The 57,671-nt window shown below is 63.2% G+C and carries 45 protein-coding genes and 3 pseudogenes (2 of these 48 only partly in view); 26 read left to right on the plus strand and 22 right to left on the minus strand.

The features are described from left to right. Positions 1–6 carry the 5' end (the start) of a type II secretion system major pseudopilin GspG gene (gspG, locus tag ACZ5M5_RS17435; protein WP_060742020.1) on the minus strand. Its footprint begins 444 nt before the window's first position, so only the first 6 of its 450 coding nucleotides appear in the window; its start codon is at positions 4–6; its stop codon lies off the left edge, out of view. 148 nt (positions 7–154) lie between these two features. On the opposite strand from gspG, the gene gspI reads away from it, so the two are divergent. After that, positions 155–532 carry a type II secretion system minor pseudopilin GspI gene (gspI, locus tag ACZ5M5_RS17440; RefSeq protein WP_060742019.1) on the plus strand — a complete coding sequence of 126 codons (378 nt, stop codon included), beginning with the start codon at positions 155–157 and terminating at the stop codon, positions 530–532. Between the two features lie 75 nt (positions 533–607). Here gspI and ACZ5M5_RS17445 read toward each other — a convergent pair whose 3' ends face one another. After that, the gene (locus tag ACZ5M5_RS17445; RefSeq protein WP_192261336.1) at positions 608–1,078 is read right to left on the minus strand and encodes a type II secretion system protein N; all 471 of its coding nucleotides are present in this window, start codon (positions 1,076–1,078) and stop codon (positions 608–610) included. A 117-nt stretch (positions 1,079–1,195) separates the two neighbouring features. Between ACZ5M5_RS17445 and gspH the strand changes: the two genes are divergently transcribed. Next, positions 1,196–1,648 (plus strand): type II secretion system minor pseudopilin GspH, encoded by a 453-nt coding sequence (gene gspH / locus ACZ5M5_RS17450; protein WP_092198312.1) that lies wholly within the window; start codon positions 1,196–1,198, stop codon positions 1,646–1,648. Next, the gene (locus ACZ5M5_RS17455) at positions 1,645–2,256 is read left to right on the plus strand and encodes a PulJ/GspJ family protein (RefSeq protein ID WP_092198309.1); all 612 of its coding nucleotides are present in this window, start codon (positions 1,645–1,647) and stop codon (positions 2,254–2,256) included. The genes gspH and ACZ5M5_RS17455 overlap by 4 nt, the downstream gene beginning before the upstream one ends. A gap of 227 nt (positions 2,257–2,483) precedes the next feature. On the opposite strand, the gene ACZ5M5_RS17460 is transcribed toward ACZ5M5_RS17455, so the two are convergent. Genes ACZ5M5_RS17460 through ACZ5M5_RS17470 form a run of 3 tightly spaced genes read right to left on the minus strand, consistent with a single transcriptional unit; the run spans position 2,484 to position 4,637 of the window. Then, a complete protein-coding gene (locus ACZ5M5_RS17460) occupies positions 2,484–3,425 on the minus strand; it encodes a FecR family protein (protein ID WP_464739412.1) in 942 nt (313 codons plus the stop codon). 37 nt (positions 3,426–3,462) lie between these two features. Beyond that, a complete protein-coding gene (locus ACZ5M5_RS17465; RefSeq protein ID WP_464737689.1) occupies positions 3,463–4,008 on the minus strand; it encodes a sigma-70 family RNA polymerase sigma factor in 546 nt (181 codons plus the stop codon). Then, a complete protein-coding gene (locus ACZ5M5_RS17470) occupies positions 4,005–4,637 on the minus strand; it encodes a secretin and TonB N-terminal domain-containing protein (RefSeq protein ID WP_464737690.1) in 633 nt (210 codons plus the stop codon). Before ACZ5M5_RS17470 ends, ACZ5M5_RS17465 begins: the two co-directional genes overlap by 4 nt. A gap of 205 nt (positions 4,638–4,842) precedes the next feature. Here ACZ5M5_RS17470 and ACZ5M5_RS17475 point away from each other — a divergent pair, with 205 nt between their 5' ends. Continuing rightward, positions 4,843–5,169, plus strand: coding sequence for a hypothetical protein (locus ACZ5M5_RS17475; protein WP_060742013.1), 327 nt, complete (start codon positions 4,843–4,845; stop codon positions 5,167–5,169). 155 nt (positions 5,170–5,324) lie between these two features. On the opposite strand, the gene ACZ5M5_RS17480 is transcribed toward ACZ5M5_RS17475, so the two are convergent. Beyond that, the gene (locus ACZ5M5_RS17480; RefSeq protein WP_060742012.1) at positions 5,325–5,765 is read right to left on the minus strand and encodes a carboxymuconolactone decarboxylase family protein; all 441 of its coding nucleotides are present in this window, start codon (positions 5,763–5,765) and stop codon (positions 5,325–5,327) included. A 195-nt stretch (positions 5,766–5,960) separates the two neighbouring features. Here ACZ5M5_RS17480 and pdxR point away from each other — a divergent pair, with 195 nt between their 5' ends. The 3 genes from pdxR to ACZ5M5_RS17495 all read left to right on the plus strand — a co-directional run bounded on the left by pdxR (position 5,961) and on the right by ACZ5M5_RS17495 (position 8,511). Continuing rightward, positions 5,961–7,394, plus strand: a complete 1,434-nt coding sequence (pdxR, locus tag ACZ5M5_RS17485; RefSeq protein ID WP_092473724.1) for a MocR-like pyridoxine biosynthesis transcription factor PdxR — start codon at positions 5,961–5,963, stop codon at positions 7,392–7,394. Positions 7,395–7,514: 120 nt separating this feature from the next. Next, entirely contained in the window at positions 7,515–7,808 is a 294-nt protein-coding gene (locus ACZ5M5_RS17490) for a putative quinol monooxygenase (protein WP_060742010.1), read from the plus strand. Positions 7,809–8,106: 298 nt separating this feature from the next. Continuing rightward, the gene (locus tag ACZ5M5_RS17495) at positions 8,107–8,511 is read left to right on the plus strand and encodes a cupin domain-containing protein (protein WP_060742009.1); all 405 of its coding nucleotides are present in this window, start codon (positions 8,107–8,109) and stop codon (positions 8,509–8,511) included. 187 nt (positions 8,512–8,698) lie between these two features. Here ACZ5M5_RS17495 and ACZ5M5_RS17500 read toward each other — a convergent pair whose 3' ends face one another. Then, positions 8,699–13,567 (minus strand): NAD-glutamate dehydrogenase, encoded by a 4,869-nt coding sequence (locus ACZ5M5_RS17500; protein WP_464737691.1) that lies wholly within the window; start codon positions 13,565–13,567, stop codon positions 8,699–8,701. 429 nt (positions 13,568–13,996) lie between these two features. On the opposite strand from ACZ5M5_RS17500, the gene ACZ5M5_RS17505 reads away from it, so the two are divergent. From ACZ5M5_RS17505 to ACZ5M5_RS17530, 6 genes and pseudogenes are all read left to right on the plus strand, one after another. After that, positions 13,997–14,350, plus strand: coding sequence for a hypothetical protein (locus ACZ5M5_RS17505; protein ID WP_060742007.1), 354 nt, complete (start codon positions 13,997–13,999; stop codon positions 14,348–14,350). A 277-nt stretch (positions 14,351–14,627) separates the two neighbouring features. Next, complete coding sequence (locus ACZ5M5_RS17510) at positions 14,628–15,653, plus strand: LacI family DNA-binding transcriptional regulator (protein ID WP_103309757.1); 1,026 nt, start codon at positions 14,628–14,630, stop codon at positions 15,651–15,653. A 153-nt stretch (positions 15,654–15,806) separates the two neighbouring features. Continuing rightward, positions 15,807–16,589, plus strand: coding sequence for an AP endonuclease (locus ACZ5M5_RS17515; protein ID WP_464737692.1), 783 nt, complete (start codon positions 15,807–15,809; stop codon positions 16,587–16,589). Further along, a pseudogene (locus ACZ5M5_RS17520) lies at positions 16,582–17,561 on the plus strand (sugar kinase). The gene ACZ5M5_RS17515 and the pseudogene ACZ5M5_RS17520 overlap by 8 nt, the downstream one beginning before the upstream one ends. 88 nt (positions 17,562–17,649) lie before the next feature. Beyond that, positions 17,650–18,948: an MFS transporter gene (locus ACZ5M5_RS17525; RefSeq protein WP_464737693.1), complete on the plus strand. Its 1,299-nt coding sequence runs from the start codon at positions 17,650–17,652 to the stop codon at positions 18,946–18,948. A 15-nt stretch (positions 18,949–18,963) separates the two neighbouring features. After that, positions 18,964–19,940 (plus strand): annotated as a pseudogene (locus tag ACZ5M5_RS17530) (2-hydroxyacid dehydrogenase). Positions 19,941–20,502: 562 nt separating this feature from the next. Here the strand turns inward: ACZ5M5_RS17530 and ACZ5M5_RS17535 are convergent. Beyond that, positions 20,503–20,871 (minus strand): DUF6124 family protein, encoded by a 369-nt coding sequence (locus ACZ5M5_RS17535; RefSeq protein ID WP_207283171.1) that lies wholly within the window; start codon positions 20,869–20,871, stop codon positions 20,503–20,505. 602 nt (positions 20,872–21,473) lie between these two features. Here ACZ5M5_RS17535 and ACZ5M5_RS17540 point away from each other — a divergent pair. The 9 genes and pseudogenes from ACZ5M5_RS17540 (at position 21,474) to ACZ5M5_RS17580 (ending at position 34,089) form a co-directional block, all read left to right on the plus strand. Further along, a complete protein-coding gene (locus tag ACZ5M5_RS17540) occupies positions 21,474–22,433 on the plus strand; it encodes an AAA family ATPase (RefSeq protein WP_039589986.1) in 960 nt (319 codons plus the stop codon). Between the two features lie 9 nt (positions 22,434–22,442). After that, positions 22,443–23,387, plus strand: a complete 945-nt coding sequence (locus ACZ5M5_RS17545; protein ID WP_060742001.1) for a DUF58 domain-containing protein — start codon at positions 22,443–22,445, stop codon at positions 23,385–23,387. Further along, positions 23,384–23,878 carry a DUF4381 domain-containing protein gene (locus ACZ5M5_RS17550; protein ID WP_060742000.1) on the plus strand — a complete coding sequence of 165 codons (495 nt, stop codon included), beginning with the start codon at positions 23,384–23,386 and terminating at the stop codon, positions 23,876–23,878. The genes ACZ5M5_RS17545 and ACZ5M5_RS17550 overlap by 4 nt, the downstream gene beginning before the upstream one ends. Then, positions 23,871–24,950, plus strand: coding sequence for a vWA domain-containing protein (locus ACZ5M5_RS17555; RefSeq protein WP_103309765.1), 1,080 nt, complete (start codon positions 23,871–23,873; stop codon positions 24,948–24,950). The genes ACZ5M5_RS17550 and ACZ5M5_RS17555 overlap by 8 nt, the downstream gene beginning before the upstream one ends. Beyond that, positions 24,947–26,683: a tetratricopeptide repeat protein gene (locus ACZ5M5_RS17560; RefSeq protein ID WP_103309767.1), complete on the plus strand. Its 1,737-nt coding sequence runs from the start codon at positions 24,947–24,949 to the stop codon at positions 26,681–26,683. The genes ACZ5M5_RS17555 and ACZ5M5_RS17560 overlap by 4 nt, the downstream gene beginning before the upstream one ends. Continuing rightward, a complete protein-coding gene (locus ACZ5M5_RS17565; RefSeq protein ID WP_060741997.1) occupies positions 26,680–28,317 on the plus strand; it encodes a BatD family protein in 1,638 nt (545 codons plus the stop codon). Before ACZ5M5_RS17560 ends, ACZ5M5_RS17565 begins: the two co-directional genes overlap by 4 nt. Before the next feature lie 291 nt (positions 28,318–28,608). After that, positions 28,609–29,852, plus strand: a pseudogene (locus ACZ5M5_RS17570) (exonuclease SbcCD subunit D C-terminal domain-containing protein). Beyond that, a complete protein-coding gene (locus ACZ5M5_RS17575) occupies positions 29,849–33,490 on the plus strand; it encodes an AAA family ATPase (RefSeq protein ID WP_464737694.1) in 3,642 nt (1,213 codons plus the stop codon). Before ACZ5M5_RS17570 ends, ACZ5M5_RS17575 begins: the two are co-directional and overlap by 4 nt. Beyond that, positions 33,487–34,089, plus strand: a complete 603-nt coding sequence (locus ACZ5M5_RS17580; protein ID WP_464737695.1) for a glutathione S-transferase — start codon at positions 33,487–33,489, stop codon at positions 34,087–34,089. The genes ACZ5M5_RS17575 and ACZ5M5_RS17580 overlap by 4 nt, the downstream gene beginning before the upstream one ends. A 148-nt stretch (positions 34,090–34,237) precedes the next feature. Here ACZ5M5_RS17580 and ACZ5M5_RS17585 read toward each other — a convergent pair whose 3' ends face one another. From ACZ5M5_RS17585 to ACZ5M5_RS17615, 7 genes are all read right to left on the minus strand, one after another. Next, the gene (locus ACZ5M5_RS17585; RefSeq protein ID WP_256587218.1) at positions 34,238–34,363 is read right to left on the minus strand and encodes a hypothetical protein; all 126 of its coding nucleotides are present in this window, start codon (positions 34,361–34,363) and stop codon (positions 34,238–34,240) included. A 175-nt stretch (positions 34,364–34,538) separates the two neighbouring features. Continuing rightward, positions 34,539–34,718: a hypothetical protein gene (locus tag ACZ5M5_RS17590; RefSeq protein ID WP_003202673.1), complete on the minus strand. Its 180-nt coding sequence runs from the start codon at positions 34,716–34,718 to the stop codon at positions 34,539–34,541. A gap of 156 nt (positions 34,719–34,874) precedes the next feature. After that, positions 34,875–36,050 (minus strand): lactonase family protein, encoded by a 1,176-nt coding sequence (locus tag ACZ5M5_RS17595; RefSeq protein ID WP_464737696.1) that lies wholly within the window; start codon positions 36,048–36,050, stop codon positions 34,875–34,877. Further along, positions 36,037–36,333, minus strand: coding sequence for a DUF5629 family protein (locus tag ACZ5M5_RS17600; RefSeq protein ID WP_060743193.1), 297 nt, complete (start codon positions 36,331–36,333; stop codon positions 36,037–36,039). The genes ACZ5M5_RS17595 and ACZ5M5_RS17600 overlap by 14 nt, the downstream gene beginning before the upstream one ends. A gap of 237 nt (positions 36,334–36,570) precedes the next feature. Further along, the gene (locus tag ACZ5M5_RS17605; RefSeq protein WP_464737697.1) at positions 36,571–38,151 is read right to left on the minus strand and encodes an aldehyde dehydrogenase (NADP(+)); all 1,581 of its coding nucleotides are present in this window, start codon (positions 38,149–38,151) and stop codon (positions 36,571–36,573) included. A 12-nt stretch (positions 38,152–38,163) separates the two neighbouring features. Continuing rightward, positions 38,164–39,156, minus strand: coding sequence for an AraD1 family protein (gene araD1, locus ACZ5M5_RS17610; RefSeq protein ID WP_464737698.1), 993 nt, complete (start codon positions 39,154–39,156; stop codon positions 38,164–38,166). Between the two features lie 150 nt (positions 39,157–39,306). Beyond that, positions 39,307–40,629 carry an MFS transporter gene (locus ACZ5M5_RS17615; protein WP_464737699.1) on the minus strand — a complete coding sequence of 441 codons (1,323 nt, stop codon included), beginning with the start codon at positions 40,627–40,629 and terminating at the stop codon, positions 39,307–39,309. 193 nt (positions 40,630–40,822) lie between these two features. On the opposite strand from ACZ5M5_RS17615, the gene ACZ5M5_RS17620 reads away from it, so the two are divergent. From ACZ5M5_RS17620 to ACZ5M5_RS17635, 4 genes are all read left to right on the plus strand, one after another. Further along, positions 40,823–42,559: an IlvD/Edd family dehydratase gene (locus tag ACZ5M5_RS17620; protein WP_060741989.1), complete on the plus strand. Its 1,737-nt coding sequence runs from the start codon at positions 40,823–40,825 to the stop codon at positions 42,557–42,559. A 255-nt stretch (positions 42,560–42,814) separates the two neighbouring features. Continuing rightward, positions 42,815–43,534 carry a FadR/GntR family transcriptional regulator gene (locus ACZ5M5_RS17625; RefSeq protein WP_464737700.1) on the plus strand — a complete coding sequence of 240 codons (720 nt, stop codon included), beginning with the start codon at positions 42,815–42,817 and terminating at the stop codon, positions 43,532–43,534. A 248-nt stretch (positions 43,535–43,782) separates the two neighbouring features. Continuing rightward, positions 43,783–46,200, plus strand: a complete 2,418-nt coding sequence (locus ACZ5M5_RS17630) for a dermonecrotic toxin domain-containing protein (protein ID WP_464737701.1) — start codon at positions 43,783–43,785, stop codon at positions 46,198–46,200. A gap of 11 nt (positions 46,201–46,211) precedes the next feature. Next, on the plus strand, positions 46,212–48,470 hold the full coding sequence (locus ACZ5M5_RS17635; protein ID WP_464737702.1) for a hypothetical protein: 2,259 nt from the start codon (positions 46,212–46,214) through the stop codon (positions 48,468–48,470). A 169-nt stretch (positions 48,471–48,639) separates the two neighbouring features. Here ACZ5M5_RS17635 and ACZ5M5_RS17640 read toward each other — a convergent pair whose 3' ends face one another. The 7 genes from ACZ5M5_RS17640 to ACZ5M5_RS17670 all read right to left on the minus strand — a co-directional run. Next, positions 48,640–51,015, minus strand: coding sequence for an efflux RND transporter permease subunit (locus ACZ5M5_RS17640; protein ID WP_464737703.1), 2,376 nt, complete (start codon positions 51,013–51,015; stop codon positions 48,640–48,642). 43 nt (positions 51,016–51,058) lie between these two features. Next, positions 51,059–52,111, minus strand: a complete 1,053-nt coding sequence (locus tag ACZ5M5_RS17645; RefSeq protein WP_464737704.1) for a WD40/YVTN/BNR-like repeat-containing protein — start codon at positions 52,109–52,111, stop codon at positions 51,059–51,061. 370 nt (positions 52,112–52,481) lie between these two features. Next, entirely contained in the window at positions 52,482–55,139 is a 2,658-nt protein-coding gene (pepN, locus tag ACZ5M5_RS17650; RefSeq protein ID WP_464737705.1) for an aminopeptidase N, read from the minus strand. Between the two features lie 13 nt (positions 55,140–55,152). Continuing rightward, on the minus strand, positions 55,153–55,983 hold the full coding sequence (locus tag ACZ5M5_RS17655; RefSeq protein ID WP_460078121.1) for a DUF2797 domain-containing protein: 831 nt from the start codon (positions 55,981–55,983) through the stop codon (positions 55,153–55,155). Continuing rightward, complete coding sequence (locus tag ACZ5M5_RS17660; RefSeq protein WP_060741982.1) at positions 55,980–56,240, minus strand: YeaC family protein; 261 nt, start codon at positions 56,238–56,240, stop codon at positions 55,980–55,982. Before ACZ5M5_RS17660 ends, ACZ5M5_RS17655 begins: the two co-directional genes overlap by 4 nt. A 45-nt stretch (positions 56,241–56,285) precedes the next feature. Continuing rightward, on the minus strand, positions 56,286–57,158 hold the full coding sequence (locus ACZ5M5_RS17665; protein ID WP_060741981.1) for a rhomboid family intramembrane serine protease: 873 nt from the start codon (positions 57,156–57,158) through the stop codon (positions 56,286–56,288). Then, on the minus strand, positions 57,155–57,671 hold the 3' portion of the coding sequence (locus ACZ5M5_RS17670) for a metallophosphoesterase (RefSeq protein ID WP_177431676.1). It continues 458 nt past the right edge of the window; only the last 517 of its 975 coding nucleotides appear in the window; its start codon lies off the right edge, out of view; the stop codon is at positions 57,155–57,157. The genes ACZ5M5_RS17665 and ACZ5M5_RS17670 overlap by 4 nt, the downstream gene beginning before the upstream one ends.

A 57,671-nucleotide genomic window follows, 5' to 3' on the forward strand; every position in this document is an offset into this window, starting at 1 on the left:
CTGCATCTCGACGGTCCTTCGCTGGATTCGATTCGAGGCGCAGTGTTGCAAGAAAATATGTCAGTGATATTGAAATTGCTCAGGAGCTTGCGTCGTCAATCGGTCACGAACGCCGGCTACCCTTGAAGGCTGCCCTCGCACCCGAGCCCGCGCCATGCCACGCCCTGCTCCGCAAGCCGGCTTCACCCTGATCGAAGTGCTGGTGGCCCTGGCGATCATCGCCGTGGCCATGTCGGCCGCCGTGCGCGTGGCGGCGGTGATGACCCAGAGCAACGGCCTGCTGCGGGACAAATCCATCGCCCTGCTGGCCGCTCGCAGCCAACTGGCGCAGTTGCGCCTGGAAGGCCGTTTTGCCCAGGGTTCCAAAGTGTTCGAATGCGACCAGGGGCGCTTGCTGCTGCGCTGCGAACAGACCCTGCGCCCGGCGGAAAACGGCCGGCTGCTGCGGGTTGAACTGAGCGTGTCGGACCGCAGTCGCGAAGCCCCGCCGCTGGCTCGGCTGGAGACGTTGGTCAGCCGGGACAAACCTTGAATGGTGTGGATTAACACATCCTCTGTGACGAGGGGTTTATCTGTGGGAGCAAGGCTTGCCCGCGATGCAGGCGCCTCATTTCCTCGGAGACTGCACCGTCTTCATCGCGGGCAAGCCTTGCTCCCACAGCGAGGGCAAAACCACCGAATCCGGCAGCCGGGCCAGGGCCAGACGGGTCTGCTCATTGCCACGTTCGATGACCACCGCCTGCGCCTCGATCGCCACCAACCGTACGCCTTGGGCCACCCTTTCACCCACCAGGAAACTGCGCGGCGGCCCGTCGTTGAGGCTGAGGATCGCCACGGCGGCGTGGGTACCGGCCAGCACGCCGCTGACCTTGATGTCCACCGGTGCCGGCTGGTTGGAGAACCATTGCAACGCCGGGTTATCGGAACGCTCGGCCATGCGCTGCGGGGCGACGTCCGGCGTGCGCGACTCGGCCGAGGTGAGCAGCAGCGAAGACCAGGTCGCCACCCCGGCCAACGCCGCCAACAAGCCCACGACCTGGACGATTTGCGCCGGGGACACACGCTCGATGAACGCCATGGCCTGAATCTCCTTTTTTTGATTCCAACTTGCAGCGTACGCGTCAATTCTCTCCGTTTTATTTCACATCCCTATCATCTTCACCGTGCAGGATGACGCTCACGCAAAGGAGCGCACATGAACCTCGGCAAGCAACGCGGTTTTACCCTGATCGAATTGATGGTGGTGCTGGTGATCATCGGCATCGCCAGTGCCGCCGTGAGCCTGAGCATCAAGCCGGACCCGTTGAAGTTGCTGCGCCAGGATGGCGAACGGCTGGTGCAGCTGTTGCAACTGGCCCAGACCGAAGCACGCAGCGACGGACGGCCGATTACCTGGCGCTGGGATGCCAAGGGCTTTGGCTTCAGTCGCCGCGCGGACCGGGGCACCGGGGTCGATCGCTTCGAGGACGACCCGCAACTGCGCCGACGTCGCTGGCAGAGTCCGTCGATGGAAGTGCGCGTAGAACCCAGGCAGCGGGTCGTGTTGAATGCCGAATGGATCGGCGAACCCTTGCAGATCCGCTTGTCGGACGGCCAGAACAGTCTCACTGTGCAACGCAGTGCCGCCGGGCGGGTGCAACTCCAATGAGCGCCCGGGAGAAAGGCTTCACCTTGCTGGAAGTGATGGTGGCGATCCTGCTGATGGCGGTGGTCAGCCTGATCGCCTGGCGCGGGCTGGACAGCGTGACCCGTGCCGACAGCCATTTGCAGGCCAGTACCGAGCAGACCGAAGCGCTGCTGCGGGTGTTGAACCAACTGGAGCGCGACGTGGCCCTGCGCGCCAGCATCGAGCTGAGTGAACCGGTCAAACCCGGCGTCGACGACCAGCCTTCGACCGCCCCGCCTGCTCTCACCGTGCGCAGCACCGAAGGTCGGGGCTTTCGCCTGGATGTGATCCGCGTGGCGGCGGCCCAGGAAGGCGAGCTGCAACGGGTGCGCTGGTGGCTCAAGGGCGACACGCTTTACCGCGCCCAGGGCCAGGCCCGCAACCGCTACCCCCTGCCCGCACCCGGCCCGGGCGTGGCCGTGCTCAGTGACGTCAGCGACGCCGGCCTGCGGTACTGGGACACGGAAAAAGGCTGGCGCAAACTCAGCGGCAACCGCCAGGAAAACCCGACGGGCATCGAGGTCAGCCTGACTCGCCAGACACCTCAGGGGGCCGAAACGTATCGACAGGTGTTGGGGCCGCTGGATTAGGCGGTTACTGGAGGACCTTCAAGGCCAGAGCCCAACACAGGCCCCTTGCAGGAGTAAGCTCGCGATAGCGGTGGGTCAGCTTGCATCTGGATTGAGTGTGCCGCCCTCATCGCGAGCAAGCTCAGCTCCCACAGAGGATTGTGGGCGGATGCTGAATCTGTGGGGCCCCACGAACTCCTGTGGGAGCTGAGCTTGCTCGCGATGAGGCCCGCCAGGCATCGCCGGCCTCAGCTCAGCACCACCACCCCACCCGGCAACTCGGTGCATTTGGCGCCGTAGGCATCGCGGATCAACAGCGCCACGCCCGCCAACTGGTCGAGGCGAAACCGTGCCTGGACCTTACGCTGGCCCAGTTCGCGGTTGAGCAGCAGCAACATGCCGGGACGGTAGCGGTTGATTTCATCGATGACGCTGGCCAGGGTCGCGTCGTTGAACACCAGCACCTGCTCACGCCAGGCAATGGCGGCCGACACATCGGCACGCTTGGGCGCGCCCACCTGGTGAGGCTCGTAAGTCAGTTGCATGCCCGGTTCCAGGCGAAACCGCTGGCCTTGCACCTCGACCTGCACCACGCCCTCCAGGCAGGTCGCGCAGACGCTCTGGCCGGTGTAGCGGATGTTGAAGCGTGCCCGGGCGGCGCTGATCCAACCGGTGCCGGCCTGGACGCTGACCACCTGGGCACTGCGCCCCTGCACTTCAATTTCGCCACTGAGCAATTCCAACCCTTGCCCGCCATCGGCCAGCGCGCGACGGCTGAGACGGGTCTGGGTGTTGAGCTCCAGGCTGACGCCCTCGCCCCATTCCACTCGGCGCTGTTCGCCGACCTCGGTGATGTAGTCGGCCCCCAGCCCGGAAACACCGCCGGGCACCGTGGCGCGGATCAACAGGAAAGCCGCCGATGCCGCGAGGGCGCCACCCAACAACGCCCGACGGCCGAAATGCCGAGGCGCCTGCAACGCTGCAGCGGCGGGTTGCAGCCCATGCCACAGCGCCTTGGCCTGTTCAAAGGCCTGCGCATGTTCGGGACTTTGCCCGCACCACAGGCGCAAGGCCCGGGCATCGGCCACGGTGGCGCGTCCCGAGGTCAGCAGGATCAGCCAATCTCGGGCCTCGCTGGCCAATCGGGCCTGGGGCGTGGCATCAGGGGAAGCGATGCTGAAGATGTTCAAGCGCACACACACTCATGAAAGGGTCGGGTCTCTACTCTCAAGACGGTTTTCCCGCGCCGGGACCGAACCGCTGAATGACTTTTCTTTCCAGGCGCAGGGCGCAATGCCCCAGCGCCGCCTTGATTTCCTTTTCCACCATGCGCGTGGAAATACCGAAGCGCTGGGAGATTTCCAAGTGCGGCGCTTCTTCCAGGCGGGCGGCGATGAAAATCCTGCGACGGCGCGCCGGCAGTTCGTACAAGGCCTTGAGCAAGGTCTGCAACTCCTTCTGCCCGCCGACCACCCGCGCCGGGTCCAGCGCCTCATCCGAGACCTGCAGCAATTCCTCGATTTCATCCCCCGTGAGCAAGCGCGCATCGGCCTGCCGACGGTCGGCGGCGATGTTCAGGGCCATGCGGTACAGATAGGCATTGGGCTGGGCGATGTCCGGCGTGTCGACCATGCGATCGACCCGCAAGTAGGTTTCATGCAGCACGTCGTTGGCCAGCTCCTCGGAGCCCAGACGCCTGCGCAGGCGCACCCTGAAATCCTCATAGGAGGTGAGGAACAACTTCACCAACGGGCTGCGACCGACGTCTTTCATCGCCCGGACACCCCTTCCCCTGTCATGCATTCCATGCTTTTTCCTGATGAGTCGGGTAACAAAAGCAGGGTCACCGGCTGGCGCAACGAACTGGGCGCCGGACGGTCGATCCTGAGGTTCTGCAAACTGTTGACCAAGGCCTTGTCCCGCATCAGGTCGCCCGTGGAACTGACCAGGCGGCTGTGCTGGACCACGCCGTCCCGGCCGATCCAGACTTGCAGCACCGCCCGAAAACTGCCCGGACGGGTCAACGGTGAACGACATAAATTGCGTTGGATGACCGTCTGGATGGCTGCCGCGTAGTTGCTGTCACTCAAGCCCGGGGTGACACCGGCAGGCAGTGGCACCTCGCGGACCCGCACCGGCTGCAACGTGAACGCATCCGCCCGGGCATAATGCGCCGCCAGCCCGGTACCGCTGAGCAACACCCGCAACCCTTCGGAGGGGGTGAACCGCCCCTGCACACCCAGCGTCTGGCGCTGGCTCGACAGCTGGTGATCCACCAGCACCGCCATGCCCGTCGCGCGACTGAACTGCTCCAGCGCCGTGGTCAGTTCCTGGGGCGCGATGTCCAGGTCCACCAGGCCCACCGCCTGGATCGGCCCGACCAGCAGACACAGCAACACCATCAGCCACCCCAAGGGCGCCCTGGTCAATCCACGTCCGCGTCCGCCCCTGGCTCTGCCCTGCTGCACGACTGACGTATCCGTTGAAAATCGTCATCCTGAGGGGTGTTTATGAATGTCGTATGACAACTGATACAAATCCTCCAGGCCACACTAGACTGATGCCCTGACAACGCACCGTCCGCTGCGACGGGCCAGGAGGTCGGAGATGAAACAGTGGATGAACATGATGGCAGGCCTCGGGCTGTTCATGGCCTTGCCCTGGGCCCAGGGCGAAGAAGCCCCGGCCTGTATCGAGGTGACCGTGGGGGGTTACAAGACCCCCGACTACAACTGCCTGAGTCGGCAGATGGGCAACGACCCCCAGGCCGCGAAGGCGGCGCAACGGGCCCAGGACGCCATGAATGTGCCGGTCAACGAACGCGCACCGAACAGCATCGGCCTGGCCACCCCGGCGGCCACGGGGGTGCGCATGGGCAATACATTCGGCACTTCGGTCAAGCCCCAGCGGCCGCCGACGCCCGCCGACAATTAGCCTTTGCTCAACATCAAACCGCGTTATCGTTCATCGCGAGCAAGCTCGCTCCCACATTGATCCGGGAGAAACACAAAACTCCTGTTCAGACCCACCCCATGTGGGAGCGAGCTTGCTCGCGATAGCGGCCTGCCAGGCGCTAAACGACTGAAAACTCAGCCCCCCGGACTCTGGCGAAAACTCACCGCCAGCCGGTTCCAGCTGTTGATGGTGCTGATCGCCAGGGTCAGGTCCACCAGTTCTTCCTCGCTGAAGCAGGCCCGGGCCTGGGCATAGACGTCATCGGGCACCTGGCTTTCAGCCAACAGCGTCACCGCCTCGGTCCAGGCCAGGGCGGCGCGTTCGCGAGCCGTGAAGAAACCGCTGTCGCGCCATACCGCCAGCGCGTAGAGCCGCCGCTCGGTCTCGCCCTGGCGTCGTGCCTCCACCGAATGCATGTCGGTGCAGAAGGCACAGCCATTGAGTTGCGAGGCGCGGATCTTGATCAGGTGCAGCAGCGCCGGTTCGATACTCAGGCGACTGGTCAGGGCTTCCAGGCCGATCATGGCTCGCATCGCCCCGGGGGATGCGGTGTAGTAATCCAGACGCGGGCTCATGGCGGGCTCCGTGGTGTTCGAGACCTTCACGGTAGGCCCTGGTGCCGGGCAATGACAGGTCCAATTCGGCGAAAAAACCGGGGACAAGTCCAATGGACGGGATTTTCCCCACGCAACTTCTATGCAGTCGCACAATGCGGGTAATCTTGCGCCTTTGACGCCGGCCACCGAACAATCGCCCAGGAGCTTGCGGGTATGGAACTTCATGTTGTCATCAACGGCCGCAAGGACCTGTCGGGCCAGTTGTATCAACAATTGCGCAGCGCCATCGAGAGCGGTCGCCTGGCCGCCGGTACCCAACTGCCGCCCAGTCGCCTGCTGGCCGAGCAACTGGGTGTCTCGCGCAAGACCGTCTCCGACACCTACGCCCAATTGACCTACGAGAACTTCCTCACTGGCATCATCGGCAAAGGCACCTACGTCAATGCGCGGCCGGCCAAAGTCGTGCGCAAGCAAAGTCACCGCGAGCTGGCCGGTGCCGACGTCGTCGAGGCCTGGCGCACCATGCCGGACCTGATGCGCCACCCCACCCTCGAAGGTGCGTTGCGCTACGACTTCATCGGCGGCGCCACCGGCAAGGGCCAGTTTCCGCTGGACGACTGGCGGCGCTGCACCGCCCACGCCCTGCGCCAGATCGCCAGTGCCAAGGGTTTCTACAGCCAGCCCGAAGGCCTGCCGTCGCTGCGCAATGCCATTGCCCGGCACATCGCCTTTTCCCGCGGGGTCAATTGCCAGGACGAAGACGTCGTGGTGTGCAACGGCGCGCAACAGGCCCTGGACCTGATCTCGCGGGTGTTGACCCGTCCCGGCAGCCTGGTGGCCATGGAAGATCCGGGTTATCCGCCGGCGCGCTTGCTGTTCGGCTCCCAGGGCGCCACGGTGGCCGGGGTGCCGGTGGACGAGCAAGGCATGCGGGTAGACCTGATTCCCGACGGCACGCGGCTGATTTATGTGACGCCCTCTCACCAATTTCCCCTGGGCATGCCCATGAGCCAGGCCCGCCGCGAGGCCTTGCTGGCGCGGGCCTATGAGCTGGGGGCGATCATCATCGAAGACGACTACGACAGCGAATTCCGCTACGAAGGCCGGCCCGCCGATTCATTGCAGAGCCTGGATGAGCGCGGGATCGTCGCGTACGTCGGCACCTTCTCCAAGACCCTGTTGCCGGAGCTGCGGCTCGGCTACGCGATCCTGCCGCCGGCGATCCTCGAAGCGGTGATCCTGGCCAAGCGCCTCACCGACCAGCACACCTCCACCCTGCCCCAATGGGCCCTGGCCAAGTTCATCGCCGAGGGCTGCCTGCTCAAGCACATCCGCCGCTGCCACACCCTGTACGCTGGGCGTCGCGAGCGGATCCTGGCGCGCATGGCCGGGGACTTGTCGCCCTGGTTCGAGGCCGTGCCCACCACCGCGGGCTTTCATATGGCCGTGTTGTGCAAGGTCCCGGTGGATCTGGCGCTGGTGATCGAGCTGGCGAAAAAAGCCGAGGTCGGGCTCTACAGCCTCGACGGTTTTTTCAATGATGTGCCCGTGCGGCCGGGCCTGTTTTTCGGTTTCGGCGCTATCGAAACCCTGGACATCGACATCGCCCTCGACCGTTTGCGCGACATTCTGCAGCAGGTGGCCTGAGGATTGGACTGGGCATTTATCCGCCCATTGGCTGTTTGAGCCTCGCGCCGCCAGGCCTATCCTGCACGGGTGTCATTACTCGTGAACACCTCCGTCCGACTTGATTCAGGAGTCTGAAAAATGTCTCGCCAAGTGATCAATACCGTACAGGTGCAAGCCGCCGCCGGGCGCTCGGAAGATCTGGGCCGGCAATTGCAGCAGATCGTCGAAACCCTGCGTGCCCTGCCAGGCTGCGACGCCTATATGGTCGACCGTTGCCCGGACGATGGCGACCGCTGGAACGTCAGCGCCCGCTGGCAATCGGAGGCGGCCATGCAAGCCCACTTCAACTGTCCGGAAGTGCAAGGTTTCATCAGCCTGATCGACAACCGCCTGGCCCGAAGCGTGGATTTCAATAGTTTTCCGGTTGTCTGAGCGCTCTTGACCTGTGGCGAGGGAGCTTGCTCCCGCTCGGCTGCGCAGCAGTCGTAAACCGGCTGATGCGGTCTGCCTGGACAGTGGCGGCGTTCCGGTTGGGGCGGCTTCGCCACCCAGCGGGAGCAAGCTCCCTCGCCACGGGGGTACGGGCCAGCCTGATGGAAATTTGCCACCCAACCATTGGTCTACCCACCTTCCGAAAGATTGGACGTTTGCTTGCCCCACCCTGGGGCTTAGGGTGAACCCATCGCCGCGACAGCGCGAAATCACTCGAAATCACCAAGGTCCATGCCCCATGAAAACCCTCTATCTGATCGCCGCCCTCAGCCTGCTGCCCATTACCCAAGCCTACGCCCACGAAGCTGCGCCTTCGGAGAAGGTCACGGTGTTGCAGGAACAACGGCTGAAAAACGTTCCAGGCAAAAAAGCCATGATGCTGACCGTCAACTATGCCCCCGGCCAAGCGTCCATTGCCCACAAACACGAAGGCACGGCCATGGCCTATGTGCTGGAAGGCGCCATCACCTCCCAGGTCAAGGGCGAGCCGGCGAAGACCTACAAGGCCGGGGAGTTCTGGTATGAAGCGGCGGGTTCCGAGCACCTGGTGTCGAAAAACGCCAGCACGAGCCAACCGGCGAAATTGCTGGTGTTCATGGTGATGGGAGAGGATGAAGCGGTGTTGATCCCACTGAAAAACTAACAGTCGCACTACAAGCCATCCTGTGGGAGCGAGCTTGCTCGCGATGGCGGTGTATCAGTCAAGTTCAATGTCGCTGACCCACCGCTATCGCGAGCAAGCTCGCTCCCACAGGGGTCCACAGTGAATCTTTAAAGCCAAAAAAAAGCCCCGCATCTCTCAATGCGGGGCTTTTTCATTCAACGCCGGATCAGTCGGGCAACACGACCGACTGACCACTCAACGCCAGGTCCAGCAATTCGCGGTTGGCGACCGCGTACATGGCGTAGTCGGTACCGCTGGCGGCACGGATGTCCACCAGCATGGCGCGCCAGCGCTCGACCATTTCGTGATGCTGTTCAAGCCACAGCGCCAGGCGGGTTTCCACGTCCTGGGAACCGTCGCCCTCTTGCAGAACCGAGATGGTGATCGCCCGTTGCTGCCAGTCGACGTCATCGCGGAACGCTTCACGGGCCAGGGCCTGCCAGTTGTTTTCCACCGGCAATGCGCTGATCTGTTGCAGGTACCAGGTGATGTCCAGGGCACTGCCCACGGCGAAGTAAGCCTTGGCCACATCGGCGGCGTTCTGGCCGGTGACGTCGGACGCCTCGATGATCGGCAGCAAGGTGTACAGGTGCGTGGTGCCGGCAACCATGCGCGCCAGCAACTCCGGCACGCCAGCGGCCACATAGGCCTGGTAACGGGTCTGCCAGCCTTCACGGGTCGGACCTTCCAGCAGTTCGTCGAGCTTGAGGCCCAACGCGGCCAGGTGCGGACCGAAGTGAGCGACGTCACGGGCAGCGTTCTGCTCGTTGCGACGGCTGCGCAGGAACCAGCGCGTGGCGCGACGGCCCAGGCGCATCAGCTCGTCCATCAGCTCCAGTTGCACATCAGCCGAGACCTGGTGATCCAGGGCTTCGATCTGCCGGAACCAGTGCGGGAGGTGGAAGATATCGCGCACGATCACATAGGCACCGGCCACGTTCGCCGGGCTCATGCCCGTCGACTCCTTGAGCCGTTGAACGAAGGTGATACCCATGTGGTTGACCAGGTCGTTGGCGATCTGGGTGCTGACGATCTCGCGCTTCAGGCGATGGCGACGCATGGCCTCGGAGAACTTGCTCACCAGCGTCGGCGGGAACGCGGTTTCCATGTCACGGGTCAGGTAATCGTCGTCCGGTACCAGGGAGTTGAGCAGCGCTTCCTTGAGGTCGATCTTGCTATAGGAGATCAGTACCGACAGTTCGGCACGGGTCAGGCCGTGGCCCGCCGCGACACGTTCGGCCAGTTGCTCTTCAGTCGGCAGGAACTCGATGGCGCGGTCCAGCTTGCCCCGGGCTTCCAGATCGTTCATCAGACGCTTGTATTCGGCGATCCGCACGAAGGCGCGGCGTGCCGCCAGGGACAGGGCCTGGGTCTGCTTGTAGTTGTTGCCCAACACCAGGCCACCGACTTCGTCGGTCATGCTCGCCAGCAACTGGTTGCGTTGCTTGTCGGTCATGTCGCCGGCCTGCACCACTTCGTTGAGCAGGATCTTGATGTTCACTTCGTGGTCGGAGCAGTCCACGCCGCCCGCGTTGTCGATGAAGTCGGTGTTGGAACCGCCACCATTGAGGCCGAACTCGACGCGACCCAGTTGGGTCATGCCCAGGTTACCGCCCTCGCCCACGACCTTGCAGCGCAGTTCGTTGCCGTTCACACGCAGCGCATCGTTGGCCTTGTCGCCGACATCGGCGTGGCTTTCGGTGCTGGCCTTGACGTAGGTGCCGATACCGCCGTTCCACAACAGGTCCACCGGCGCCTTGAGCAAGGCGTTGAGCAACTCGGTCGGGGTCAGTTTGTCGGCCGTGATGTCGAAGCGCTCTTTCATCTGCGGCGAGATGGCGATGCTCTTCGCGCTGCGCGAGAAGATACCGCCGCCTTCGGACATGATGCTGGTGTCGTAGTCGGTCCAGGCCGAACGCGGCAGGTCGAACAGGCGCTTGCGCTCGGCAAAGCTGTTGGCAGGCTCCGGGTTCGGGTCGATGAAGATGTGCAGATGGTTGAAGGCCGCGACCAGTTGCAGCTTGTCGGACATCAACAAGCCGTTGCCGAACACGTCGCCGGCCATGTCGCCGACGCCGACCACGGTGATGCTGTCTTCCTGGACATTGATGCCGCGCTCGCGGAAGTGGCGCTGCACGCCGACCCACGCGCCCTTGGCGGTGATGCCCATTTTCTTGTGGTCGTAGCCGGCCGAACCGCCGGAGGCGAACGCATCGCCCAGCCAGAAGCCGTAGTCGATGGCGATGCCGTTGGCGATGTCGGAGAAGGTCGCAGTGCCCTTGTCCGCCGCGACCACCAGGTACGGGTCATCGTCGTCATGGCGCACGACGTTGGCCGGCGGTACCAGCGCGCCGTCCTTCAGGTTGTCGGTGATGTCCAACAGGCCCGAGATGAAGATGCGGTAGCAGGCGATGCCTTCGGCCGCGATCTCGTCCCGGCTGCCGCCCAGCGGCAGGCGACGTGGCAGGAAACCGCCCTTGGCGCCCACCGGCACGATCACCGAGTTCTTCACTTGCTGGGCTTTTACCAGGCCCAGCACTTCGGTGCGGTAGTCTTCTTCACGGTCGGACCAGCGCAGGCCACCGCGGGCAACGTTGCCGAAGCGCAGGTGCACGCCTTCGACCCGTGGCGAGTAGACGAAGATCTCGAACTTCGGTACGGGCTTGGGCAGTTCCGGGATCAGGTGCGGGTTGAACTTGAAGCTGAAGTAGGACTTGTTCTGGCCGTTGGCGTCGGTCTGGTAGAAGTTGGTCCGCAGGGTGGCCTTGATCAGGTCCAGGTAGCGACGCAGGATGCGGTCTTCGTTGAGCACCTGGACGTCGTCCAGGGCCGAGAGGATCGCCTGCTCCAAGCGCAGTTGCTTGTCTTCCAGGTCATCGCCGCTGAGCTTGCGCGCCAGGTAGAAGCGGGTCTTGAACAACCGGGTCAGTTCGCGAGCGATGTCGGTGTGGTTGTTCAGGGTGCTGGCGATGTAACCCAGGTCGAAGCCCAGGCGGATCTGCTTCAGGTAACGGGCGTAGGCACGCAGCAGCGCCACGTCGCGCCATGGCAGGCCGGCGGTCAGCACCAGGCGGTTGAACGCATCGTTCTCGGCATCGCCACGCACGATGTGGACGAAGGCGTCCTGCAAGGTGTCGTTGAGTTGCTGGATGTCCAGGTCCAGGCCTTCGGCGGCGGTGAACGCGAAATCATGAATCCAGAACTCGCGGCCGTTGGTGTGGCGCAGGCGATACGGGAATTCACCCAGCACGCGCAGGCCGAGGTTTTCCAGGATCGGCAGCACGTCGGACAGCGCCAGCGGCGTGTCGGCGTGATACAGCTTGCAGTGCAGCTCGCGCTGGCCGGAGACCTGGCCCAGCGGCTGGTAGAAGCTCATGACCAGCGGGTTCTTTTCGTTCAGGTTCAGCAGGTGCTGCATGTCGACCACGGCCGAGTGCGCGGCAAAGCGCTCGCGGTAGCCGGCCGGGAAGCCTTTCGGGAAATCCGACAGCACGTTGGTGCCCTGGGCTTCGCCGAAGCTTTCGATGACCAGGCTGGCGTAGTCGTCCTTCCAGCTGCGGCAAGCCTGCACGACTTCTTTTTCCAGCAGCAGCGGGTCGATGTCCAGGCGGTTCTTCGGATCCACCCGCAGGATCAACTGCACACGGGCCAGTACGGATTCGGAGAAGAAGGTCCAGAACTCGCAGTCCGAGGCCTTCAGGCGATCCATCAGCACTTGCTGGATCTTCTGGCGCACTTCGGTGGAATAGATGTCACGTGGCACGTAGGCCAGGCAGTAGCAGAAACGGCCATACGGGTCTTTGCGCAGGAACACGCGGATCTTGTTGCGTTCCTGGATCTGCACGATGGACATGACAGTGCTGAACAGCTCGTCCACCGGGGTCTGGAACAGGTCGTCACGGGGCAGCACTTCGACCACCTGGGCCAGTTCCTTGCCCAGGTGCGCCTTGGCCTGGAAGCCCGAGCGACGCTCGATTTCCGCGACCTTGCGACGGATGTACGGGATGACCCGCACGCTCTCGCCATACACCGAAGAGGTGTACAGGCCCATGAAACGGGATTCCTTGATGACCTTGCCGCTGGCGTCGATTTCGCGGATCGACACATAGTCCGGGTAGGCCGGACGGTGCACGCGGCTCGGGTGCGCGGCCTTGGCGAACGACAACAGCGTCGGTTCGCGCAGGTAGGCGACAGCGTAGTCTTCGATGCGCAGGTCTTCGGCGGTCAGGCCGGCGCGCAGCAATTTGGTCAGGCCGAGGAACGAGTCGGGATCGTACTCGATGTGACCGCCGTCGGCCTCGTCGCGCACCACGAACTCTTCGTAGCCCAGGAAGGTGAAGTGGTTACCCACCAGCCATTCCAGGAAGCTCTTGATCTCGCTCTTTTCATCAGCGTCGATGGCGTAGGCGCTGCTGTTCAGGCTGTCGAGGATTTCCTGGACCTTGGCTTTCATCGGTTCGAAATCGGCCACGGCCACGCGCACTTCGCCCAGCACTTGCTCAAGTTCCTTGCTCAGGACGTTGAGTTCGGCGGCGTTGGCGCAGCGGTCGATTTCCAGGTACATCAACGACTCTTGCAGGATGTCGTCGCCCTGGGTGCCTTTTGGCAGGATTTCCAGCAACTCGCCCTTGCTGCCGCGACGCACGCTCAGCACAGTGGTTTGCAGGGTATGGATGCTGTAGCCGCGACGGTTCAGCTCGGTGCGGACCGAGTCCACCAGGAACGGCAGGTCGTGGTGCAACACTTCCACGGCCGTGTGGGTCGACTGCCAGCCATGGCGTTCGTAATCGGGGTTGTAGACACGCACCTGTGGTTGCGTGTGATCGAAGCGCTCAAGCAGGCGCCAGGCAGACAGGGTGCAGCCGGCGAGGTCGGACAACCGGCGCTGGGTAAGTTCATCGAGGGAAATGATGCCGAAGAATTGTTCAGCGAACAGCGCCACTTGTGGCAGTGCCTGTTCACTGATGTGCTGCGCCAGTGCCGCTTGCAGTTGGTGCTGGAAGTCGGCTTTGCTGGCTGCGGTGAAGAACGCCATCTGTGGTACTCCGCTTGGGCTTGTTATTGATTGAAGCGTCGCGTGCAACCCCTGCGGGGCTGTCGGCCATCCCGTTCCTGATTCTCGGGCAGAGGAAACAGGATGACAGGTGGGTGAAGCTGGACAGGACCCGCAGGTCACATCCTTTTCCATGTAATTTCATGTCATGGACACCTGCAAAAACCACCCTGGGGTGGCCTTGGCAGGTGCACATCCGTTGCGCAGCTTAACGAGTGCGACAACCTGCCTGCTTGCAGCGCTGCGACATATTCGGTCATCGGCTAGCTAAACAGCCGGTACGCACCGAACAACCCTAGCAGGCTGGGGGCCAAACGGCACCCCGAGGCAGTAAACCAGCAGAAAATCCTTCGGGCTGGCAGAATCCACTTTTTGCACCCCGCAGGTGCACTCGATCCTGGAGCCATCACCATGCAAATGACCACCGCCCTTCTGATCGCCAACCCGTGTGATGAAGAAGAAGACAACATGGCCATGCTCTGCTGCCACAGCGCCCAGGGCGAAATGTTCCTGATGACGCGCTACCCCGACGAAGACGAACTGGAAATCGCCCTCGATGGCGAACCCTCGACCCTGGAGGGCGTGAAGGTGACGCTGAGCCCAACCTTGCTCAGGATCGAAATCGCGGCGGCGGACGCCGATGCGCTCAATGGCGATGATGTGCTGGAAATCAGTCACAACAGTGATGCGGCGGACCTGGAGGAAGTGGAGTTGACTCTGCAGAACATTCTCCGGGGTACAGGGACCTATGTAAGGCAGGCCTGACGCCAGCGTTTTCATAGACGCCATCGCGAGCAAGCTCGCTCCCACAGGAATGGCGTCGTTCACCAATGTGTACAAGTCACCAGTGTGGGAGCGAGCTTGCTCGCGATGGCGGTGGCTCAGCTTGCATAGAGAGTGACCGTCATCTCCAAACCGCTCACGACGTGGCAACCGTCGGTCGCTCTCGTATCGAGACGCCCTTGACGGGCGACGGCGTTCTGAGGTTTCCTGAAACCGGTTTCAGAACCGCTGAACAACTCTAATAAACAGGTTTCTATCCGTGACTTCTTTCTCCGCCGCCCAGCGCAACCGCGTGACCATGCTCGACGTCGCCGAACGCGCCGGGGTCTCCAAGGCCAGTGTCTCGCGTTTCATTGGCGAAGACCGGGCCCTGCTCTCCGAGGCCATCGCCCGGCGCATCGAGCAGGCCATCAGCGAGCTGGGCTACCGGCCGAACCAGATGGCCCGCGGCCTCAAGCGCGGGCGCACACGCCTGATCGGCATGCTGGTGGCCGATATCCGCAACCCTTATTCGATTGCCGTAATGCACGGCGTGGAAACCGCATGCCGTCGCCATGGCTATAGCCTGGTGGTGTGCAACACCGACCGCGACGACGAGCAGGAACGCCAGCACCTGGCGCTGCTGCGCGCCTACAACATCGAAGGGCTGATCGTGAACACCTTGGGTCACCACCGTGACGAACTGTTCGAACTGCGCAGCGAAATGCCCCTGGTCCTGGTGGATCGCAAGGTCGATCGGCTCGACAGCGACCTGGTCGGGCTGGACAACCCGGCGGCCATCGAAATGGCCCTCGATCACCTCGAACAACGGGGCTACCGCGATCTGTTGCTGGTGACAGAACCGTTCGACGGCACCAGTTCGCGAATCGAGCGGGTCGAGAGTTTCAAGGCTGGTATCCAACGGCGGCCTGCCCTGGCCGGCACCGTGGTGGAAACCTCTGATCAGTTGACCACGCGTATCAAGGCCTTTCTTGCCCAGCCTGGCCATGGCCCCAAGGCGTTGTTCTGCGCCAATGGCATTGCCGCCCTGGCCGCCACGACGGTGTTGCGCGAGCTGGGTTGCCGCTTGTTCGACGACGTGGGCCTGATCGCCCTCGATGACTTGGATTGGTACCCCTTGGTGGGCAGCGGCATCACGGCCCTGGCCCAACCGACAGCGCAGATCGGCGCCAGCGCTTTCGAATGCCTGCTCAAGCGCTTGCGCGGTGACAACGGGCCTGTGCGGACCCTGGATTTTGCGGCGCGGTTGATTGAGCGTGGGTCGACGCTTGGGAATGGTCGGTGATGGTGAGGGCCCTATCGCGAGCAAGCTCGCTCCCACACGGGATCTGTGGCGCACTGAAGATCCCTGTGGGAGCGAGCTTGCTCGCGATGAGGCCCTAAAACACACCCCCTTTTTTTGAATAAAACTGAAACCGGTTTCAGAGGTACAACAACAATGCACAACCCACCCGTCTCCATCAGTCTTTCCAGCTACGGCGCCGACCTGGTGCGGCAGCATGGCCAAGGCCGCTTCATCGATCTGTTGGCCGCCGCCGGTGCCTCGCGCATCGAATGGCGCGAAGAATTGCTCACCACCGAACAGCCCGCTGAACTGGCCGCCGCTGCCCGGGCCCAGGGGCTGCAGAGTATTTTTTCGTCGCCCCTGGAACTGTGGCTCGCCGGCCAGTCCAGGCCCAACCCCGCCCTGGCGCTGGCCCTGCAACGCGGCGAGGCGTTCGGTTCGACCTGGCTGAAAGTCTCCCTCGGGCATTTCACCGACTCCAATGACCTCTCGGCGCTGGCCCAGGTGCTCGCCGCCAGCCCGGTGCAACTGCTGGTGGAAAACGACCAGACCTTGCAGGGCGGGCGAATCGAACCGCTGCAACGATTCTTCACCGCAGTGGAACACCAGGGGCTGCCCGTCGCCATGACCTTCGACATTGGCAACTGGCAATGGCAGGACCAATCGGCCGCCGTGGCCGCCCGCCAGCTCGGACGCTATGTGGCGTATGTGCACTGCAAGGCCGTGGCCCGGCGCGCCGACGGCAAACTCGTCGCCGTGCCTCCGGCCATGACCGACCTGCACGTGTGGGAACAACTGCTCAAGCACATGCCCGCCGGCGTGATGCGCGCCGCCGAATACCCGCTGCAAGACGATGACCTGCTGCAATTGACCGCCCGCCATGTCGCCACCCTGTCCCGCCTCGGGCAATCGCGTCAGGAGCCTGCCCATGTCTGAATTCGATGTGTTGTCGTTCGGCGAAACCATGGCCATGCTGGTGGCGGATCAGCGCGGTGACCTGGCCAGCGTCGACCAGTTCCACAAGCGCATTGCGGGGCCGACAGCAACGTGGCCATCGGTCTGTCGCGGCTGGGCTTCAAGGTGGCGTGGCTGAGTCGGGTCGGCGCCGACTCCCTGGGGCGCTTCGTGACGCAGACCCTGGAAAACGAGGGCCTGGATTGTCGTCACGTGGCGGTCGACCCGGAGCACCCCACCGGCTTCCAGTTCAAGTCCCTTACCGTCGATGGCAGCGACCCGCAAGTCGAGTATTTCCGGCGCAGCTCGGCGGCCAGTCATCTGTCGATCAGCTCCATCGCGCCTGCACTGCTTGACGCCCGTCACGTGCACGCCACCGGCATCGTCCCGGCGCTGTCGGGCACGGCCCGCGAGATGTCCTTTGAATTGATGAGCCGTATGCGCGCGGCCGGCCGCAGCCTGTCGTTCGACCCTAACCTGAGGCCAAGCCTATGGGGCAGCGAGTCGACGATGATCACTGCAATCAATCGCCTCGCCGCCCTCGCCCACTGGGTCTTGCCGGGGCTCGGCGAAGGCCGGCTGCTGACCGGTTTCGACGACCCGGCCGACATCGCCGCGTTCTACCTGGACCAAGGTGCCGAAATCGTCGTGATCAAGCTCGGCGCGGACGGCGCCTATTACCGCACGGCGCTGGACCAGGGTGTCATCCCCGGCGTGCCGGTGGCCCAAGTGGTGGACACCGTGGGCGCCGGTGATGGCTTCGCGGTGGGCCTGATCAGCGCATTGCTCGAAGGCCGGGCCATTACCGAGGCCGTGCAGCGCGCCAACTGGATTGGCAGCCGCGCGGTGCAGAGCCGTGGGGACATGGAGGGATTGCCGACGCGCCTTGAGTTATTGGCTGAATTTGAAACCGCCGATCGCGAGCAAGCTCGCTCCCACATGGCATCGAGTTAACCCCCTGTGAGAGCGAGCTTGCTCGCGATAGAGCCACCACAAAACACACCTGCTGCAAACAAAAACAACAAGCTCAGGAGTCAACGACATGCAAACGCTCAACCTCGCCACCCGCCGCTGGTGGTACATCATGCCCATCGTCTTCATCACCTACAGCCTGGCCTACCTCGACCGGGCCAATTATGGATTTGCCGCCGCCTCGGGCATGGCCAAGGACCTGATGATCACCCCAGGGCTTTCGTCGCTGCTGGGCGCCCTGTTTTTCCTCGGCTACTTTTTCTTCCAGGTCCCGGGGGCGATCTACGCGCAAAAGCACAGCGTGAAGAAGCTGATCTTCGTCAGCCTGATCCTCTGGGGTTCGCTGGCCACCCTGACGGGCGTGGTCTCCAATGCCTACTGGCTGATCGTGATCCGCTTCATGCTCGGGGTGGTCGAGGCCGCGGTGATGCCGGCGATGCTGGTGTACCTGTGCCACTGGTTCACCCGGGCCGAACGCTCGCGCGCCAATACCTTCCTGATCCTCGGCAACCCGGTGACCATGCTGTGGATGTCCGTGGTCTCGGGTTACCTGGTGCAGCAATTCGACTGGCGCTGGATGTTCATCATCGAGGGCCTACCGGCGGTGCTCTGGGCCTTTGTCTGGTGGCGCCTGGCCGATGATCGCCCGGCCCAGGCCAAGTGGCTCAGCGACCAGGAAAAACATGATCTGGAAAGTGCCTTGGCGGCCGAACAGGTCGGCATCAAGGCGGTGAAGAACTACGCCGAAGCCTTCCGCTCTCCCAAGGTGATCATCCTGGCGTTGCAGTTTTTCTGCTGGAGCATCGGCGTCTACGGGTTTGTGCTGTGGTTGCCGTCGATCCTCAAGGCCGGCCTGCAGATGAACATGGTCGAGGCCGGGTGGCTGTCGTCCTTGCCGTACCTGGCGGCGGTGATCGGCATGCTGGTGGTGTCCTGGGCGTCGGACAAGGCGCAGAAGCGCAAGCGTTTTGTCTGGCCGCCGCTGCTGATCGCCTCCATCGCGTTCTACGCCTCCTACCTGCTGGGGGCCGAGCACTTCTGGTGGTCCTATGGCTTGCTGGTGGTCGCCGGCGCTTGCATGTACGCGCCCTACGGTCCGTTCTTCGCCATCGTTCCGGAAATCCTCCCGGCCAATGTCGCCGGCGGCGCCATGGCGTTGATCAACAGCATGGGCGCGCTGGGTTCGTTCGGCGGTTCGTACCTGGTGGGCTACCTCAACGGCACCACCGGCTCCCCTGGCATGTCCTTCCTGCTGATGAGCGGCGCCTTGCTGCTGTCGGTCGTGCTGACCCTCGCCCTCAAGCCCGGCGCCAGCGACCGGACCGTCTCCCACTCCGCGACGCCGAGCCCGGCGCCCGCCCGTTCCTGAATCGAGACCCCTCCCATGAAAAAGCACGTGGTGTTGTACAAAGCGCTGTCACCTCAATTGATGGCTCGCCTGCAAGCCCAGGCCCAAGTCACGCTCATCGAACGCCTCGATGCCCAGGGCCTGGCACAACTGCGCGACGCCCTGCCCACGGCCCACGGCCTGCTGGGCGCCAGCCTCAAGCTGGATGCGGCGCTGCTGGACCTGGCGCCGAACCTGCAAGCCATCGCCAGCGTCTCGGTGGGGGTCGATAACTACGACATCGACTACCTGACTGATCGTCGGATCCTGCTGACCAATACCCCGGACGTGCTCACCGAAACCACCGCGGATACCGGTTTCGCCCTGATCCTGGCAACCGCCCGGCGCGTGGTGGAACTGGCCAACCTGGTGCGCAGCGGCGGCTGGCAACAGAGCATCGGCCCCCGGCATTTCGGCACCGACGTCCATGGCAAGACCCTGGGCATCATCGGCATGGGGCGCATCGGCGAAGCCTTGGCCCAGCGCGGCCACTTCGGCTTCGGCATGCCGGTGCTCTACCACAGCCACTCGCCCAAGCCCGCGGTCGAGCAGCGTTTCGGTGCGCGTTACTGCAGTCTCGAAACATTGTTGCAGCAGGCGGACTTCGTTTGCCTGACCTTGCCCTTGACGGCTGAAACCCAAGGGCTGATCGATGCGCAGGCGTTTGCCCGAATGCGTCCCGAGACCCTCTTCATCAATATCTCCCGAGGCAAAGTGGTGGATGAAGCGGCACTGATCGACGCCCTGCGCAACAAACAGATCCGTGGCGCGGGACTGGACGTCTTCGAGCGCGAACCCTTGAATGCCGATTCGCCGCTGTTGCAGATGGACAACGTGGTAGCGACACCGCACATGGGCTCGGCCACCCACGAGACCCGGGAAGCGATGGCGCGCTGCGCCGTGGACAACCTGCTGGCGGCATTGGCGGGGAGCGGCCGGCGAATCTGGTGAATGCGGGGGCGTGGAAAGGCTGAGCTATCCACCGCCAATCCCTGTGGGAGCTGAGCTTGCTCGCGATAGCGGTGGGTCAGGCTCCATCTATGTTGGATATTGCGCCGCCATCGCGAGCAAGCTCGGCTCCCACAATGGATTCGTGGTGTTCCTTGCTCCTGCGTCCACCGCCAATCCCCCTGTGGGAACGAGCTTGCTGACGATAGCGGTGGCTCGGCCGCATTGAAGTTGAATGTACCGTCGTCATCGCGAGCAAGCTCGGCTCCCACAATGGATTCGTGGTGTTCCTTGCTCCTGCGTCCACCGCCAATCCCCCTGTGGGAGCTGAGCTTGCTCGCGATAGCGGTGGGTCGGCTACATTGAAGTTGAATGTACCGTCGTCATCGCGAGCAAGCTCGGCTCCCACAATGGATTCGTGGTGTTCCTTGCTCCTGCGTCCACCGCCAATCCCCTGTGGGAGCTGAGCTTGCTCGCGATGGCGGTGGGTCAGGCTCCATCTATGTTGGATATTGCGCCGCCATCGCGAGCAAGCTTGGCTCCCACAGGTTTTGCGGCTTGCCCAGGATTTAAGGAATGCCACAAGGGTTATGTCGGTTGGCGGGTTTCGATGTTGTCCAGTGCACGGTTCGCCAGCAGGCTGCCCAGTTCGATCAGTTGCTGAATGCCCAGGAGGAAATGCCGGCGTGAACCGTCCAGGTCGAAAGCCAGGTCATTGACCATGGCATTGGCCGAAGCCAGGGTTTCGCTGAGGTTGGCAAGCAGGCTTTCGGTGTCGATGTCTTTGTTGACGGTGAAGAGTTGGCCCAGGGCAGGTTCGGCTTCGGGTTTGTCCGGCTTGGGGTTCAGGTAATGGTCGAGGACTCGGTCGGTGACTTCGTCGTGTTTCTGGGACTTGGTTTTTGGACGCGGTGAGGTCGGTTCGGTGTTCGGGGGATTGGGGGTAGCTTTGAACATAAATAGAATCTCATGTGGGATAGGAGGAACCACCACCTCGCTACCAAACGAGGGTGGCGGCCATACGAAGGTTGGTAGACCGGCCCACATGAACTCCGGCGCGCTCGAGAGCGCCCTACGCATGGCCACCATCAAATACAAATGCTGAGATGCACTTGTAAAAAGTGACGCTTGCGTCATGTAGAGAGCCGGGCTACCAAACCCGATCGCTGATTCATCAGCGACCCGGAAACGATAGAACCTGCCTCCCAAGCGCACAAGCCGGCGAATTCTGGCGCAGTTGTAGGCAACGGCGCAAGACAACGTAGCCTGTTCCAGAGCACTCCTACATCCCGATAAACACCCCTTCACTTTGTGAGTGCTTCCCACTGGAGCGCCAGCCCGGTCAAGCGGGAGCAAGCTCCCTCGCCACGGGGTAAGTGCGCCTGTCCGGGTGGGATTCATGGCAAGCAAACCCACCTCACAATCTTTCCAAGCCGATCACAATTCACACGGCCAATCAAAATCCCGTTAGTCGCCACCCCCCGCCATGCATTAAAGTAACGCCCCAGCCCCGGCGTTATCCGAACGCCTGGGGCCACCCTTTCCAGGAACAGTCACCGATGGAACATCGTGAAGCGCTGCTTGCGCTGCGAACCTTTCTTTCAACGCAGATTCTCGGCCAGGAAAAACTCATCGAGCGCCTGCTCATCGCCTTGCTCGCCGACGGTCATATGCTGGTGGAAGGCGCGCCTGGGCTGGCCAAGACCAAGGCCATCAAAGAGCTGGCCGAGGGCATCGAAGCGCAATTCCATCGTATCCAGTTCACCCCTGACCTGCTGCCCGCCGACATTACCGGCACGGAAATCTACCGGCCGGAAACCGGCAGTTTCGTGTTCCAGCAAGGGCCTATTTTCCATAACCTGGTGCTGGCGGACGAAATCAACCGCGCCCCGGCCAAGGTCCAGTCGGCCCTGCTCGAAGCCATGGCCGAACGCCAGGTCAGTGTCGGGCGCAGCACGTATGAACTGTCGCCGCTGTTCCTGGTGATGGCCACGCAGAACCCGATCGAGCAGGAAGGCACCTACCCGCTGCCCGAAGCCCAGCTCGACCGGTTCCTGATGCACGTCAAGATCGGTTTTCCCGATGCCGCCGTGGAACGCCGCATCCTGCAGCAGGCCCGGGGTGAAGCGCTGAACGGCGAGACCAAGCCCGAGCGCCGCGTGAGCCAGCAGGCGATCTTCTCCGCACGCAAGGAAATCCTCGGGTTGTACATGGCCGACGCCGTGGAGGAGTACCTGGTGCAACTGATCATGGCCACCCGCAACCCGGCCAAGTTCGATCCGGAAATGGCCGAGTGGATCGCCTACGGCGCCAGTCCGCGGGGTTCCATCGCCCTTGACCGCTGCGCCCGTGCCCATGCCTGGCTGGCCGGGCGCGACTTTGTCAGCCCGGAAGATATCCAGGCCGTGCTGTTCGACGTGCTGCGCCATCGCATCATCCTGTCGTTCGAAGCCGAGGCCGCCGGCATCGACCAGGACCGGGTCGTGCAGCGAATTCTCGACGTCGTCGCTGTCGCTTGAGCATGAGTCATGAATAACCCCCTGGCGCCCGCACCGGGTATCCGCGTCAGCCTGTCGGAGCTGATCGAGATGCGCCATCGCGTGCGCGAGGTGCAACTGTTCTCGACACCGGGCCAGCGCAGCCCGCTGATCGGCCTGCACCACTCCAAGCTGCGCGGGCGCGGGGTGGATTTCGACCAGGTGCGGGTCTACCAGGCCGGCGACGACGTGCGCACCATTGACTGGCGCGTCACCGCCCGGACCCAGGAGCCCCACACCAAGCTGTTCCACGAAGAGCGGGAACGGCCGATCTTCATCATGATCGAGCAAAGCCACCGGCTGTTCTTCGGCTCGGGGCTGATGTTCAAGTCGGTACTCGCCGCCCAGGCCGCCAGCCTGATCGGCTGGGCCGCGCTGGGGCACAACGACCGGGTCGGCGGCCTGGTGTTCGGTAACAACACCCATTACGAAGTCAAGCCACGGCGCAGCAAACAGAGCCTGTTGCAATTGCTCAACCGGCTGGTGCGGGTCAATCAGTCACTGCACACCGAGGGCGAGCCGGACCGGGACTCGTTCGGCATCGCCCTGCGTCGGGCCCGGGAAGTGCTGCGGCCCGGCAGCCTGGTGATCGTGATTTGCGACGAGCGTGCGTTGTCCGACAGCGCCGAACAACAACTGAGCCTGCTGTCGCGTCATTGCGACCTGTTGCTGCTGCCGCTGTCGGACCCGCTGGATCACGCCTTGCCCGCCGCCGGTTTGCTGCGCTTCGCCCAGCGTGGCGCGCAGTTGGAGCTCGACACCCTGAATTTCGAACTGCGCCAGGCCTATCGCGCCCAGGCCGAGGCACGCCAGGCGCGTTGGGAATTGCTGGCGCAAAAGCTGCGAATCCTGATGATGCCCCTGAGTACCCAGGGCGACATGGTCGAGCAGCTACGCGAATACCTGAACCCCAAGCGGGCCGGGAAAAGCCGATGAGCAGCCTCGATCAATTGCAGCCGCTGATGGCGCCACCGCCCATTGGCTTCTGGCCGCCCGCACCGGGCTGGTGGTTGCTACTGCTGATGTTGCCGTTGCTGGGCCTGGGGCTGTGGCAATTGCGCCGGTTCATTCCCGCCAAGCGTACCGCCGACCGCAGCGAGCAACCCCTGGACCCGGTGCGCCTGGCCGCCCTGGCCGAACTCGCCCGGCTGCCCAAGCCCTACGACGGCGCGCCAGCCGGTGCCTGGTTGCAGCAACTCAACGGGCTGCTCAAGCGCCTGTGTCGCAACCACTACCCCTACAGCCAGAGCCACACCCTCAACGGGCGCAAATGGCTGGCCTTCCTGGACAACCGTTGCCCGGCCGCTGGCTTGACGCGCTGGATGGTGCTGGTGGAAGGCGCCTACAAGCCCGAATGCAAGCTCGATGACAAAGCCATCGCCGGCCTGACCCAGGCGGTCGAAATCTGGATTCGCAAACATGTTTGAATTCGCCTGGCCGTGGGTGTTCGCCCTGTTGCCGCTGCCCTGGCTGATGCGCCTGGTGCTGCCGGCGGCCGACAGCGGCGAGCCGGCGCTCAAGGTCAGCTTCCTCGGCGACCTGGAAGGCCTGGTGGGCCGTCGGGCCCGGGCCAATCTGCCGACCTGGCGGCAACAGGCGCCCTTTATCCTGATCTGGCTGCTGTTGCTGATCGCCGCTGCACGACCGCAGTGGCTGGGGGAACCGCTGCCCATTGCCGCCAGCGGTCGCGACCTGCTGGTGGCGGTGGACGTCTCGGGCTCCATGGACTTTCCCGACATGCAGTGGAAGGACGAAGACGTCAGTCGCCTCGCGCTGGTCCAGCACATGCTCGGGGATTTTCTCGAAGGCCGCGAAGGAGACCGGGTCGGCCTGATCCTGTTCGGCAGCCAGGCCTACTTGCAGGCACCGCTGACCTTCGACCGCCGCACCGTGCGTCGTTGGCTCGACGAGGCGCGCATCGGCATCGCCGGCAAGAATACCGCCATCGGCGACGCCATCGGCCTGGCCCTCAAGCGCCTGCGCCAGCGTCCGGCCCACAGTCGCGTACTGATCCTGGTCACCGACGGCGCCAACAACGGCGGCGAAATAGACCCGCTGACCGCCGCGCGGTTGGCCGCCGACGAAGGCGTGAAAATCTATCCGATCGGCATTGGTGCCGACCCGGAACAAAGTGGCACGGCGGGCTTCCTCGGCGTCAACCCGAGCCTGGACCTCGACGAGCCGACCCTCAAGGACATTGCCCAGGTCACGGGCGGTCGCTATTTTCGCGCCCAGGATGGCGAGCAATTGCTGGCGATCAAGACCACCCTCGACCAGCTCGAACCGGTGACCCAGCAACCGACCCAGGCACGCCCTGCCCTGGCGCTGTATCACTGGCCCCTGGCCGCTGCGCTGCTGTTGAGCATATTGCTGGTGGCCCGGGCGCGCTGGCCGGACAATCCACTGCAACGTCTGTTCAACCAGCCGCTGTTCCAACCGTCCCAACACACCGAGTGGCGCCAGCGGCTCAAGCGCCTGCGCTTGCGGAGGCGTCGATGATCGCCCTCTGGCCGCACTGGCTGCGCCCCTGGTTCGTGTTGCTGCTGCCGTTGCTGGGCTGGTTGCTTTGGCAACTGTGGCACCGGCAGAAACGGGTGGGCCGCTGGCAGATGATCCTGCCGCCGGCCTTTCATGCGGTACTGCTCAGTGGCGGCAGTGGTCGGGAAAGCCGGCTGCCGTGGATTGCCCTGGGCCTGGGCTGGCTGTTGATCGTGCTGGCGTTGCTGGGGCCAAGCTGGGCGCGGGTCGAACAGACCAGCCAGAAACCCGCCGATCCGCTGATAGTGATACTGGAACTGACCCCGGAAATGCTCGCCACCGATGTCCCGCCCACGCGCCTGGAACAGGCCCGGCGCAAGGTGCTGGACCTGTTGCAGAACCGTAGCGATGCCCAGACCGCGATCATCGTCTATGCCGGCAGCGCCCACACGCTGGTGCCGCTGTCCGACGATCTGGCCACCAGCACCAACCTGCTCGAAGCCCTCGCGCCGTCGATCATGCCCCAAAGCGGCCATCGCGCCGACCTGGCTGTTCATAAAGCCATGGCCCTGCTGGACCAGGGTGAACTCGGCCACGGTCGGATCCTGCTGATCGGTTCGTCGTTGAACGAGCAGGAACGTGAAGGCATCCGCCAGGTCCTGGACGGTTCCGCCACACAATGGCTGATGCTGGGCATCGGTACCCGCGAAGGCGCACCGGTGGCCCAGGAAGATGGCAGCTACCTCAAGGATGCCCAGGGTTCGATCCTGGTACCGCGCCTGGACAGCCCGGGCCTCAAGGCCTTCGCCAACGAGCTGGACGGCCGCTACCGACCGGCGCGGCTGGACGACAGCGACCTGCGCGGCCTGGGTCTGCTGGACGGTCCTCGCCATCTGCGCAGCGACGGCCAGACATTGCGCCTGGACACCTGGGCCGACCAGGGTTATTGGCTGCTCCTGCCCTTGTTGCTGCTGGCCGCTTGCGCCGGGCGTCGAGGCTGGCTGTTCTGCCTGCCGCTGCTGTTCATGTTGCCGCAAACCGGCCACGCTTTCGAATTCCAGGACCTGTGGTTGCGCCCCGACCAGCAGGGCCAGCACTTGCTCAAGCAAAAGCGCCCCGCCGAAGCCGCCGCCCACTTCGAAGACAGCCAATGGCAAGGCGTCGCCCTGTACGAAGCCGGCCAATACAGCGAAGCCGCCCGGCGCTTCGCCGAAGGCAACGACGCCCGTGCCCACTACAATCGCGGCAACGCCCTGGCTCGCAGCGGTGAGCTGGAAGCCGCACTGGACGCCTATGAACAAGCCCTGGAATTGCAACCCGACCTGCGCCCGGCCCAGACCAACAAGGCCCTGGTGCAGAGCCTGTTGAACGAACAGGCACCACCGACACCAGAGCCCAAGCCCGCCGAACGCGAGGAACCGGGCCAGGGCGAGCAAACGCCGGATAGCACTTCGACCAGTCAATCTTCAGAAGAGGGCCAACCCTCCACCGAGGCCACCGCGACACCGGACGAATCCCAGCCGCCACGGACCGCGCAAGCGCCCACCGCCCAGGATGTGCCGGGCAGCGAGCTGCCCGACGAGCAGACCACCACGCCGCCGCTGCGTCCCGCCGCCGGCCAGCGCAATGAAGAAGAACAACGCCAGGCCATGGAACAATGGCTGCGCCAGATCCCGGACAATCCCGGCGAGCTGCTCAGGCGTAAATTCTGGTATGAACAGCAAAGCCATCAGGCCCAGGGAAAAACCCCATGACCCGCTTCACCGCCTACCTCCTCGTCTTGCTGCTCTGGGCCTCTGGAACCCAGGCTGCACAGCTGACGGCCAGTGTGGACCGCAGCCGCCTGAACTCAGGGGAAACGGTGGAGCTGACCCTGGAATCCAACGACGCCACGCTGTTCGGCAAACCCGACCTGGGCCCGCTCCAGGCCTTGTTCGATGTGCGCGGCACCCGTCAGGTCAACCAGTTGACGACCCTCGACGGCGAGAACCGCGCCACCACCCGCTGGATCGTCACCCTGCTGCCGCGCCAGAGCGGCACCGTGATCATTCCCCCGCTGCAACTGGGTGAAGTGACCAGCCAGCCGATCACCTTGCAAGTCATCGAAAGCGAAACCCGCAATGCGTCCGGGACCCTGGCACCGGTGTTCATCGAGGCCAGCCTCGACCAGACCCAGGTGTATGTGCAGGCCCAGGCAATCCTGACATTGCGCATCTACCATTCGGTGTCGCTGTACGACGACAGCAGCCTGACGCCACTGCACATCCCCGATGCCCGCACCGAACAACTGGGCGAATCGCGCACCTATGAAAAGGTCATCAACGATGTGCGCCACGGCGTGATCGAGCTGCGTTATGGCATCTACCCGCAACGTAGCGGTGAGCTGACGATCCCGGCCCAGACCTTCAGCGCCACCCTGGTCGAACCGGTGGCCCAGGACGCAGCCCCTTCGGGCCCCAAGCCCGGCCAATTGATGCGGGTAAGCTCCGAGCTCCTGCAACTGAGCGTCAAGCCCAAGCCCGCCAGCTACCCGGCCGACGTGCCTTGGTTGCCGGCACGCAGCCTGTCCTTGAGCGAGAGTTGGAGCCCGGAACCGACCCACAGCCAGGTGGGCGACTCCTTGACCCGCAGCCTGACCCTGGAAGCCGAAGGCCTGGCCAGCGCCCAATTACCACCGCTGCCGGCCACCGAGATCAACGGCCTGCGACGTTATCCGGACCAGCCAGTACTCAGCAGCCGCAGCAGTGAACGCGGGCTGGTGGGCAGCCGCGAAGACCGCGAGGCGCTGGTGCCCAACCGCAGCGGCACCATCGAGCTGCCACCGGTGGAGGTGGTCTGGTGGAACACCCTGGAAGATCACCTGGACCGCACCAGCCTCCCGGCGCGGACCCTGCAGGTGGCGAACAATCCGAGCCTGATGGTGGATACGCCCGCCGGCACGGCGCAGATCGTGACGACGGTCGACAGCGAGACCCTGTGGTATTGGCAACTGAGCAGCCTGATCCTGGCCTGCACGACGCTGCTCGGCTTTGGCTTGTGGTGGCGCGCCCGCTGGCAGCCGGCCATCCTGCGCTCGACCCAGGCCGGACCGAGCCCGCGCACCCTGCTGGACGACCTCAAGCGCACCTGCCTGGCCAACGACCCCCACGCCACCCGCCAGGCCCTGGACGCCTGGGCCCGCCAGCAACCGGAAACCCTGGCCGACATGGCGGCGCGTTTCGTGCCGCTGTCCGACGCCCTGGACGGCCTCAACGGCGCGCTCTACAGCGAGACCGGCCAGCATTGGCAAGGCGAAGACCTGTGGCGCGCGATCCGCACCATCCCGCCCACCGAAGGGGCGCTGGATGCGGCCGGTGATTCGGGATTGCCACCGCTTTACCCCAAATAACCCACGCCTTGTCTTGCAGCTTTTGCAGCTTTTGCAGCTTTTGCAGCTTTTGTGGCTTTTGTGGCTTTTGTGGCTTTTGTGGCGAGGGAGCTTGCTCCCGCTCGATTGCGCAGCAATCGCAAAAAGGGGCCGCTGCGCAGCCCAGCGGGAGCAAGCTCCCTCGCCACAGGGGCGTGTTCAAATAGATCCCATGAAGTTGAACAAGTCCTCCCCCCCGTTTCCCAGTAAACTCTCCTTCTTTTAGCCGCCCTTCTCTTCCCCGCGGCCATCATCTGTTTTCTGGAGTTTGCCTTGCGTCTGTTTCACACCTCCGACTGGCACCTGGGGCAAAACCTGCACGGTCAGGAACGCGATTTCGAACACGCCTGCTTCCTCGACTGGCTGCTGCGCCAGCTGACCCACGAAAAACCCGACGTGCTGCTGATCGCCGGCGACATCTTCGACACCGTCAACCCGCCGGTCAAAGCCCAGGAGCGGCTCTACGACTTCATCGTCAGCGCTCATGAGCAAAACGCCAACCTGACCATCGTGATGATCGCCGGCAACCACGACTCCGGCTCGCGAATCGAACTGCCTGCGCCGCTGATGCGACGCTTGCGCACCCACGCCCTGGGCCGGGTGTTGTGGCTGGACGACGGCCAACTGGACGTCGAGCGCCTGTTGTTGCCATTGCCCGATGCCAAGGGCAAGGTCAAGGCGTGGTGCCTGGCCCTGCCGTTCCTGCGTCCCGCCGAAGTCACCGGCGCGCAACTGGGCGACGACTACCTGCGGGGTATCGGCCAGGTGCATGAGTGGCTGATCGCCGCGGCCAACAGCAAGCGCAAGAAAGGCCAGGCGCTGATTGCCATCAGTCATGCGCACATGGCCGGCGGTTCGGTGTCCGAGGACTCCGAGCGCAGCCTGATCATCGGCAACGCCGAGGCCCTGCCCGCCAGCCTGTTCGGCCCGAGCATCAGCTACGTCGCCCTCGGCCACTTGCACAAACCGCAGAAGGTCAACGGCGAAGAGCGCATCCGCTACAGCGGCTCGCCGATCCCGCTGTCATTCTCGGAAATTGGCTACCAGCATCAGATTCTCGACATCACCCTGGACGGCGAAACCCTGGTCAAGGTCGAACCGCGCCTGATTCCCCGGGCTGTCAACCTGCAACGCCTGGGCCCGGCCCCCTGGCCGATATCCTTGGGCAACTCAAGGAGCTGCCCGACATCGACCTGCTGGCCGACGTCCAACGCCAACCCTGGCTGGAAGTGCGGGTGCGCCTCGACGAACCGCAGCCGGACCTGCGCCACCAGGTTGAAACCGCACTGCAAGGCAAGGCCGTGCGCCTGGTGCGGATCGCCGCCGAGTACGCCGGCAACGGTGGCACCGGCAGTGCCGATGACGGCAACGCGCTGGTGGAACTGGATCAACTCAGCCCGCAGGAACTGTTCAGCCGCGCCTGGCAGGACACCTATGGCAACGAAGTGGATGAACAGACCCTCAAGGACTTTGCCGTGCTGTTGCAAGACGTGCAGATGGAGAGCGAGCAACCATGAAGATCCTCGCGATCCGCCTGAAGAACCTGGCGTCCCTGGCCGGGCCGTTTGAAATCGATTTCACCGCCGAACCCTTGGCCAGCGCCGGCCTGTTCGCCATTACCGGTCCCACCGGGGCCGGCAAGAGTACGCTGCTCGACGCCTTGTGCCTGGCGCTGTTCGGCGCTGTGCCGCGCCTCAACAACACCGGTCGCGATGCCAAGGTGCCGGACGTCGATGGCGAGATTGCCACGGGCGATCCGCGCACACTGTTGCGCCGTGGCACCGGCGATGGTTTTGCCGAAGTGGATTTTCGCGGCCTCGACGGGCGCCGCTACCGGGCCCGCTGGGAAGCCAATCGCGCCCGGGAAAAGGCCGGCGGCAAATTACAAGCCAGCCGCCAGAGCCTGCGGGACCTGGACAACGATCAACTGCTGGCGAGCCAGAAAGGCGAATACAAGACCCAGCTCGAAGCCGCCCTTGGCCTGAACTTCGAGCAGTTCACCCGCGCCGTGTTGCTGGCCCAGAGCGAGTTCAGCGCGTTCCTCAAGGCCGATGACAACGACCGCAGCGAACTGCTGGAAAAACTCACCGACACCGCCCTGTATACCCGCCTCGGTCGTCGCGCCTTCGACAAGGCCAAGCAAGCCAAGGAAAACCACAAACAGCTGCAGGACCAGGCCACCGGTGTCACCCCGCTGGCCCCCGAAGCCCGGGCCGAGCTCGACCAGCGCTTCAACGACGCCCAGCAACAACTCAAGGCCCAACAGGCGCAACTCAAGCAACTGGAGCAACAACACACCTGGCTGCGCGACCTGCGCCAATTGCAGGATGAACACGCCAGCGCCGCCGAACAGTTGCAACAGGCCCAGGCCGATTGGCACGCCCTGGCCGACGAACGCCTGAAACTGACCCGCCTGGAACAGTTGGCGCCCCAACGCCATCAGTTCATCCGCCAGGCGGAACTGAGCCGACAGCTCGAGCCCTTGGCCGCGCAGATCCAGCAGCTCACCCAGCAGCAAATCGACCTGCACCAGCAGCAAGCCGAACTGGAAAAAGGCCTGGGCGTCACGCAACTGGCATTGGTCGCGGCCCGGCAACAAAGCAGCGACAGTGCGCCGTTATTACGCCAGGCTTTCGAGGAGCAAAGCACCCTCGCCCGTCTCGTCAGGGACGCCAGCCAGGCCGCCGGGCATCAGGACCAGGCGCAACAGGCCTGCACCGAAGGCCAGCGCGCCATCGACACCTTGCTCGAACAACAGAAACAGGTGGCCGAGCGCTTGCAGCGAATCGCCGGCGAGCTTGAACAAAGTACGCACCTGGCACCGCTGAGCGACGCCTGGAACGCCTATCGCGATCGCCTCCAACAACTGATGCTGATCGGCAATCGCCTGAACCAGGGCCAGGCCGAACTCTCCATGCTGGAGCAAGGCGCCGCCCGTGCCGCCGAGGAACTGGCCAGCCGCCGACAAGACCTTGAGGTGCTGTACAAGGAAGCCGGCGCCGAGCCGGAGGCCGTGGCCGAACAGATCCAATTGCTCGGCACCCTGCTGCAAGACAACCGCAAGCAACTGCGCGCCTTCGAAGACCTGACCCGGCTGTGGGCCAGTCAGCTAGAACTGGACAAACGGGGTGCCGAGCTCGAGCAACGCCAACAACAGGCGTTGCAGGAACGTGACCGCCTGGTGCGTGAGGGCGGAGAAGCCAAGGCCGAACTGACCATCGCCGAACAGACCCTGACCGTGACCCGCGAACTGCTGGAACGCCAGCGCCTGGCCCGCAGCGAAAGCGTCGAACAACTGCGCGCACAGTTGCAGGACGAGAAGCCCTGTCCGGTGTGTGGCAGCGTCGAGCATCCTTATCATCAGCCCGAAGCCCTGTTGGAAAACCTCGGACGCTTCGATGAAGCCGAAGAGGCCAACGCCCGCAAAGCCGTCGAGCGACTCAATGAAAAAGTCATCGACCTGCGGGCGCAATACAGCGGGGTCATTGCCCAGCTCAAGGAACTCAAACAACAACAGGAACAGCTCGCCAGCCAGCAACAGAGCCTGGCGCCCAGCCTGGAAGCCCACCCGTTGTCGGCGCAACTGCTGGCCCAGGATGCGAGCAAGCGCGACGCCTGGCTGGCCCAACAGAACAGCCAATTGCACCTGCGTATCAGCCAGGACGAACAACGCCAAGCCGCCCTGCTGACCCTGCAACAGGACGCCGCACGCATGGGCCAGCGCCTGCGCGAGGCCGAAACGGCCAGCCAGCAGGCGTCACACCACCTGGGCAACCAGCAGCAAGCACTGGCCCGCGACCGCCAGCGCCTGGACGAGGAACTGAACCACTTCAGCGCCCTGCTGCCGGCGGACACCTTGCAGGCCTTGCGCAGCGAACCCGCCGCGACCTTCCTGCAGCTCGACCAGCAGATTGCCCAACGCCTGGAGCAACTGGAACAGCAGCGCGACGAACTGGACGAACAACGCCAGCGCCAGCAGACCCTGGAGAAAGAGCAGGACCGCCAGCAGACCCGCGTCCAGCAACTGGAAGCGGCCCGCCTGCAATTCAGCGCCCTGAGCGAGCAACGGCAGGCCTGCCAGGAGAAACTCGCGCAACTGCTCGGCGAACACCTCAGCGCCGAACAATGGCAACAACAACTCGACCAGCGCCTGGAACAGACCCGGGAGGCCGAGGCGACGGCCAATCAGCAGTTGCAGCAAGTGCGCAACAGCCTTGTGCAACTGGCCGCCGAACTCAAGGCCCGCCAGGAGCAGGCGCAATCCCTGGACCACGAACTTCAGGCGTTGACCACGGGTATCGCGCAGTGGCGCACCGGCCATCCTGAACTGGACGATGCCGCCCTTGAAGCCCTGCTCGGCCTGGACGAGCAACACGTCGGCCAGTTGCGCCAGCGCTTGCTCAACAGCGAAAAAGCCATCGAACAGGCCAGCGTATTGCTCACCGAACGCGAGCAGCGCCTGCACAACCACCAGGCCCAGCACAACGGCAACCTGGCGCCCGAACAACTCGCCGAAGCCCTCGCCGAACTGCAAACTCAATTCGCCGTCAGCGAACAGCGTTGCGCCGAACTGCGTGCCGAACAGGCCGAGGACCAGCGCCGACAGAACGCCAACCAGGCCCTGGCCCAGCAGATCGAACAGGCCTACGCCGAATACCAGCGCTGGGCACGCCTCGATGCGCTGATCGGCTCGGCTACCGGCGACCGCTTCCGCAAACTGGCCCAGGCCTACAACCTCGACTTGCTGGTGCATCACGCCAATGCCCAACTGCGACAACTGGTGCGCCGCTACCGGCTCAAGCGTGGCGGCAGCATGCTCGGTCTGCTGGTGATGGACACGGAAATGGGGGATGAACTGCGCTCGGTGCATTCGTTGTCCGGCGGCGAAACCTTCCTGGTCTCCCTCGCCCTGGCCCTGGGCCTGGCCTCGATGGCGTCCAGCACATTGAAGATCGAATCGCTGTTCATCGACGAAGGCTTCGGCAGCCTCGACCCCGAATCGCTGCAACTGGCGATGGACGCCCTCGACGGCTTGCAGGCCCAAGGCCGCAAGGTCGCGGTGATCTCCCACGTGCAGGAAATGCACGAGCGGATCCCGGTGCAGATCCAGGTCCGTCGTCAGGGCAACGGGTTGAGCACGGTGGAAGTGAAATGAGCCGCGCCACGCTCTATTCCTTCCGCCGCTGCCCCTACGCGATGCGGGCGCGCATGGCCTTGCGCTACAGCGCGGTCGAGGTGACGATTGTCGAAGTCAGCCTGAAGGCCAAGCCCGCCGAGATGCTCGCCCTCTCCAGCAAAGGCACGGTGCCGGTGCTGCAGGTCGATGGCCGGGTGATCGATGAAAGCCTGGAGATCATGAACTGGGCCTTGGCCCAGCATGACCCGCAAGACTGGCGGCTACGGGACAACGCCGACGGCCAGGCGTTGACGGCGGCGTTGATCGAGGAAAACGATCAGGTGTTCAAGCTGCACTTGAATCGCTACAAGTACCCCGAGCGCTACCCCGAGTACCCGAAGGAGCATTACCGCAGCCAGGGCGAAGACTTTCTGCGTCGCCTGGAGGCACTGCTTGCAACCCGGCCGTTTCTGGCAGCGGAGCACCAGAGCCTGGCGGACGTGGCAGTGATGCCCTTCATACGGCAATTCGCCCACGTCGACCGCGACTGGTTTGCCCAGGCGCCCTATCCCCGGCTACAGGATTGGTTGCAGAGGTTCCTGGAGTCCGAGCTGTTCGTGGCGATCATGGCCAAATAACGCCCTGCACAAAACCCTTGTGGCAAGGGGATTTCTGTGGGAGCAAGGCTTGCCCGCGATACAGGCGACTCGATTTCTGAAGGACCGCATCGCCTTCATCGCGGGCAAGCCTTGCTCCCACAAAATATCAATAACCGGCCTGGTCCGATCAATCGCTCAGCAGACTCAATAAGCGCTCACGTGCCACTTCCAACTCACCGGCATCCGGTTGGGCCGCCGAGACAATCGGCGTGGAGTAGAGAAACAGCAGCATCACTGCCAGACGCATCGCCATGGTGTCGATCCTTATCTGCGAAGGAGTCAATTTGTCAGCGTCAAATTTAAACACATGGCCAAGTGATATTACAGCGGGATTTTTCCAGAAACGGCGAAGCCTGCGATCTTTTCTCTTTCACCTGAATGTTCAGTGAAGATGAAAAGATCGCAGGCTTCAGGCGTTGCGCGAGATTTCAGTGTTGGGTCTTGTGGTCCAGCGCCGCATAGAAGTTGGCGCTTTGTTGCAGGTATTTCTCGGTGTAGCTCTGGGTACGGTTTTTCTTGTCGCTGATCTCGACACTGGCACTGGCGGGCAGCGCTACGGTGGCAGAGATGGCGGAAGCGGCGATCACGGAGAAGAGATTCAGATTCATGGCGGTAGACCTCGGATTCAGTTGGCTGACTTGCCCGGTTGGGCCGTGGAGCAAACTTACGCGCCGAGGCGTCTCGCTTTGAAATGCTTTGCAATACTAGCGAATATCAGTCTCGTTGATACAACGGCGCAGGCCTTGAAAACCAAGGCCTGCGGTCTATTGACGCAGCATGAACTTCAAGTCGCTCGGCGCATCCATCGGCATTTTCTGCACGGTTTTACCCAGCAGACCGCTCTTCGGATCGCGCTCGACCACCACGATCTGGTTGCTCTTCTGATTGGCAATCAGCAGGAATTTCCCGCTCGGGTCGAGGCTGAACTCCCGCGGATGATCGCCTTCGACCGAGCGCCGCTGCAGCTCTTTGAGCGTACCCGCAGCCGGGTCAATGGCGAACACCAGCACTTCATTGGTGGTGCCACGGTTACTGACGTAGAGGAACTTGCCGTCCCTGGAAGCATGCAGCGCAGCCGCCGCCCTGCCCGGCTGGGGTTTGCCGGCGGCCAGGTCGACCAGTTGACGCTGGGTCAGGCGGCCGTCCTGGTAATCGAACACCGCCACTTGCGCGCTCATTTCCATGGTCAGCCAGGCGTGCTTGCCGTCAGCGCTGAACAGCAGGTGACGCGGTCCGCTGCCAGGTGGCAATTGCACGAAGGCCGGATCGGCGGCAGTCAGCGGCAGCTCGGGATTGGCCTTGGGGTCGTAGCGGTAGATGAACACCTTGTCCGCCCCCAGGTCGTTGGCGAACACATACTTGCCATCGGGCGAGGAGACCGCCGCGTGCACATGGGCCGACATCTGCCGCTCGGGGTTGACCCGGCTCGGTTGATGGCTGCTCAACTGCACCACCGGCGACAGCTTGCCGTCGGCGCCCACCGGCAACACCGCCAAGGTGCCGCCCGGGTCTTCCACGACCGAATAGTTGCTGACCAGCAGGTGCCGACCATCGCCGCTGAGGCTGGAATGCGTCGGCTCGTTGCCCAGGGATTGCACCTGGTTGATCAGGCTGATGGCATGGGTCTTCGGGTCGATGGCGTAGCTGCTGACCTTGCCCACCGGGTCTTTCTGGCCCGGACCGTTTTCGTTGACCACGAACAGCCGGGTCAGGTCGGGCGAGAGAGTCAGCCACGAGGGGTTGTCCGTCTTGATCACTTGCAAGGGGTTGGCGTCGATCTGGCCGGTACGGCTGTCAAACTGCAACCGATAGATGCCTTGGCTCTGCCCGGCGGTATAAGACCCCACCAGCAGTTGATGACGCTCTTCGGTGTCCGCCTGGACGCCCATGGCGCCCAGGCTGCCGGCCATCAACAGCGGCCAGAAACTACGCATTTTCATCTTCGTCGTCCTCATCGTCGTGGCCGCTGGTGGCGTCCACGCATTCCAGACGGTGGTCACCGGAATCACTGGTGATGATCCAGTGATTCGAAGCCTTGTCGAACGTCGCGGCCTGCATTTGCGCCGGCGTGAAACGCCAGTGCTCGAGGGTGCGGCCGTTCATGCACTCGACGTGCAGTTGGTCCTGATCGTCGAGCTCAAAATTGAATGCGTGCAGCCCATCGATAATCAGCATGTCGCAGGATTCGAGGGCAAGCAGCAGGGGGTCGGTTACGGCAGTCATGGTGATCAGTCGGTCTTTGGGAAAGTGGCCATGATAACCCAATGGGCGAGTGGACCTTGGGCCATCACTTCAGAAGCGATGTTGACCGGGCGATCGCCATCGCGAGCAAGCTCGCTCCCACCATTAGGATTTCAGTGAATACAGATCTTGTGTTCACAAAAAATCCAGTGTGGGAGCGAGCTTGCTCGCGATGGCGGCAGTCCATCAAACCTCAATGCAACTGCCCCACCGCGGCCGTCAGAGCGCCTCGCGCCCCGGCACCCCATCCACCAACCGCAGGATCCCCAGCGGGTTGGCGTTCTTCAGCGGTTCCGGCAGCAGACTGTCGGGATAGTTCTGGAAGCACACCGGGCGCAGGAAGCGATCGATCGCCAATGTGCCCACCGAGGTGCCCCGGGCATCGGACGTCGCCGGGTAAGGCCCGCCGTGCACCATCGAATCACACACCTCGACCCCGGTCGGATAACCGTTGAGCAGGATGCGGCCGACCTTCTGTTCCAGCAGCGGTGTCAATTCGCTGAACCGTTCGAAATCCGCCGGCTCGCCAATCATCGTCGCGGTCAGTTGGCCGTGCAGGCCGTTCAGCGCGGCGGTCAGTTGTGCCTGGTCGGCGACTTCGACAAACACCGTGGTCGGGCCGAACACTTCTTCTTGCAGCGCCTCGTCACCGTTGATCAGCAGGCTGGCATCGGCCTTGAACAACTGCGGCTGGGCCTGGTTGCCCTGCTGCTCGCGCCCGGCCAGGTGCTCGATACCCGGGTGAGCGAGCAATTTCTGCAGGCCCTTGCCGTAGCTTTGCAGCGTGCCGGCGTTGAGCATGGTCTGGGGTGCCTGGTCACCAATCAGCGCGGCCACTTGCTGGGTGAAGGCGGTGAATTGCGGCGAACGAATGCCGATCACCAGGCCCGGGTTGGTACAGAACTGACCACAGCCCTGCACCACCGAGGCGGTCAAGTCGCGAGCGACGCTTTCGGCGCGGGTTTCCAGCGCTTGCGGCAACACGATCACCGGGTTGATGCTCGACATTTCCGCGAACACCGGAATCGGCTGCGGCCGTGCGGCCGCCATGTCGCACAGGGCACGCCCGCCCTTGAGAGAACCGGTGAAGCCCACAGCCTGGATCGCCGGATGCTTGACCAGCCATTCGCCGACACCACCGCCGTAGATCATGTTGAACACGCCAGCCGGCATCGCGGTTTTTTCCGCCGCGCGAATGATCGCATCGGCCACGTGCTCGGCGGTCGCCATGTGGCCGCTGTGGGCCTTGAACACCACTGGGCAACCGGCCGCCAGGGCCGACGCCGTGTCGCCGCCGGCGGTGGAAAACGCCAGGGGGAAGTTACTGGCGCCGAACACCGCCACCGGCCCCAGGCCGATGCGGTATTGGCGCAGGTCCGGACGCGGTAGCGGCGTGCGCTCAGGCAATGCCTGGTCGATGCGCGCGCCGTAGAAATCGCCTCGGCGCAAGACCTTGGCGAACAGGCGCATCTGGCCGCTGGTGCGACCGCGCTCGCCCTGGATCCGTGCCGCCGGCAGCGCGGTTTCACGGCAGACCACGGCCACGAATTCATCGCCCAAGGCGTCCAGTTCATCGGCAATGGCCTCGAGGAACTCGGCCCGGCGCACCGCGCTCAGGCTTCGGTAGGCCGGATAAGCCGCAGCCGCGGCCTTGGCGGCAGCATCGACTTCTTCGGCCGTGGCCTGGATGAAATCATGGGGCAAAGCCTCGCCGGTGCTGGCGTCGGCGCTCTGCAGACGAGTCTGGCCGGCCGCGCTGCGTGCGCCGCCGATGTAGTTGTGGCCAAGGATCTGGTTCATCGCAAGTCTCCTTTAAAGTGTGCCGATAGTACCCGGGTTGAACACCGCGTCTACCGGGGCAATGCCGTTGACCAGCGGCGCACCGAATTCAGCCTGGCTGATTTCGAACACATCCCCTGGCTGGGTGCGGATGCCGTCGGCGAACGACAGGGTCGCGGTGCCGAAGAAGTGAACGTGCACGTCCCCCGGGCGCAGGAACTGACTGTACTTGAAGTGGTGGAACTCCAGGTTCTCGAGGCTGTGGCACATGTTCGCCTCGCCGCTGAGGAACTCGTTCTGCCACAGCACTTCGCCATTGCGCAGGATACGACTGGTCCCGGACAGATGTTGAGGCAGTTCACCGACGCGAAGTTCCGGGCCAAAACTGCAACTGCGCAGTTTCGAGTGGGCCAGGTACAGGTAATTCTTGCGTTCCATGACGTGGTCGGAAAACTCGTTGCCCACGGCGAAGCCCAGGCGATAGGGCTTGCCGTCATGGCCGATGACATACAGGCCGCTGATTTCCGGCTCTTCGCCGGCGTCTTCGGCAAAGGGTGGCAGCGGGAACGGATGGCCCGGACGAACGACGATGCTGCCGTCGCCCTTGTAGAACCATTCCGGTTGCACGCCGGCCTGCCCGGCCTGAGGTTTACCGCCCTCCACGCCCCACTTGAAGATGCGCATGGTGTCGGTCATGGTCGCTTCGTCGCCGGCCTGCTGGTGCATCTTGTCCCGGGCCGACGCGCTGCCCAGGTGGGTCAGGCCGGTACCGCTGACCAACAGGTGCGCCGGGTCCGGGTGGTCCAGCGGTGGCAGGATGCGCAGCTCACCGAGCAACCGGGCGTAGTCATGACTCGCCCCCAGGCCCAGGCTGTCGACCTGCTGCTCAAGCTTCACACCCGCCTCGATGGCCGCCAGCGCCAGCTCGCGCACGCTACCGGCGCCCTGCACTTCGCGCACCTGATCGCCGTCGACCACACCGACGCGGCGTTCGCCGTTACTCAATTCGAACTGAACTAAACGCATAACTTTTCTCCTTGTAAGCAAAACTTGAATTCGGTGCAGCCCCCTTGTGGGAGCGAGCTTGCTCGCGATGGCGGTCTGACAGTCGACATCATCGGTGAATGTGAGACTGCTATCGCGAGCAAGCTCGCTCCCACAGTTAAGTGCAGTGATCTAGGTACGCGTCGCCCCGCGGGCGCTGGCGGCGAACTGGTCCGCCGGCAGCACATGCTTGCGTTCCAGCAACCGATAGACCACGCCGGTCAACACCAGGCCGAACACCATCACACCGGACAGGAAATACAGCCCCGAGGCCAGGTTACCGGTGTACTCCTTCAGCGCACCGATCACGAACGGACCAATGTAACCGCCCAGGTTGCCCACCGAGTTGATCAACGCAATACCCGCCGCCGCACTGGCGCCGGCAAAGAAACGCCCTGGCAAGGTCCAGAACACCGCCGTGCAGGAAAACAGCGCGAAGGCCACCAGGCACAGCGCCGCCAGTTGCAACACCGGCACCGACAACCAGGCGCTGAGGAACAGGCCGATGGCGCCCAATACATAGAGCACGGCCAGATGACCGTAACGATCATTCAAGCGATCAGAGCTGCGGGGAATGATCAGCAGGCCAACGATGCCGAAGATGTACGGCACCGACGACACAAAGCCAGTCACCAGGTCGCTGCCACCGAACTGCTTGATCAGCGTCGGCAGCCACAGGCCCAAGCCGTAGATGCTCAAGGTCACCGGCAGATAGAACAGCGCCAGCAGCAAGACACGCTTGTCCTTGAGGGCATGCAGCGGATTGCCGTGGCGGGTCTGGCCGTATTCCTGCAAATCTTTTTTCAGCTCACCGGTCAGCCAGTCCTTCTCGGCCTGGTCCATCCATTTCACTTGTTGCGGCCCATCCGGCAGGTAACGCAGCACCGGCCAGGTCAACAGCACCGCCGGCAGGCCGATGACGATGAACAGCCACTGCCAGCCGTGCAGGCCGAGGATGCCGTCCATGCCCAGCAAGCCGCCGGATACCGGGCCGGTGATCATCATGGCGATTGGCTGGGAAAGAATGAACAGGCCCAGGATCTTGCCGCGATGGCGCACCGGGAACCACTGGGTGATGTAGTACAGCACGCCCGGGAAGAACCCGGCTTCCGCCGCGCCCAGCAGAAAGCGCATCACATAGAAGCTGTGAGGCCCCTGCACGAACGCCATGCCAATGGTGATGGCGCCCCAGGTGATCATGATCCGGGCGAACCAGCGCCGGGCACCGAAGCGCTCCAGCATCAGGTTGCTGGGGATCTCCAGCAGGAAGTAACCGATGAAAAACAGCCCGGCACCCAGGCCGTAGGCGGCGTCGCCAATACCGATGTCGGCGCCCATGTGCAGCTTGGCGAAGCCCACCGCGGAGCGGTCCACGTAGGCGATCAGGTACAGCAGGATCAGGAAGGGAATCAGTTTCAGCGTAATGCAACGAATAAGCCGCAATTCCTGGCTCATGGGACCGGTCTCCGATTGTTGTTGTTATGGAACCTCGGGGGATTTCTCTCGCGAATGACCGCCAGGACAACCCCTCCGTTGAATCGGACTATATAGTAATACTATTTACCCAACAACACTTCCAAAGCGCGCAATTTGCGCTTATGTTACACTCAAGCTCGAACAATATAGTCATACAATAAGAGAATCGATCATGTCTGATAAGAAACCCTCCCTGCGCTCGGCCCAATGGTTTGGCACCGCCGACAAAAACGGCTTCATGTACCGCAGCTGGATGAAAAATCAGGGCATCGCCGACCATCAGTTCCACGGCAAGCCGATCATCGGCATCTGCAACACCTGGTCGGAGCTGACGCCGTGCAACGCGCACTTCCGGCAGATCGCCGAGCACGTCAAGCGCGGCGTGATCGAAGCCGGGGGCTTCCCGGTGGAATTCCCGGTGTTCTCCAACGGCGAATCGAACCTGCGCCCCACCGCCATGCTGACCCGCAACCTGGCGAGCATGGACGTGGAAGAAGCGATTCGCGGCAACCCGATTGACGGCGTCGTGCTGCTCACCGGTTGCGACAAGACCACCCCGGCGTTGTTGATGGGCGCCGCCAGTTGCGACGTCCCGGCCATCGTCGTCACCGGCGGGCCGATGCTCAACGGCAAGCACAAAGGCCAGGACATCGGTTCGGGTACCGTGGTCTGGCAATTGAGCGAACAGGTCAAGGCCGGCACCATCACCATCGACGACTTCCTCGCGGCCGAGGGCGGCATGTCCCGCTCGGCCGGTACCTGCAACACCATGGGCACCGCCTCGACCATGGCCTGCATGGCCGAAGCCCTCGGCACCTCCCTGCCCCACAACGCAGCGATTCCGGCCGTGGATGCACGGCGTTATGTGCTGGCCCATATGTCCGGCATGCGCGCAGTGGAAATGGTCCGTGAAGACCTCAAGCTGTCGAAGATCCTGACCAAGGAAGCCTTCGAAAACGCCATCCGCGTCAACGCCGCCATCGGCGGTTCCACCAACGCGGTGATCCACCTCAAGGCCATTGCCGGACGCATCGGCGTGCAGTTGGACCTGGACGACTGGACCCGCATCGGTCGCGGCATGCCGACCATCGTCGACCTGCAACCGTCCGGGCGCTTTTTGATGGAAGAGTTCTACTACGCCGGCGGTCTGCCCGCCGTGCTGCGGCGTCTCGGCGAGGCCAATCTGATTCCCAATCCGAATGCCCTGACGGTCAACGGCAAGAGCCTCGGCGAGAACACCAAGGACGCGCCGATCTACGGCCAGGACGAAGTCATCCGCACCCTGGACAACCCGATCCGCGCCGATGGCGGTATCTGCGTGCTGCGCGGCAACCTGGCGCCACTGGGGGCGGTGCTCAAGCCGTCCGCCGCCACCGCCGAACTGATGCAGCATCGCGGTCGCGCCGTGGTGTTCGAGAACTTCGACGAGTACAAGGCCCGGATCAACGACCCGGAACTGGACGTGGACGCCAACTCGATCCTGGTGATGAAGAACTGCGGGCCCAAGGGTTATCCGGGCATGGCCGAAGTGGGCAACATGGGCTTGCCGGCCAAGCTGCTGGCCCAGGGCGTGACGGACATGGTGCGGATTTCCGATGCGCGCATGAGCGGCACCGCCTACGGCACCGTGGTGCTGCACGTGGCACCGGAAGCAGCGGCCGGCGGACCTCTGGCAGCAGTGAAGGAAGGCGACTGGATCGAGCTCGACTGCGCCAGCGGTCGCCTGCACCTGGACATCCCCGACGCCGAACTCGCCGCGCGCCTGGCCGACCTCGCTCCCCCGCAGCAACTGCTCGTGGGTGGCTATCGCCAGTTGTACATCGACCACGTGCTGCAAGCGGACCAGGGTTGTGACTTCGACTTCCTGGTGGGCTGCCGCGGCGCCGAAGTACCACGCCACTCCCACTGAAGCCATCCATCCCCTGTGGGAGCAAGCCTTTGTGGGAACAAGCTTTTGTGGGAGCTGAGCTTGCTCGCGATAGCGGTGTCACAGACAACAGAGATGTTGACTGGAAAGGCCTCATCGCGAGCGAGCTCAGCTCCCACAAAAAGCTCGCTCCCACAATGGGTCTGTATCTAAATCAAAAATCGCACTAGCGACCCGCCATCGCCGCGCCTGCTATCATGCGCAACACTCCCCTCGCACAGGATCGCGCCGCGTCCCATGGATTACCGTAAACCCTCCGACCGCAAGAGCATGCACGCGCGCATCGTCCAGGAACTGGGCATGCAGATCGTTTCCGGGCGCTTCAAGCCGGACGATAAACTGCCCGCCGAAGCCTTGTTGTGCGAAGAGTATGCGGTCAGCCGCCCGGTGCTGCGCGAAGCCACGCGGGTGCTGGTCGCCAAGGGCCTGGTGTATTCGCGTCCGCGCGTAGGCACGGTGGTCAAGGCCCGGCGGGAATGGCACATGCTCGATCCGGATGTGCTGCATTGGTTGATGCAGAGCAGCCCGCAGAATGAATTCTTCAACCTGCTGACCAGCGTGCGCAGCATTATCGAGCCGGCCGCCGCCGCCCTCGCCGCACAGTTCGCCGACGAGGCCGACATCGCCGCTATCCGTGAAGCCTACCAACGCATGGAAGCCGCCCCGACCCCGGAGGCCGTGCTGCAACCAGACCTGGACTTCCACAGCCGCATCGCCGACGCCACCCACAACGACCTGCTCGCCAACCTGTGCAACATGTTGTCGGTGGCCATCGCCGAAGCCCTCAAGCACTCCAACCAGCGGCCCAACCTGCACGAGCTGGCGATGCCACGGCACAAGGCGATCCTCACCGCCATCGAGAACCGCGATGCCCTCGGTGCCCGCCACGCCACCCTGGTGCAACTGGACGATGCCCGTAGCGCGCTGAGCGTCGTGCTGGGCAACGATCCCGCCTGATAAGGTCAGACTTGTGGGAGCAAAGCTTGCTCGCGATGGGGCGCACTCCAGTCCACTGTCGCGAGCAAGCTTTGCTCCCACAGGGTCGTGGCTTGACTGAGCAGCTTTGCTCCTACGAGGTTTGGCTTGACTGACTGACCGGCATTATTCTCAGCGGGTGGTATTTATGTACCACCCGCACCGAACCGAGAAGTCGATACTTTTCTCGCCGTCATCCCGACGGCCATGTTTTGTGAAAAGGACTTCTCATGACCGCTCCCTCCTCCGCAGACTCCATCCCTGCGTTGACGCAAAGCGTCAGCCTGCAATTCGCCAGTCACCCGACCTTCGAACAAATCGCGCAACGCATGCTCGAACAAGCCATCAAGCGAACATACCCCTGGCTGGACATCGACCTCTCCACCGTCCAACTGGCGACTCCGGACGCCACCGGACGCGCCTGGCAATTCCAGCCGTTCATGCCCGTGGTGCTCGATCACCTGGCCGTTGGCACACCCATGGATTTCAGCCCACGGGGCAACCTGGACTGTTTTCTCTCCGACACCCCACCCCACCGGCTCCGGGCAGGCAACCAGGAAGTGGACATCCAGGTCATCAAGAACTCGCTGCTGGAACTGGCCTGGAGCGTACCGCTCGGGCTGGAGGATGCGCTGGTCCGTTACTGGGGCGACGACATTGACGCAACCGGTGCGAACAGCCGCAGCAACCGCTGGCGCTGGCTCAGCGATGTGCTGAGGAACATGCTGAGCATCCATGGGCTGCAACAGCCCGGGCTCGCTGACACGGCCCGCGAAGCCCTTGACCAGGTCGTCCGTTGGCCGGACCGGGAACGGCGCTTTTGTCTCGACCGACAGGCGCCTGTGTATGCCTACAACCTGGAAACCCGGATCACCCGGGGCACGACCAGCAGCGTACTGGTCGGCAGCGAGATCCTCCTGGTCCGCACCACGAAAGGCACCACCGACTTGCTGTTGTGCAGTCCCGGCAGCGCCGTGCAATCCTTTGCCTCCCTGGAAGCCTTCAATCGGCATTGGGGCGCATCGATCGCCAGCCGTTACACCGTCGACACCGTCACCTGCCAGCGCTACGAGATAAGCGGCGACGTCTTCGAGAGCCAGGCGGCGATGCTGCTGGAGCAACAACTGGCCGACCTGAAGGCTGTACAACTGCCCGCCGGGATCGACCTGCAAAGCCTGAAGAACCTCTACAACGACTTGAGCGACCCGGCTCGCTACCTGCTGGAAGCCCCCCGACTCTCGCCGCAAACCTCGGCACGCCTGGCTCCCTTGCTGCCCCGCTGGCTGAAAAAAAGCTCCATCGCCGACCAGACGACGCTCCAGCACTACAGCCTGGCCCTGGCCAGTGCCAAAAAACGCCACCAGGGCCAGAGCTTCCTCAGCGGCATCGAGGACATCAAGGCCTTCACCGCCAGTGCCTTGTCCAGCGCCATGGGGCAAACGAACGACAGCAGCCCGGGCAAGGTGTCATCGAGCCAATACCAACCCGACGATGTGCTGCTGACCTTCACCGTTTCCGCAGGCTACCCCGGGACCATCGGCCTCAGCGAGAAGCGGCAGATGAGCCTGACCGAACTGGCCATCCACAATCTCGTCGCCCGTCCCAGCGGCCACTTCACGCTCAGCCATCGCCTGGGCCTGACGCTGCCGACCTGGTTGACCCCGGACTTCGTGACCGGGCTGGTCGAGCAGGTCGACATTGGCACGACCTATCCTCGCTACCTGCAACAGCACCTGCTCGGTGGCTCGCCCCAGGCAAAGAACCGCCAACGGATGTTCGCCGAGCAAATCCCTGCGCAACTGGCCCTCGAAGCGCTGAAACAGCGGCTGGACAACGAAAACGGCATGACTGTCCAAGGCCTGCGCCTGCTGGAAGCGGTTCTCCAACCTGACGCGGCGAGCCAACAGCTCAACGGTCGGCCGGTGGTCATTCGCCACCTGGGTTTAATGCGCAAGCCCCAGGCCCAACCCGATAGCGTGACCAACATGTTCCTGATCGAAGCGCAGGACACCACGGTCGGCCCGCACCTACTGTATCGACCGCTTTACGCCCCTGCGCTGCAAGAGTTCCCGACACGGGAGGCGCTGCTCCAGGCCATTGCCGCCGCCGGGGATCTGCAGAACAGCGTCCTGACCTGGCTGTCCGACGCCGCCCGCCCGGTGTACGCCAACGGCGGTTTCCTGGAGCCACACATCGTGCGGTTCTTTCCCGGTGACGAGTTCAGCGCCCCCGACAAACCCGCCCCGGCCACACTCGCCACGCAGGATACCCACGACGAACTGCTGCAAGCGCTGCACAACGGCGAGCTCATGCAATACCTCTATGGCTGCAATGCCCAGGCCCTGGTCACCCAGGCCGACCGGAACTCGGTGTCCAACAGCGAGAGCCGCTGGGCGGTGTTGCTCCAGGGCGGCGGCCTGTTGTTCAACACGCTGCTGTTCCCTTTGTTGCGCGGTCCGGTCATGACCACTGCCTGGCTATGGAACCTGATGGCCAGTGCCCGACAGGACATTCCGGCCCTGATCAGCGAGGATCCGGTGGCGCGGGAGCTGGCCGCCGTCGACCTGCTCGTCAACCTGGCCATGCTGGTGAGCCAACTGCCCACCGGTCATGCGCCGGTCACCCGTGCGGCGGTGGCCCATCGCTGAAGGAGCAAGCCATGCGTCCCCCGGCGCCACGCACCATTGCCGAGCAGTGGCCAGCGCCAGCGCCACCCACCGTGGCGGAGGGAACCATCGCCGTGCCTGGCGCGCACACCGAAGCTGCCAGTAGACGCCTGGACTTCAGTTTCGCCAGCGCCGGCCAGCGCCTGACACCGGAACAACGCACCCGGCTGCTGCGCTTGCAGGCACTGCGTCCTCCGGCAATGCCCGACCCCATCGGCTATGGCCCGTACAAGGGTTTGTACGTGATCGACAACAAATGGCATGCTGAGGTGGAAGGCGCTCTGTATCGGGTCAACCCTGAAGCGGACGGTAGCGCGACCATCGTCGACCCACTCGACCCCAGCCGCAACGGTCCGCCGTTGAAAACCGACCGCCAGGGCCGCTGGTCCCTCGATCTGCGTCTGCGCCTGCTGGGCGGTGCGCCGCCCAAGCGGATGGATGCACAGCGTCGTGCCAATCTGCAGCGTATCGGGGAATTGACCGAGGAACTCAACCAGTGGGTGGCGCAGGAAGACGATCGACAGAAAGCCCTCGACGTGGCCCAGCAAGTGATGACAAGGCTCCAGGAAGGCAGCACTTACACCGAAGCGCAGCGGGAGCCGAAACGCAAAATATTCCATGACCTGCTCCAGGAGCAGACCGAAGTTTATTTGAAACTGATGAAGAGTGCGTCCGAACGCGCCAGCCTGGGTATCGGGCTTACACCTAAGTACATGCGCGGACTCTTTGAAAACGTGATCAACAATGCCCGTAAGGCCGTCGTGGTCACCGAAATGGATTACATAGCCGCCAAGAACAGGGACCCCAGGTTTCGAGCAGAAAGCGATGTCCAGGAAGTCCTTACCCACCACATGCAGGACTACATCAAGTTCCTCGACCTCATGAGCGACATCAATGATCGAGCGATCTACTGGCTGGAACTCAAGGACGAATACCTTGAGCGCCTCTTGAACTTCGATGCCGATGGCGCCCAGGCGTTCGAACGCCTGACCAGGGACCGTCCGTTGAACGAAGGCAATGCCATCAGCCGCAAAGCCCTGCAACTTTCTACGCTTCCCATGCTGTCGATCAAAAATCCCCAATCGGACGTGCCCGCCGTCCTGCTTCGCATCGTCGTACCGCTGGGGGAACAAACGCGCTCCCACAGCGAGCTACGGCTGTATGAGCTGACGCCGCAGGAACAACTCGAAATCCTGACAAGCCTGACCGAGCGCTATGGCAAGACCCTGGATGCGTTGCAGGGGGTCAAGACCCTCTACCCCGACGATATCCACGCGTCCTATTTCGACAGGCTGGTCAAGTTGGTCGACAGTCTTTACCAGGAGGTGTCGGGCAAACTCGCCGCCGAAATCAAACCCGAGCCAAAACCACGCAAACGCCCGCCGAAACGCCCCAGGCCAGCCGCTGCACACGCCCAGAAAAAGCTGATCAGGACCCGCCACAATGGCGTCTTGATTGGCGACCTGAAACCGGCCGGCACCTCCTTGCCGATTGAAGTCGTCGAGCTGCGCTCGCAAGTCGATGACGAGATCCTCGCCACCTATTCCCGCCATGATGATGTCTGGGATGTCGTCGAAGTACGCCGCCCGGTCCCGGCACCCGAGACAAGATCGGTCAAGGCGATCAAGGCCGATGCGCGAAAACTGCTCGACGAGCTGGACGCACGCATGCACCGCGCTGAAAGCTACAAGAAAAACTGCCGCCATCCTCAGGAAATCGAGGAGATCATGAACAACGAGGCGAGTCGGTTTCGCAAGCTTGCCGAGGAACTCGACCGGGCGTTCACCGCAGCGCAAACCCCGCTTACCCCGGCAGACCAGGCACTGAGCCAACAGTTGTCAGACGCGGTATCCAGCCTGACCGCCAAGGGCAGTGCCCTGCGCACCGAATTGAGCCTGCAATTGCCGCCTACCGACGGCAACCTGCGGTTCCTGTTCGAAAAGAACCTGATACAAGTCGCACGTCTCGGCGAACGCACGGCCTTGAAAGGAAGCCGCAAGGATTTCCTCCAGGAGTACGCCATCAACGACCGTAATGGCTCTCCCCTCTGGTATGCGCATTTTCACTACGAAACGGCTGACACACCGAAGGACAATTTCAGCGTCGCGCACCTGAAGACCAAGGAACAACGCAAGGAGCACTACCACTCACTGCTGGCCAAGGCCACCAGCCCTTATGCGGTGGTGAACGTGCATCGAGGACAGCTCGGCAAGTCGTTGGCGCAGAGCAGGTTCTTGCCCTTGGCGCCTTGATGACCAGGGTTTGCAGGCTGGAGTGATCAGTCGCTGAGCGCCAGCAAAAACCTGTGGGAGCGAGCTTGCTCGCGATGGCTGACGGACATTCAACACCTTCATTGACTGTCACACCGCTATCGCGCGCAAGCTCGCTCCCACATTGGCTTGCCCCTAGGGCTGCCCCTCATCAGTGGGAAAACAACGAATTGCCCTTCTGCCCCGCCAGTTTCTCCGGCTTGATCAGGAACCGCGCCAGCGCCGGCAACAGCCACAGCGCACCGAACATGTTCCACAGCAACATGAACGTCAACATCAAGCCCATGTCGGCCTGGAACTTGATGGCCGAGAAGATCCAGGTGCACACGCCGATGGCCAGGCACAAACCGGTGAACAGCACCGCCTTGCCGGTGGATTTCAGCGTCTGGTAGTAAGCCTCCTGCAATGGCAACCCGGCCCGCAGGAAGCTTTCCAGGCGACTATAGATGTAGATGCCATAGTCCACGCCGATCCCGACGCCAAGCGCGACCACCGGCAGCGTCGCGACTTTCACACCGATGCCCATGAAAGCCATCAGGGCGTTGCCCAGTACCGACGTCAGCACCAGCGGCAGCACGATGCACAGCGTCGCCGCCCAGGAGCGGAAGGTGATCATGCACATGGTCGCCACGCAGATGTACACCAGGATCAGGATGGTCAGTTCCGATTCCTTGATCACTTCATTGGTGGCCGCCTCGATGCCGGCGTTACCGGCGGCGAGGATGAACTCCAGGCCATCGCGGTTGTTTTCCTTGGCGAAGTCCTGCACCGCCTTCACCGCGCGGTCCAGGGTCTCGGCCTTGTGGTCGTTGAGGAACACCAGCACCGGTGCCAGGGAGCAGCTGTTGTTGTACAGGCCATCGGCCCGGGCGATGGAGTTGTTCAGCACATCAGGGTTGCGCGACAGGGTCTCCCATTTCAGGTTGCCCTCGTTCATGCCCTTGATCATCTGCTTGGACACGGTCACCAGGGAAATCGCCGACTGCACGCCCTCGGTGTTCTGCATCTTCCACATCAATTCGTCGATGGGGGCCATGGCTTCATAGCGCGAGCAGCCTTCGGCCTTGGTCTTGACCATCACCACCAGCACATCGGAGCTGGTGGAGTAATTGCTGATGATGAAGTTGTTGTCCTGGTTGTAGCGCGAATCCGGACGCAGTTCCGGCGCGCCCTGGTCCAGGTCACCGATCTTCAGGTTCTGGCTGTACCAGAGGCCACCGCCAAAGGCGAGCACCGCCAGGGCAATGGACACCGGCGCGACCTTGGCGCTGGCGAAGTTCGACAGCAGGCGCCAGAACGGATGCTCGCGGGTCGCATCTTTCTTGCTGCGCTCCACCGCACGCTTGCTGATGCCAGCGTAGGAGATCGCCACCGGCAGCAGGATCAGGTTGGTGAACACGATCACCGCCACGCCGATGGAGGCGCCGATGGCCAGTTCGCGGATCACGCCGATGTCGATGATCAGCAAGGTGATGAAGCCCACGGCGTCCGCCAGGATCGCGATCATCCCCGGCAGGAACAACTGGCGGAAGGTACGCCGCGCCGCCGTCAGGGCGTTGTCCGCCTCGCTGGACTGCAAGGCGATGCCATTGATTTTCTGCACCCCGTGGGAAATGCCGATGGCGAAGATCAGGAACGGCACCAGCATCGAGTACGGATCCAGGCCGAAACCGGCGGCGTGCATCAGCCCCAGTTGCCAGACCACCGCCACCAGGGTGGTGGTCAACACCGCCACGGTGCTGCGCATGCAGTTGGTGAACCAGTACAACAGGATCAGGGTAATGACGAAGGCCACGCCGAAGAACAGCACCACCATGACCAGGCCGTCGATCAGGTCACCGACTTTCTTGGCGAAACCGACGATATGGATCTGCACATTCGGGTTCTGGGCTTCGAACTTGTTGCGGATCTTGTCTTCAAGCTCGTGGGAAAACTTCCGATAGTCGAGGGCGAGCAATTTGCCCTGGTCCTGCGGGTCCGGATAGGACTCCAGCAGCGGGATGTCGATGATGCTCGACTTGAAGTCGTTGGCCACCAGGCGCCCGACCTGACCGGACTTGAGCACGTTGTTGCGCAGCAGGTCGAGGCTGTCGGCCGAGCCGTTGTAGCTCTGGGGGATCACCTCGCCGCCGGCGAAGCCCTCCTCCGTCACTTCGGTCCAGCGCACGCTGGGGCTCCACAACGACTTGAGCCCGGAACGGTCGACACCGGAGATGTAGAAGACCTCGTCGTGGATCTGGCGCAGGGTCTCCATGTAGTCCTTGGAGAAAATGTCGCCATTGGTGGCTTCCACGGAAATGCGCACCGTGTTGCCCAGGTTCGCCAGGTCGTTGCGGTGCTCGAGCATCTTCTGGATGAAGGGGTGCTCGAGGGGGATCATTTTTTCGAAACTGGTGGAGGGACGGATCAGCGTGGCCTGCCAGAACAGGAAAATGCTGACCAGCAGGCAAATGACGATCACTGCCGGGCGGTTGTTGAAAATCAGGCGCTCGAGGAACGTCGCCTTGTCTTGATGATGACTGCTCATGGGGTCCGCCTTCTTGTTTTTATGCCCGTCTTGCAGGCCTGACTCATTTGCTCAGTTCGGCGCCGGTGGATGTGGTGGCGCGCACGCCGCCTTGCCCCGCCAGGATCAGGTTGCCGTTGCCTGCCGCCGTGACGGCCGCCACGGAGATTCGGTCCGGACGGTTGAACACGCTGAAGGTCTCGCCGTCGTCGGTACTGCGCACCACGCTGCCGCCGTTGCCGACAATCACGATGGAACCGTCCGCCAGCAGCGTGGCACCCGACAGGCCGAATTCCAGGCTGCCCCGGGCGGCCTTGAGCTCGACCTGCTCCCAGGTGCCGCCAAAATCGGTGGAACGGTACAGGTTGCCGCGCAAGCCGTAGGCCAGCAGCGTCGAAGGTTGGGCGGTGCCGATGACCCCGAACAGCGAGCCTTCGTACGGACCTTCGACCTTCTCCCAGGTCTGGCCCCCGTCGGCGGAGCGGAACATGCTGCCGGCCTCGCCGACAATGAACAGCCCGGCGTCTTTCACGGCCGCGATCGCATTGAGGTGGAACTGGTCTTCGTTTTCGAGGCGGTCGCTGGCGTCTTCCCAGTGCTTGCCGCCGTCGGTGGTTTCCAGCAGCGCGCCGTAGGCACCCACGGCAAAACCGTTGCTGGCGTCCTTGAACCAGACATCCAGCAGCGGCGCTTCACGGGTGAGGTCTTCGTATTGCTTGGTCCAGGTGCTGCCACCGTCGTCGCTGGCGAGGATCTGCGCGTCGTGCCCCACGGCCCAGCCGTGCTTGTCGTCGACGAAAAACACCGCGGTGAGCAGTTGGCGGCTCGGCACCTTGGCCTGGGTCCAGGACGTGCCCTGGTCGTCGGAATAGACAATGTGCCCTCGATCACCGACCGCCACCAGGCGCTGGCCGGCATGGACCACATCGAGCATCAGGGTTTTGCTGGCCTTGGCCGATTCGACGGAATAGATGACATCGGACGTCGACGCCGCAACGGCCATCACCGGTGCCGACAACACCGCAGAGCCCAGCAGCGAGAGCGCCGAAGCCAGCAACGCGATTCTGCGCAGCATCGGCGGCCGGCAGCGGCCCACAGCCATGACAGGCTCATTCATAGACCTTTCCCCCATTATTATTGTTATGGCTTGGTACGTTGCCAGTCCTGGAGCATAGTCCTGAAACCTGCAATCTAGAGCCACTTCGGAAGCTGGCCTATCCTATCGGGCTTTCGAAAGGTCTGACAATCGACGCCGCGTTATCTTTTGTTAACCAGGGGGGCTGGCGCTGGGGGTGAATGGCGGGGTATTCGGTGGGGTGATAGCGAGGGGCCAGGCGGTGACGGGGCTGACGCTATCGCGAGCAAGCTCGCTCCCACAGGGGTTCCATGCTGATCACAGAATAGCTGTTCGCTGGAGATCTACTGTGGGAGCGAGCTTGCTCGCGATGGGAGCACCGCGGTCCGCCAGGCAGACCGCGGCATCAAGGTCACGCCAGGCTCTTGCTCACCACCTCGAACACATCGGCCGACAGCCCGCCGGACGCCAGGATGCGTTCCAGTTCGCCTTTCATCAACGCCTGGCGGGCGCTGTCATATTTGCGCCAGCGGGTCAGTGGCGCCAGCTGCCGCGAAGCGATCTGCGGGTTGAAGCCATTGAGCTGGATCACCAGGTCCGCCAGGAAGCGATAACCCGAACCGTCGGCGGCGTGGAAGTTGATCAGGTTCTGCCCGGCGAACGCGCCGACCAGTGCCCGCACCTTGTTCGGGTTCTTGATATTGAACGCCGGATGCTCCATCAGCGCCTTGACCCGCGCCAGGCCACCGGGCAACGGGCTGCCGGCCTGGACGCTGAACCATTGGTCCATGACCAGCGGGTTGCCCTTGAAGTTTTCCGCGAACACTTCCAGGGCCTTGGCCTTCTCGGTCTCGAACGGCGAGTTGACCAGCACCGCCAGCGCGGTCAGGCGTTCGGTCATGTTGTCGGCGGTGTCGAACTGCTCCAGCGTCGCGCTCAGCACCTCAGGCTTGCCGGTGAGCATCAGGTAGGACAGCGCGATGTTCTGCAACGCGCGGCGGGCGAAATGCTCGGCCTCGGCCACGTATGGCGTGCGTTTCGACAGGTCGCGGTTGGCTTCATAACGCAGCCACAGGGCTTCGAACAGGTTCTCGGCCAACTGCTGGCGGGCGAACTCACGGGCAGCGTGGATCGCCTCGACGTCAGCCACTTCGCTGATTTCCGTCAGGTAGGCTTCGCTGGGCAGCGAGAGCATTTCCGCGACCATGGCCTGGTCCAGGGATTCGTCCGACAACACGCTGCGCAGCGCACTGACCAGGCGTGGATCCAGCGTCAGGCTGGCGCCCTGCTGATGTTGGGCGATCAGTTCCTGCAACACCTGCACCGACAACTGCTGGCCGGCATCCCAGCGGTTGAAGCCGTCACTGTCGTGTTGCATCAGGAACATCAATTGGTCGCGGTTGTACGGGAAGCTCAGCTTCACCGGCGCCGAGAAACCACGCAGCAACGAAGGCAGCGGTTGTTCGGCGATGTCGATAAACGTGAAGGTCTGCTCCGCTTCGGTCACCGAGATCACCCGGGACGTACCGTTTGCCGCTGCTTCACCGGCCAGCCGCAACGGGATCTCGGCGCCTTGGCTGTCCAGCAGGCCCAGTTCCACGGGAATCACGAATGGCAGCTTTTCCTGCTTGTCCGGGGTCGGCGGGCAACTCTGGCGGAAGGTCAGGCTGTAGGTCTTGGCAGCGGCATCGTAAGACTCGCTCACCGCCAGCCGTGGTGTACCGGCCTGGCTGTACCAACGTTTGAACTGGGCCAGGTCGACGCCGTTGGCATCTTCCATGGCCTTGATGAAGTCGTCGCAGGTCACGGCCTGGCCGTCGTGGCGTTCGAAATACAGGTCACTGCCCTTGCGGAACCCCTCAGGCCCCAGCAGGGTGTGGATCATGCCGACCACTTCCGAACCCTTTTCGTACACGGTCAGGGTGTAGAAGTTGGAGATCTCGATAAAACTGTCCGGACGCACCGGGTGGGCCATGGGGCCGGCGTCTTCGGCGAACTGGTGGGTGCGCAGGTACGCCACGTCCTGGATGCGTTTGACGGTGGCGGAGTTCATGTCGGCGGAGAAGCCGGCGTCGCGGAACACCGTGAAACCTTCCTTGAGCGACAGTTGGAACCAATCACGGCAGGTCACGCGGTTGCCCGACCAGTTATGGAAGTATTCGTGGGCAACGATCGCCTCGACCCGCTGGTGCGCGGCATCGGTGGCGGTTTCGGCGCGGGCCAGCACGGCGCTGGAGTTGAAGATATTGAGACCCTTGTTCTCCATGGCGCCCATGTTGAAGTCGTTGACCGCGACAATCATGAAGATGTCCAGGTCGTACTCGCGCCCGTACACCTCTTCGTCCCAGCGCATCGACTTCTTCAGGCTGGTCATGGCGTGCTGGCATTTGTCGATGTTTTCCGGCTCGACGTAGATGCGCAGCGCCACATTACGCTCGGTCAGGGTGGTGAAGGTGTCTTCGACGCACCACAGGTCACCGGCCACCAGGGCAAACAGGTAGGCCGGTTTCTTGAACGGGTCTTCCCAGGTCGCCCAGTGCCGGCCGTCTTCGCCGGGGCCGCTGGCAATCGGATTGCCGTTGGACAGCAGCACCGGATAGCTGTGCTGCTCGGCCACCACGGTGGTGGTGAACTTGCTCATCACATCCGGACGGTCGAGGTAATAGGTGATCTTGCGGAACCCTTCGGCCTCGCACTGGGTGCAGAACATGCTGCCGGATTTGTACAGACCTTCCAGGGCGGTGTTGGTTTCCGGATGGATCCTGACGGTGGTGTCGACCGTAAAGGCTTGTGCCTTGGGGTGCACGGTCAGGTGATTGTCGTCCAGTTGATAGTCGCCCTGCCCCAGGTCGGCATCGTCGAGCTTGAGGGAGATCAATTCAAGATGCTGGCCATCGAGCACCAGCGGCGGCAGCCCGGCGCCGCGCTCGGGGTTGCGGCGCATCACCAGTTGCGCATGGACCAGGCTGTGGTCCTCGAACAACTCGAAGGTCAGGTGTGTTTCGTCGATCAGGTACTCGGGGGCCTGATAGTCCTTGAGGTAAATCATCTTCGGTTGTTCGGTGCGCATGGGTCGAATCCTTCTACTGATGCACGGCGAGCTGGTAGGCCGTGTATTTACGAATGTTGATCACGCCGGTGTCGAAAATCAGGTATTGGCCCTTGATCCCCAGCAGCGTGCCTTCGGCGATCGGGTTCTTGTCCAGGTTGAAGCTGACGATCTTGGTCGGGTACTGCTCCACCGGATACCGAATCTCGATGGGCTCGACATCCGCTATGGTCTGGATCGCTTGCAGGCCGAATCGTTCCTGCAAGCCCTGCAATCCCTGGGCGCAGCTTTCGAACAGCGCGTCGCGGATCGCCGGCAGGTCCACCGCTGTCGCGTCGCCCTTGAGCAAGGCGCGCCAGTTGGTCTTGTCCGCCACCTGGCTGCGGAACAGGTCCTCGACAAACCCTGACTGCTGGCGCGTGGCGACCCGCAGGATCGGCAGTGCCTGGCTGGCGCCCTGGTCCAGCCAGCGGGTTGGCAATTGCGTGGCACGGGTGATGCCGACCTTCACACCGGAGGAGTTGGCCAGGTAGACCACATGATCGGTCATGCAGAATTGCTCGCCCCAGGCCGGGTCACGGCAGGTGCCCGCGTCGAAATGGCAACGCTCCGGGCTCATGATGCACAGGTCGCACTGGGCCAGCTTGGTCATGCAAGGGTAGCAGTAACCCTGGCTGAAGCTGGTCTTGGTCCGGCGTCCGCAATGGGTGCAGTGGATCGCACCGAGGTACTCCAGGCGGATCGTGCTGCCGATCAACGGGTTGACCGGCACCTCGACCTCGTCCAGGCGAAAGGCGTATTGAACGGTCGGCCCGTCAAGGCGTGCCGACATCTTGCTGATTGCACCGCGGCCAATCTCGATCAATGGATGGCGTCCGACTTGAACAGGATATTGGGCACTTCGGTCGACTTCGACTGGCATTCCTGCGGGCCCATGTAACCGGTGCGCTCGTCTTCGGGCAGGTTCTGGATTTCCCAGGCGATCATGGCCTGCAACGACAACTCGCGCTGCTCGGCGGTGAGCTTGTTGCCGTCGGCCCATTTACCGATTTCCACGGCCAGTTTCAGGCTCTTGTAGATATCGGGGGTGATGTTCTTGATCATTTCGTTGAAGGAAGACATGGGTTCTCCGCGCAATCGCGCATTCTCAAAAGGCACAGGCGCCGGTCAAAGGGCCATTTTACGGCGAGCGAACAGCCCGCCCAACAAGCCCGTGAAGCACCCGACGAGCAGCCCGCCGACGTGGGCCGCATTGGCGATTTCACCGAAGCCGATCAGCGAAACCAACCCGGACAGGCACAGCAGCAACCACACCAGCATCATCACCAGCACCCCACGGGGCAAGTGATAGGCCGGATTCGGTGCGAGCAGTTGGTAGATCCAGCAATGGCCCAGCAGGCCGTACAGCACACCGGACAAGCCGCCGAACAGCGTCGGCCCGCTGAAAAAGTACTGGGCGAAATTGGAGACGAGGCTGAACAACAGCGTCAGCCCCAACAGGTTGATACCGCCCTGGCGCGCTTCGATCCGCCGCCCCAGTTCCCAATACCACATGCCATTCATGGCGATGTGCAGGAAGCCGAAGTGAATCAGCATCGGCGTTACCAGGCGCCACCACTGCCCCGCCGCCAGGCTATCGCCCAACGGCGTGAACTGGATGTAATCGCCAACGACGCGAAACTCGAGGAAGGTCAGCCAGCGTAGCGTCGCAAGATTCTCCCCCAGCAGGGTGACCGCGCTGACAATCAGGCTCAGCAACAGCACCAGGGCCGTCACTGGATGGCGGGTCAATTGCTGGACGAACCCGGCTCGCCGGGAAGTGCCCCCCGTGTCTGGCAGTTCCAACTGCTGATCGGGATCGCCGGCGGGAAAACGGGCGTACAACGCACGCACGTTCTCGCTGATTTCATCCGGCACCCAGAGCACCTGCTCACCCGCCTCTTCGCTGACCCGATGGGGCACCTGCATGCGCTGCAGCAGCTTGACGAAGCCGCTCAGGTCCACTGCCAGGGGTAGGCGCAGAACCGCGACAGCACTCATTTCACCACCTCCGGTCGCTCGACATCGACCCAGACGAACTTGTGCGGATCCAGGCGGGTTTCCTGGTCGAGGCGATAGGCGACCAGCTTGCCGTAGAGCACCGCGCTGTAATCCAGGCAGGCCAGGTTCGGGCGGATCGGCGCGGGTTTGCCGCTGCGCCAATAGTGACCGACGAACAACAGCGGCTCATCGACGCCATAGCGCAGCAGGTTGTTTTTTTCATCCGACGACAACGGCGTGCGAGCCACCGGTTCCGGCAAGGCGTCGGGCTGGAACACGATGTCGCCGTAAGTCTGCGGGTTGTCTTCCCAGAACTTGGTGCGGAAAAACGAACGGGTCAGGCCATCGCCCCCCGTCAGCGTCAGGCCGTGGGGCAGGCGCATGTCCGTGCCGCGCAGCAAGCGATCGAACACCGTGCAGGCAAAACTGCCCGGTTGCGCCGAGGCCTGGAGGAAATGCTCGTCCACACAACCGTCCGGGAACAGGCCCCGCAGCGGTTCGATCAGGCCGGCA

It is taken from the genome of Pseudomonas sp. Van50, assembly GCF_055390755.1.

Bases quoted from the DNA above. Each gene is read 5' to 3' on its own strand.
- gspI (WP_060742019.1), top strand. From the start codon at position 155: ATGCCACGCCCTGCTCCGCAAGCCGGCTTCACCCTGATCGAAGTGCTG.
- ACZ5M5_RS17445 (WP_192261336.1), bottom strand. From the start codon at position 1,078: ATGGCGTTCATCGAGCGTGTGTCCCCGGCGCAAATCGTCCAGGTCGTG.
- gspH (WP_092198312.1), top strand. From the start codon at position 1,196: ATGAACCTCGGCAAGCAACGCGGTTTTACCCTGATCGAATTGATGGTG.
- ACZ5M5_RS17455 (WP_092198309.1), top strand. From the start codon at position 1,645: ATGAGCGCCCGGGAGAAAGGCTTCACCTTGCTGGAAGTGATGGTGGCG.
- ACZ5M5_RS17465 (WP_464737689.1), bottom strand. From the start codon at position 4,008: ATGAAAGACGTCGGTCGCAGCCCGTTGGTGAAGTTGTTCCTCACCTCC.
- ACZ5M5_RS17470 (WP_464737690.1), bottom strand. From the start codon at position 4,637: ATGGTGTTGCTGTGTCTGCTGGTCGGGCCGATCCAGGCGGTGGGCCTG.
- ACZ5M5_RS17475 (WP_060742013.1), top strand. From the start codon at position 4,843: ATGAAACAGTGGATGAACATGATGGCAGGCCTCGGGCTGTTCATGGCC.
- ACZ5M5_RS17480 (WP_060742012.1), bottom strand. From the start codon at position 5,765: ATGAGCCCGCGTCTGGATTACTACACCGCATCCCCCGGGGCGATGCGA.
- pdxR (WP_092473724.1), top strand. From the start codon at position 5,961: ATGGAACTTCATGTTGTCATCAACGGCCGCAAGGACCTGTCGGGCCAG.
- ACZ5M5_RS17490 (WP_060742010.1), top strand. From the start codon at position 7,515: ATGTCTCGCCAAGTGATCAATACCGTACAGGTGCAAGCCGCCGCCGGG.
- ACZ5M5_RS17495 (WP_060742009.1), top strand. From the start codon at position 8,107: ATGAAAACCCTCTATCTGATCGCCGCCCTCAGCCTGCTGCCCATTACC.
- ACZ5M5_RS17500 (WP_464737691.1), bottom strand. From the start codon at position 13,567: ATGGCGTTCTTCACCGCAGCCAGCAAAGCCGACTTCCAGCACCAACTG.
- ACZ5M5_RS17505 (WP_060742007.1), top strand. From the start codon at position 13,997: ATGCAAATGACCACCGCCCTTCTGATCGCCAACCCGTGTGATGAAGAA.
- ACZ5M5_RS17515 (WP_464737692.1), top strand. From the start codon at position 15,807: ATGCACAACCCACCCGTCTCCATCAGTCTTTCCAGCTACGGCGCCGAC.
- ACZ5M5_RS17525 (WP_464737693.1), top strand. From the start codon at position 17,650: ATGCAAACGCTCAACCTCGCCACCCGCCGCTGGTGGTACATCATGCCC.
- ACZ5M5_RS17535 (WP_207283171.1), bottom strand. From the start codon at position 20,871: ATGTTCAAAGCTACCCCCAATCCCCCGAACACCGAACCGACCTCACCG.
- ACZ5M5_RS17540 (WP_039589986.1), top strand. From the start codon at position 21,474: ATGGAACATCGTGAAGCGCTGCTTGCGCTGCGAACCTTTCTTTCAACG.
- ACZ5M5_RS17545 (WP_060742001.1), top strand. From the start codon at position 22,443: ATGAATAACCCCCTGGCGCCCGCACCGGGTATCCGCGTCAGCCTGTCG.
- ACZ5M5_RS17550 (WP_060742000.1), top strand. From the start codon at position 23,384: ATGAGCAGCCTCGATCAATTGCAGCCGCTGATGGCGCCACCGCCCATT.
- ACZ5M5_RS17555 (WP_103309765.1), top strand. From the start codon at position 23,871: ATGTTTGAATTCGCCTGGCCGTGGGTGTTCGCCCTGTTGCCGCTGCCC.
- ACZ5M5_RS17560 (WP_103309767.1), top strand. From the start codon at position 24,947: ATGATCGCCCTCTGGCCGCACTGGCTGCGCCCCTGGTTCGTGTTGCTG.
- ACZ5M5_RS17565 (WP_060741997.1), top strand. From the start codon at position 26,680: ATGACCCGCTTCACCGCCTACCTCCTCGTCTTGCTGCTCTGGGCCTCT.
- ACZ5M5_RS17575 (WP_464737694.1), top strand. From the start codon at position 29,849: ATGAAGATCCTCGCGATCCGCCTGAAGAACCTGGCGTCCCTGGCCGGG.
- ACZ5M5_RS17580 (WP_464737695.1), top strand. From the start codon at position 33,487: ATGAGCCGCGCCACGCTCTATTCCTTCCGCCGCTGCCCCTACGCGATG.
- ACZ5M5_RS17585 (WP_256587218.1), bottom strand. From the start codon at position 34,363: ATGGCGATGCGTCTGGCAGTGATGCTGCTGTTTCTCTACTCCACGCCG.
- ACZ5M5_RS17590 (WP_003202673.1), bottom strand. From the start codon at position 34,718: ATGAATCTGAATCTCTTCTCCGTGATCGCCGCTTCCGCCATCTCTGCC.
- ACZ5M5_RS17595 (WP_464737696.1), bottom strand. From the start codon at position 36,050: ATGAAAATGCGTAGTTTCTGGCCGCTGTTGATGGCCGGCAGCCTGGGC.
- ACZ5M5_RS17600 (WP_060743193.1), bottom strand. From the start codon at position 36,333: ATGACTGCCGTAACCGACCCCCTGCTGCTTGCCCTCGAATCCTGCGAC.
- ACZ5M5_RS17605 (WP_464737697.1), bottom strand. From the start codon at position 38,151: ATGAACCAGATCCTTGGCCACAACTACATCGGCGGCGCACGCAGCGCG.
- araD1 (WP_464737698.1), bottom strand. From the start codon at position 39,156: ATGCGTTTAGTTCAGTTCGAATTGAGTAACGGCGAACGCCGCGTCGGT.
- ACZ5M5_RS17615 (WP_464737699.1), bottom strand. From the start codon at position 40,629: ATGAGCCAGGAATTGCGGCTTATTCGTTGCATTACGCTGAAACTGATT.
- ACZ5M5_RS17620 (WP_060741989.1), top strand. From the start codon at position 40,823: ATGTCTGATAAGAAACCCTCCCTGCGCTCGGCCCAATGGTTTGGCACC.
- ACZ5M5_RS17625 (WP_464737700.1), top strand. From the start codon at position 42,815: ATGGATTACCGTAAACCCTCCGACCGCAAGAGCATGCACGCGCGCATC.
- ACZ5M5_RS17630 (WP_464737701.1), top strand. From the start codon at position 43,783: ATGACCGCTCCCTCCTCCGCAGACTCCATCCCTGCGTTGACGCAAAGC.
- ACZ5M5_RS17635 (WP_464737702.1), top strand. From the start codon at position 46,212: ATGCGTCCCCCGGCGCCACGCACCATTGCCGAGCAGTGGCCAGCGCCA.
- ACZ5M5_RS17640 (WP_464737703.1), bottom strand. From the start codon at position 51,015: ATGAGCAGTCATCATCAAGACAAGGCGACGTTCCTCGAGCGCCTGATT.
- ACZ5M5_RS17645 (WP_464737704.1), bottom strand. From the start codon at position 52,111: ATGAATGAGCCTGTCATGGCTGTGGGCCGCTGCCGGCCGCCGATGCTG.
- pepN (WP_464737705.1), bottom strand. From the start codon at position 55,139: ATGCGCACCGAACAACCGAAGATGATTTACCTCAAGGACTATCAGGCC.
- ACZ5M5_RS17660 (WP_060741982.1), bottom strand. From the start codon at position 56,240: ATGTCTTCCTTCAACGAAATGATCAAGAACATCACCCCCGATATCTAC.
- ACZ5M5_RS17665 (WP_060741981.1), bottom strand. From the start codon at position 57,158: ATGAGTGCTGTCGCGGTTCTGCGCCTACCCCTGGCAGTGGACCTGAGC.